The organism is Janthinobacterium saanense (genome assembly GCF_014200675.1).
Lineage (GTDB): Bacteria > Pseudomonadota > Gammaproteobacteria > Burkholderiales > Burkholderiaceae_D > Janthinobacterium.
Genome location: NZ_JACHCI010000006.1, coordinates 193,274 through 249,887 on the forward strand (window position 1 = coordinate 193,274; position 56,614 = coordinate 249,887).

At 60.6% G+C, this 56,614-nt stretch carries 56 protein-coding genes (2 of these 56 cut by a window edge); 12 read left to right on the forward strand and 44 right to left on the reverse strand.

Going from position 1 to position 56,614, the window contains the following annotated elements:
* The 5 genes from HDE72_RS11445 to rpsF all read right to left on the reverse strand — a co-directional run.
* Positions 1–583, reverse strand: the start of a protein-coding gene (locus HDE72_RS11445; RefSeq protein ID WP_034750488.1) for a replicative DNA helicase. 803 nt of this gene lie to the left of the window's left edge; only the first 583 of its 1,386 coding nucleotides appear in the window; its start codon is at positions 581–583; the stop codon falls past the left edge of the window.
* A gap of 157 nt (positions 584–740) precedes the next feature.
* Positions 741–1,196, reverse strand: a complete 456-nt coding sequence (gene rplI, locus HDE72_RS11450; protein WP_183740710.1) for a 50S ribosomal protein L9 — start codon at positions 1,194–1,196, stop codon at positions 741–743.
* A 27-nt stretch (positions 1,197–1,223) separates the two neighbouring features.
* On the reverse strand, positions 1,224–1,514 hold the full coding sequence (rpsR, locus tag HDE72_RS11455; protein ID WP_010400024.1) for a 30S ribosomal protein S18: 291 nt from the start codon (positions 1,512–1,514) through the stop codon (positions 1,224–1,226).
* 1 nt (position 1,515) lies between these two features.
* On the reverse strand, positions 1,516–1,839 hold the full coding sequence (gene priB, locus HDE72_RS11460) for a primosomal replication protein N (RefSeq protein ID WP_183740882.1): 324 nt from the start codon (positions 1,837–1,839) through the stop codon (positions 1,516–1,518).
* 18 nt (positions 1,840–1,857) lie between these two features.
* Complete coding sequence (gene rpsF, locus HDE72_RS11465; RefSeq protein WP_183675872.1) at positions 1,858–2,244, reverse strand: 30S ribosomal protein S6; 387 nt, start codon at positions 2,242–2,244, stop codon at positions 1,858–1,860.
* 253 nt (positions 2,245–2,497) lie between these two features.
* On the opposite strand from rpsF, the gene lexA reads away from it, so the two are divergent.
* Positions 2,498–3,136, forward strand: a complete 639-nt coding sequence (gene lexA, locus HDE72_RS11470) for a transcriptional repressor LexA (RefSeq protein ID WP_183740711.1) — start codon at positions 2,498–2,500, stop codon at positions 3,134–3,136.
* Between the two features lie 204 nt (positions 3,137–3,340).
* Here lexA and HDE72_RS11475 read toward each other — a convergent pair whose 3' ends face one another.
* The 18 genes from HDE72_RS11475 to HDE72_RS11560 form a co-directional block, all read right to left on the reverse strand.
* On the reverse strand, positions 3,341–4,582 hold the full coding sequence (locus HDE72_RS11475; protein ID WP_183740713.1) for a cystathionine gamma-synthase family protein: 1,242 nt from the start codon (positions 4,580–4,582) through the stop codon (positions 3,341–3,343).
* A gap of 42 nt (positions 4,583–4,624) precedes the next feature.
* The gene (purF, locus tag HDE72_RS11480) at positions 4,625–6,148 is read right to left on the reverse strand and encodes an amidophosphoribosyltransferase (RefSeq protein WP_183740716.1); all 1,524 of its coding nucleotides are present in this window, start codon (positions 6,146–6,148) and stop codon (positions 4,625–4,627) included.
* Positions 6,149–6,187: 39 nt separating this feature from the next.
* Positions 6,188–6,676, reverse strand: a complete 489-nt coding sequence (locus tag HDE72_RS11485; protein WP_183740719.1) for a CvpA family protein — start codon at positions 6,674–6,676, stop codon at positions 6,188–6,190.
* A 32-nt stretch (positions 6,677–6,708) separates the two neighbouring features.
* Positions 6,709–7,707 carry an SPOR domain-containing protein gene (locus HDE72_RS11490; RefSeq protein WP_183740722.1) on the reverse strand — a complete coding sequence of 333 codons (999 nt, stop codon included), beginning with the start codon at positions 7,705–7,707 and terminating at the stop codon, positions 6,709–6,711.
* A 24-nt stretch (positions 7,708–7,731) separates the two neighbouring features.
* On the reverse strand, positions 7,732–9,030 hold the full coding sequence (folC, locus tag HDE72_RS11495; RefSeq protein ID WP_183740725.1) for a bifunctional tetrahydrofolate synthase/dihydrofolate synthase: 1,299 nt from the start codon (positions 9,028–9,030) through the stop codon (positions 7,732–7,734).
* A 112-nt stretch (positions 9,031–9,142) separates the two neighbouring features.
* A complete protein-coding gene (accD, locus tag HDE72_RS11500) occupies positions 9,143–10,015 on the reverse strand; it encodes an acetyl-CoA carboxylase, carboxyltransferase subunit beta (protein WP_010400390.1) in 873 nt (290 codons plus the stop codon).
* Positions 10,016–10,203: 188 nt separating this feature from the next.
* Positions 10,204–11,001 carry a tryptophan synthase subunit alpha gene (gene trpA / locus HDE72_RS11505; RefSeq protein WP_183740728.1) on the reverse strand — a complete coding sequence of 266 codons (798 nt, stop codon included), beginning with the start codon at positions 10,999–11,001 and terminating at the stop codon, positions 10,204–10,206.
* 80 nt (positions 11,002–11,081) lie between these two features.
* The gene (trpB, locus tag HDE72_RS11510; protein ID WP_183740731.1) at positions 11,082–12,332 is read right to left on the reverse strand and encodes a tryptophan synthase subunit beta; all 1,251 of its coding nucleotides are present in this window, start codon (positions 12,330–12,332) and stop codon (positions 11,082–11,084) included.
* Complete coding sequence (locus HDE72_RS11515) at positions 12,325–13,008, reverse strand: phosphoribosylanthranilate isomerase (RefSeq protein WP_183740734.1); 684 nt, start codon at positions 13,006–13,008, stop codon at positions 12,325–12,327. The genes trpB and HDE72_RS11515 overlap by 8 nt, the downstream gene beginning before the upstream one ends.
* A 14-nt stretch (positions 13,009–13,022) precedes the next feature.
* Positions 13,023–13,853, reverse strand: coding sequence for a tRNA pseudouridine(38-40) synthase TruA (truA, locus tag HDE72_RS11520; protein WP_183740737.1), 831 nt, complete (start codon positions 13,851–13,853; stop codon positions 13,023–13,025).
* 46 nt (positions 13,854–13,899) lie between these two features.
* Entirely contained in the window at positions 13,900–16,353 is a 2,454-nt protein-coding gene (locus HDE72_RS11525) for a motility hub landmark protein FimV (RefSeq protein WP_311735225.1), read from the reverse strand.
* A 235-nt stretch (positions 16,354–16,588) separates the two neighbouring features.
* On the reverse strand, positions 16,589–17,716 hold the full coding sequence (asd, locus tag HDE72_RS11530) for an aspartate-semialdehyde dehydrogenase (RefSeq protein WP_183740743.1): 1,128 nt from the start codon (positions 17,714–17,716) through the stop codon (positions 16,589–16,591).
* Between the two features lie 45 nt (positions 17,717–17,761).
* Positions 17,762–18,832: a 3-isopropylmalate dehydrogenase gene (leuB, locus tag HDE72_RS11535; RefSeq protein ID WP_183740746.1), complete on the reverse strand. Its 1,071-nt coding sequence runs from the start codon at positions 18,830–18,832 to the stop codon at positions 17,762–17,764.
* 11 nt (positions 18,833–18,843) lie between these two features.
* On the reverse strand, positions 18,844–19,491 hold the full coding sequence (leuD, locus tag HDE72_RS11540; protein ID WP_183740749.1) for a 3-isopropylmalate dehydratase small subunit: 648 nt from the start codon (positions 19,489–19,491) through the stop codon (positions 18,844–18,846).
* Positions 19,492–19,542: 51 nt separating this feature from the next.
* The gene (locus HDE72_RS11545; protein ID WP_183740752.1) at positions 19,543–19,665 is read right to left on the reverse strand and encodes an entericidin A/B family lipoprotein; all 123 of its coding nucleotides are present in this window, start codon (positions 19,663–19,665) and stop codon (positions 19,543–19,545) included.
* A 90-nt stretch (positions 19,666–19,755) separates the two neighbouring features.
* The gene (leuC, locus tag HDE72_RS11550; protein WP_183740755.1) at positions 19,756–21,159 is read right to left on the reverse strand and encodes a 3-isopropylmalate dehydratase large subunit; all 1,404 of its coding nucleotides are present in this window, start codon (positions 21,157–21,159) and stop codon (positions 19,756–19,758) included.
* 486 nt (positions 21,160–21,645) lie between these two features.
* The gene (locus HDE72_RS11555) at positions 21,646–23,520 is read right to left on the reverse strand and encodes a chemotaxis protein CheA (RefSeq protein WP_183740758.1); all 1,875 of its coding nucleotides are present in this window, start codon (positions 23,518–23,520) and stop codon (positions 21,646–21,648) included.
* Positions 23,520–24,386 carry a protein phosphatase CheZ gene (locus HDE72_RS11560; RefSeq protein WP_183740761.1) on the reverse strand — a complete coding sequence of 289 codons (867 nt, stop codon included), beginning with the start codon at positions 24,384–24,386 and terminating at the stop codon, positions 23,520–23,522. Before HDE72_RS11560 ends, HDE72_RS11555 begins: the two co-directional genes overlap by 1 nt.
* 436 nt (positions 24,387–24,822) lie before the next feature.
* On the opposite strand from HDE72_RS11560, the gene HDE72_RS11565 reads away from it, so the two are divergent.
* From HDE72_RS11565 to HDE72_RS11590, 6 genes are all read left to right on the forward strand, one after another.
* On the forward strand, positions 24,823–25,290 hold the full coding sequence (locus tag HDE72_RS11565) for a universal stress protein (RefSeq protein WP_183740764.1): 468 nt from the start codon (positions 24,823–24,825) through the stop codon (positions 25,288–25,290).
* Between the two features lie 138 nt (positions 25,291–25,428).
* The gene (locus HDE72_RS11570) at positions 25,429–26,073 is read left to right on the forward strand and encodes a response regulator (RefSeq protein ID WP_183740767.1); all 645 of its coding nucleotides are present in this window, start codon (positions 25,429–25,431) and stop codon (positions 26,071–26,073) included.
* 402 nt (positions 26,074–26,475) lie between these two features.
* The gene (locus HDE72_RS11575; protein ID WP_183740885.1) at positions 26,476–27,285 is read left to right on the forward strand and encodes a Crp/Fnr family transcriptional regulator; all 810 of its coding nucleotides are present in this window, start codon (positions 26,476–26,478) and stop codon (positions 27,283–27,285) included.
* A gap of 280 nt (positions 27,286–27,565) precedes the next feature.
* Positions 27,566–27,763, forward strand: coding sequence for a hemin uptake protein HemP (gene hemP / locus HDE72_RS11580; protein WP_183740770.1), 198 nt, complete (start codon positions 27,566–27,568; stop codon positions 27,761–27,763).
* Positions 27,764–27,869: 106 nt separating this feature from the next.
* Positions 27,870–28,208 (forward strand): hypothetical protein, encoded by a 339-nt coding sequence (locus HDE72_RS11585; protein ID WP_183740773.1) that lies wholly within the window; start codon positions 27,870–27,872, stop codon positions 28,206–28,208.
* Positions 28,209–28,244: 36 nt separating this feature from the next.
* Entirely contained in the window at positions 28,245–29,471 is a 1,227-nt protein-coding gene (locus HDE72_RS11590; protein ID WP_183740777.1) for a DUF2325 domain-containing protein, read from the forward strand.
* A gap of 16 nt (positions 29,472–29,487) precedes the next feature.
* On the opposite strand, the gene HDE72_RS11595 is transcribed toward HDE72_RS11590, so the two are convergent.
* The 6 genes from HDE72_RS11595 to HDE72_RS11620 form a co-directional block, all read right to left on the reverse strand.
* The gene (locus tag HDE72_RS11595) at positions 29,488–30,039 is read right to left on the reverse strand and encodes a glutathione peroxidase (protein ID WP_183740779.1); all 552 of its coding nucleotides are present in this window, start codon (positions 30,037–30,039) and stop codon (positions 29,488–29,490) included.
* 70 nt (positions 30,040–30,109) lie between these two features.
* On the reverse strand, positions 30,110–31,474 hold the full coding sequence (locus HDE72_RS11600; protein ID WP_183740783.1) for a sulfite reductase subunit alpha: 1,365 nt from the start codon (positions 31,472–31,474) through the stop codon (positions 30,110–30,112).
* Positions 31,475–31,485: 11 nt separating this feature from the next.
* A complete protein-coding gene (locus HDE72_RS11605) occupies positions 31,486–32,517 on the reverse strand; it encodes an FAD:protein FMN transferase (protein WP_183740888.1) in 1,032 nt (343 codons plus the stop codon).
* A gap of 17 nt (positions 32,518–32,534) precedes the next feature.
* The gene (locus HDE72_RS11610; RefSeq protein ID WP_183740786.1) at positions 32,535–33,362 is read right to left on the reverse strand and encodes a DUF4198 domain-containing protein; all 828 of its coding nucleotides are present in this window, start codon (positions 33,360–33,362) and stop codon (positions 32,535–32,537) included.
* A 10-nt stretch (positions 33,363–33,372) separates the two neighbouring features.
* Positions 33,373–33,888 carry a DUF2271 domain-containing protein gene (locus HDE72_RS11615; protein ID WP_183740789.1) on the reverse strand — a complete coding sequence of 172 codons (516 nt, stop codon included), beginning with the start codon at positions 33,886–33,888 and terminating at the stop codon, positions 33,373–33,375.
* A gap of 32 nt (positions 33,889–33,920) precedes the next feature.
* The gene (locus HDE72_RS11620; protein ID WP_183740793.1) at positions 33,921–34,595 is read right to left on the reverse strand and encodes a PepSY-associated TM helix domain-containing protein; all 675 of its coding nucleotides are present in this window, start codon (positions 34,593–34,595) and stop codon (positions 33,921–33,923) included.
* 233 nt (positions 34,596–34,828) lie between these two features.
* Here HDE72_RS11620 and HDE72_RS11625 point away from each other — a divergent pair, with 233 nt between their 5' ends.
* Positions 34,829–35,323, forward strand: coding sequence for a pyridoxamine 5'-phosphate oxidase family protein (locus tag HDE72_RS11625; protein WP_183740795.1), 495 nt, complete (start codon positions 34,829–34,831; stop codon positions 35,321–35,323).
* A gap of 46 nt (positions 35,324–35,369) precedes the next feature.
* On the opposite strand, the gene HDE72_RS11630 is transcribed toward HDE72_RS11625, so the two are convergent.
* The 12 genes from HDE72_RS11630 to HDE72_RS11685 all read right to left on the reverse strand — a co-directional run bounded on the left by HDE72_RS11630 (position 35,370) and on the right by HDE72_RS11685 (position 49,777).
* Positions 35,370–35,657 (reverse strand): hypothetical protein, encoded by a 288-nt coding sequence (locus HDE72_RS11630; RefSeq protein ID WP_183740798.1) that lies wholly within the window; start codon positions 35,655–35,657, stop codon positions 35,370–35,372.
* Positions 35,658–35,783: 126 nt separating this feature from the next.
* Complete coding sequence (locus tag HDE72_RS11635; RefSeq protein WP_183740801.1) at positions 35,784–36,167, reverse strand: KGG domain-containing protein; 384 nt, start codon at positions 36,165–36,167, stop codon at positions 35,784–35,786.
* 152 nt (positions 36,168–36,319) lie between these two features.
* On the reverse strand, positions 36,320–36,973 hold the full coding sequence (gene pdeM, locus HDE72_RS11640) for a ligase-associated DNA damage response endonuclease PdeM (protein ID WP_183740804.1): 654 nt from the start codon (positions 36,971–36,973) through the stop codon (positions 36,320–36,322).
* Positions 36,973–39,438, reverse strand: a complete 2,466-nt coding sequence (locus HDE72_RS11645) for a ligase-associated DNA damage response DEXH box helicase (RefSeq protein ID WP_183740807.1) — start codon at positions 39,436–39,438, stop codon at positions 36,973–36,975. Before HDE72_RS11645 ends, pdeM begins: the two co-directional genes overlap by 1 nt.
* Complete coding sequence (locus HDE72_RS11650) at positions 39,435–41,063, reverse strand: ATP-dependent DNA ligase (RefSeq protein WP_183740810.1); 1,629 nt, start codon at positions 41,061–41,063, stop codon at positions 39,435–39,437. The genes HDE72_RS11645 and HDE72_RS11650 overlap by 4 nt, the downstream gene beginning before the upstream one ends.
* The gene (locus HDE72_RS11655; RefSeq protein WP_183740812.1) at positions 41,056–42,075 is read right to left on the reverse strand and encodes a ligase-associated DNA damage response exonuclease; all 1,020 of its coding nucleotides are present in this window, start codon (positions 42,073–42,075) and stop codon (positions 41,056–41,058) included. The genes HDE72_RS11650 and HDE72_RS11655 overlap by 8 nt, the downstream gene beginning before the upstream one ends.
* Positions 42,076–42,165: 90 nt before the next feature.
* Complete coding sequence (locus HDE72_RS11660; protein ID WP_183740814.1) at positions 42,166–42,561, reverse strand: MAPEG family protein; 396 nt, start codon at positions 42,559–42,561, stop codon at positions 42,166–42,168.
* 78 nt (positions 42,562–42,639) lie between these two features.
* Positions 42,640–45,936, reverse strand: coding sequence for a hybrid sensor histidine kinase/response regulator (locus HDE72_RS11665; RefSeq protein WP_183740816.1), 3,297 nt, complete (start codon positions 45,934–45,936; stop codon positions 42,640–42,642).
* An 8-nt stretch (positions 45,937–45,944) separates the two neighbouring features.
* Positions 45,945–47,096, reverse strand: coding sequence for a hybrid sensor histidine kinase/response regulator (locus HDE72_RS27975; RefSeq protein ID WP_183740818.1), 1,152 nt, complete (start codon positions 47,094–47,096; stop codon positions 45,945–45,947).
* Between the two features lie 153 nt (positions 47,097–47,249).
* Positions 47,250–47,855 (reverse strand): chemotaxis protein CheB, encoded by a 606-nt coding sequence (locus HDE72_RS11675; RefSeq protein WP_183740820.1) that lies wholly within the window; start codon positions 47,853–47,855, stop codon positions 47,250–47,252.
* Between the two features lie 4 nt (positions 47,856–47,859).
* Complete coding sequence (locus HDE72_RS11680) at positions 47,860–48,681, reverse strand: CheR family methyltransferase (RefSeq protein ID WP_183740822.1); 822 nt, start codon at positions 48,679–48,681, stop codon at positions 47,860–47,862.
* 109 nt (positions 48,682–48,790) lie between these two features.
* Entirely contained in the window at positions 48,791–49,777 is a 987-nt protein-coding gene (locus tag HDE72_RS11685) for an aldo/keto reductase (protein ID WP_183740824.1), read from the reverse strand.
* 84 nt (positions 49,778–49,861) lie between these two features.
* Between HDE72_RS11685 and HDE72_RS11690 the strand changes: the two genes are divergently transcribed.
* Together HDE72_RS11690 and HDE72_RS11695 are read left to right on the forward strand one after the other, a co-directional pair.
* On the forward strand, positions 49,862–50,746 hold the full coding sequence (locus HDE72_RS11690) for a LysR family transcriptional regulator (RefSeq protein ID WP_183740827.1): 885 nt from the start codon (positions 49,862–49,864) through the stop codon (positions 50,744–50,746).
* A gap of 61 nt (positions 50,747–50,807) precedes the next feature.
* Positions 50,808–51,314, forward strand: a complete 507-nt coding sequence (locus HDE72_RS11695; RefSeq protein ID WP_311735224.1) for a GAF domain-containing protein — start codon at positions 50,808–50,810, stop codon at positions 51,312–51,314.
* A 1-nt stretch (position 51,315) separates the two neighbouring features.
* Here HDE72_RS11695 and HDE72_RS11700 read toward each other — a convergent pair whose 3' ends face one another.
* Together HDE72_RS11700 and HDE72_RS11705 are read right to left on the reverse strand one after the other, a co-directional pair.
* A complete protein-coding gene (locus tag HDE72_RS11700) occupies positions 51,316–51,912 on the reverse strand; it encodes an O-methyltransferase (protein WP_183740830.1) in 597 nt (198 codons plus the stop codon).
* A gap of 37 nt (positions 51,913–51,949) precedes the next feature.
* Positions 51,950–52,828, reverse strand: coding sequence for a DMT family transporter (locus tag HDE72_RS11705; RefSeq protein ID WP_183740833.1), 879 nt, complete (start codon positions 52,826–52,828; stop codon positions 51,950–51,952).
* Between the two features lie 91 nt (positions 52,829–52,919).
* Between HDE72_RS11705 and HDE72_RS11710 the strand changes: the two genes are divergently transcribed.
* Together HDE72_RS11710 and HDE72_RS11715 are read left to right on the forward strand one after the other, a co-directional pair.
* Positions 52,920–53,699, forward strand: a complete 780-nt coding sequence (locus HDE72_RS11710; protein WP_183740836.1) for an AraC family transcriptional regulator — start codon at positions 52,920–52,922, stop codon at positions 53,697–53,699.
* Positions 53,700–53,784: 85 nt separating this feature from the next.
* Positions 53,785–56,235, forward strand: a complete 2,451-nt coding sequence (locus HDE72_RS11715; RefSeq protein ID WP_183740839.1) for a tetratricopeptide repeat protein — start codon at positions 53,785–53,787, stop codon at positions 56,233–56,235.
* 3 nt (positions 56,236–56,238) lie between these two features.
* Here the strand turns inward: HDE72_RS11715 and HDE72_RS11720 are convergent, their stop codons facing one another.
* Positions 56,239–56,614: the 3' portion of an FABP family protein gene (locus HDE72_RS11720; RefSeq protein WP_183740842.1), read on the reverse strand. The gene runs 278 nt beyond the window's last position; only the last 376 of its 654 coding nucleotides appear in the window; its start codon lies off the right edge, out of view; the stop codon is at positions 56,239–56,241.

Genomic DNA, 56,614 nt, shown 5'->3' on the forward strand with positions numbered 1-56,614 from the left:
CCGTGATTTCACTCTGGTTGTCACGGCTGTAGAGTTCGTCGATGCGCTCGACCACCTGCGTCAGCAGCGGCTGGATCGCGGTCCAGCCCTGGGCGCCACGGGCGCCTTCTTCGGCAATCGCGAAAATCTTCGATTCGGCTTCGTCAAGCATCTGCTTGACTTCCTTGCCTTGCGGGCTGAAAGCCGTGCCCGAGATATCGTCGGCCACCGTGATGAGCTTGCGCAGCACGCCGCGGTCGCGCACGATCTCGGCATAGCGCCGGATATTCGCGGCCGATGGCGTATTTTGCGCCATCGCGTTCAGGTAAGCGAGTCCGCCCACGTCATCGGCCTTGCCGAGCTGGGTCAGGGTTTCAAAGACAGTAATGACATCGGCTGGCTTGGAAGCGTTAACCATCTTGACGATTTGCTCGAAGATGATGCGATGGTCATAGCGATAGAAATCCTCCGCGTGCATGAAGTCGGCAATGCGGTCGTACGCAGCGTTGTCGCGCAGCAAGCCGCCGATGACGGATTGTTCTGCTTCGATCGAATGCGGCGGAATACGGAGGGAATCCAGTTGTGGATCTGAGGGGGCGTTCATGGCGCGAATTATACCTGCTTCGGCGTCAAGGCAAAAAAAAAGGGCTAAAAATCAGCGAAAAATACACGACAAATATACGAAAAGCAGGCGACAAAAAAGCCGGGCGAACCCGGCTTTTCATGCTGCGGCAACGCTGGCGGGACTGGCCCGCAGACGATTACGCGTTCGCGTCAGCGACGACAGCGATAACAACTTCAACCACGACGTCGGTGTGCAGAGCAACCGAAACGTTGTGCTCGCCAACAACTTTCAGCGGGCCGGTAGGCATACGGATTTGTGCTTTTTCAACAGCAAAACCTTGCTTGCTCAGCGCTTCAGCGATGTCGAAGTTGGTGACGGAACCGAACAGACGGCCATCAACACCAGCTTTTTGAGCAACTTGAACGGTCAGACCGCTCAGTTTTTCGCCTTGGGCTTGCGATGCAGCCAGCTTGGCGGCAGCAGCTTTTTCCAGTTCAGCGCGCTTGACTTCGAATTCAGCCACAGCGGTAGCCGTAGCACGACGTGCCAGGCGTTGTGGGATCAGGAAGTTACGTGCGTAACCGTCTTTAACTTTGACGACTTCGCCGAGATTGCCGACGTTAACAACTTTTTCTAACAGAATGATTTGCATAGTTCTTCTCCAGGAATATCTGACCGATTAAGCGTGGTGCAGATCGGTGTATGGCAGCAGCGCGAGGAAGCGTGCGCGCTTGATTGCGGTGTCAACTTGGCGCTGGTAGTGCGCTTTGGTACCGGTCAGGCGTGCTGGCATGATCTTGCCATTTTCCTGGACGAAATCTTTCAGCGTATCGACGTCTTTGTAGTCGACTTGTTCAACGTGTGCTGCGGTGAAGCGGCAGAACTTCTTACGTTTGAACAATGGGTTTTGCTGTTTGCGTTTTTCTTTAAGCTTGAGCTTATTTTTGTCGAACTTTTTACCGAATGCCATGTCAGGCTCCTGTATCTAAAAATGCGCTAGTCTGTGTGACTGCACTAAAATCAATGATGTGAAACACCAAACTCTTGCTGTTGCGGCTTTTTCTGGCCAGGAAACCTGTGAACTGATACACACCTCCCAAGCTTGCCTGATTAAACCTGCCTGAAATTTCGCCAGCGGCAAGCGCGGCAAGTTCAAACTCGGTCAAACGGGCAATACCAGCCTCCATTTGCTGCGAACTGTGTTGCAATACTGCATTCACAATCGGCAAACCTGCCGGGGTATAGCGCAATATTTCACGCTCGGCAATGATGGCGGTAACTTGTAACTGGTTCAGCGCAGGTCCTGTCAAAAATTAAGCGGCGACGGCTGGAGCAGCTGCTGGTGCTTCGGTGCGGTGGCTTTTGGCCGCGTCTTCACGTTGTACCGATTTCATCATCGGCGAAGGAGCTGTTTCAGCTTTCTTCATTTTAACGGTCAGGTGACGCAACACGGCATCATTGAATTTGAATGCTGTTTCCAACTCGACCAGGGTCTCGTTGTCGCATTCGATGTTCAGGCAGATGTAGTGTGCTTTAGGCAGCTTTTGGATCGAGTAAGCCATTTGACGGCGGCCCCAATCTTCCACGCGGTGTACCGAACCGCCGCGGGTGGTTACGCTGGCTTTGTAGCGTTCGATCATCGCGGGCACTTGCTCGCTTTGGTCCGGATGGACGATAAAGACTATTTCATAATGACGCATGCAAACTCCTTCAGGTCGGATTGATAATCGCCCACCTCGGCGTCAAGACGAGTGTGGGAAGGTCAGCCGAAGATTATAACCGCGATCGGCGAACTATTCAACCGTCCCCTGTTTTACCCCTGCCTGGGCGGCGGCAAAGACAGTTTTCTTGGAAAATCTGGCAAAAAACCCGAAAGTCGCTTGCATAGTCGGCGATACTGTACAAAAATACAGACTGTTCATATAGACAGCATTTTACGATGCCCCCAACCCCATGATCAAGCTGACAGCACGACAAGAACAAATCCTGAACCTGATCAAGGACGCGATTGAAAACACGGGCTTTCCTCCGACCCGCGCCGAAATCGCCACCGAATTGGGTTTCAAATCGGCCAATGCGGCCGAAGAGCATTTACAAGCGCTGGCGCGCAAGGGCGCCATCGAGATTTCGCCCGGCACTTCGCGCGGCATCCGCCTGATCGGCGCCGCCGCAGCCGAACCACTACTGGCCAGGGTACCGGCCGCACTACTGATGTCCTTGCCGCTGATCGGCCGGGTGGCCGCCGGCTCGCCCATACTGGCACAGGAAAACCTGGAAGCGAGCTACAACGTCGACCCGGCCCTGTTTTCATCCAAGCCCGACTTCCTGCTGAAAGTGCGTGGCTGGTCGATGCGCGACGCTGGCATCATGGATGGCGACTTGTTGGCCGTCAAAAAGATCGACAGCGCCAAGAATGGCCAGATCGTCGTGGCCCGCATCGGCGACGAAGTTACCGTCAAGCGCTACAAGAAAACCGGTTCCGTGATCGAACTGTTCCCGGAAAACCCGGACTTCAAGGTGATTACCGTCTCGCCGGAAGATGAGTTTGCGCTGGAAGGTTTAGCGGTGGGCCTCATGCGTAGCTGGCACTGATTGAGCACACCTTCATAAACCTACTGCGCAGCCCACTCTCGGGCATCCGTTGCTCGCCATACCGAATGTATGGCTCCGCTACTCAACCCGATATTGGGCTTGCTCGCTACGGTTTCTGAAGGCGCGGGAACGCTGCCATATCGCGAGCAAAAACAAAGGGCCGCACAGCATTGCAGTGCGGCCCTTTTTTATAGTTTGGGCGTTTTATACGTCCAGCGCCTGGCTGAAGTCTTCCAATAAGTCGGCTTCATCTTCGATGCCCACCGAGACGCGTATCAAGGACTCGGCGATGCCCATGCTGGCGCGGCGCTCGGCGCCCATTTCATAGAAAATCGTGTGGGCGACGGGGATCACCAGGGTACGCGTATCACCAAGATTGCTGGCGGGAATGGCCAGATTCAAGCGATTGAGGAAATCGAAGCAGTCGATGCCGTCTTTCAGCTCAAAGCTGAACAGCGACCCATAGCTGCGGAACAAGTCCGTCGCCAGCGTGTGCTGCGGATGCGAAGGCAAGCCCGGGTAATGCACGGCTGCCACGCGCGGGTCGGCCTGCAACATGGTGGCCAGCGCCATTGCGTTCGAGCAGGTGCGGTCCATGCGCAAGGCGATGGTTTCCGCGCCCACGGCGATATGGTGCGCCGCTTCCGGGCCCAGCGAGGCGCCGAAGTCGCGCAGAGCCTTGGCGCGGATTTGCGCAATGCCCCACTGGGCCGGCGCGGCCTTTTTATAATTTTCAAAAATATTCGGGTATTGCGTCCAGTCAAACATGCCCGTATCGGTCAGGCTGCCGCCCAGTGCATGGCCGTGGCCGCCGATCGACTTGGTCAACGCATTGACCACCAAGCCCGCGCCCACCGATTTCGGGCGGAACAGATAGGGCGTAGTCATGGTGTTGTCGACCACGTACAAGATACCTTTTTCACGGCACAGGTCGCCGATTTTCTTCAGATCGGCGATCTGGGTGCGCGGGTTGGCAATGGTTTCCACAAACACGATGCGCGTGGCGGGCGTAATCGCCGCCGCCACATTGGCGACGTCAGTGGCGTCGACAAAGGCCACATCTATGCCCTGCCCCGTAACGGTTTGCCACAGGCTATTGGTATTGCCAAACAAAAAGGCCGACGACACAACCTGGTCACCGGCGCGCAGCAGCGATTGCACGATGGCGCCGATGGCGCCCATGCCGGTGGCGAAACACAGGGTGGCCAGGCCATCTTCCATCTTGTTGACCTTGTCTTCCAGCGCGGAGACGGTCGGATTGCCCTGGCGGCCATAGCGAAAGCCCGGCTCCTTGCCCTGGAACACGGAGGCCAGCTGGCGCGCATCGCCGTAGCCAAACGCTACCGAGGTATGCACGGGCTTGTGCAGCGAACCGTGCTCGATGCCCTTGCGGCGGTCGTTATGCAGGATGGTGGTGGTAAAGCCGTAGTTTTTTTTATTGGTCATGATTGCAGAGAAAAAAAAGCCCGGCGCAGGCCGGGCAGAATATTACGCTTCCGTCGTCGCCAGGTTCAGGTTCAGCTGGGAACGGGGTGTGTCTTCGGGCGCTGCCGCCTTCGGATGGTGGCGCGCGTATTCGAGGCGGTCCAGGTATTCCTGCGACACATCGCCCGTCACGTAGACGCCATCGAAGCATGATGCTTCAAAGTTGGTCAGGGCCGGGTTGACGTCGGCAATCGCCTGCTTGAGCGCGTCAATATCCTGGTAGACCAGGTAATCGGCCGTGATTTCGCGGCAGACTTCTTCCGTCGTGCGGCCGTAGGCGATCAGCTCGTCGCGGGTCGGCATGTCGATGCCGTACACGTTCGGGAAGATCACCGGCGGCGCTGCCGAGGCAAAAATCACTTTCTTGGCGCCGGCTTCGCGTGCCATCTGCACGATTTCACGGCTGGTAGTGCCGCGCACGATGGAATCGTCGACCAGCAACACGACCTTATCCTTGAATTCGGATGGAATCGCGTTCAGTTTCTGGCGCACGGATTTTTTGCGCGCCGCCTGGCCTGGCATGATAAAGGTACGGCCGATGTAGCGGTTCTTGATGAAGCCTTCGCGGTACTCGATGTTCAGCGCCAGGGCCAGCTGGATGGCGGCCGGACGCGAAGAATCGGGTATCGGCATGACCACGTCGATGCCGCCTTCCGGCAGTTCGCGGCGGATCTTTTCGGCCAGGTATTCGCCCATTTTCAGGCGCGTGGCGTACACGGAAGCACCGTCGATGACCGAGTCAGGGCGGGCCAGGTAGACGAATTCGAAGACGCAAGGGTTCAGGCTGGCGTTGTCGGCGCACTGGGCGCTGTGCAATTGCTTGTCTGCATCGATGAACACGGCTTCACCCGGGCCGATATCGCGCACGAAACGGAAGCCCATGCCTTCCAGGGCCACGGATTCGGAAGCGATCAGGTATTCGGTGCCCTGCTCCGTTTCATTGACGCCCAGGCACAAAGGACGGATGCCATGCGGGTCGCGGAAGGCCAGCAAGCCCACGCCGGCGATTTGCGCGACAGCGGCGTAACCACCCTTGACGCGGCGGTTCAGCACGGTCACAGCTTTAAAAATCGCTTCCGGATCCAGGTTCAAGCCGGTGGTGGCGTTCTGGATTTCATGCGCTAGCACGTTCAGCAACACTTCCGAATCGGAATCGGTATTGATGTGGCGGCGGTCGTTCTTGAACATTTCCTGCTTCAACTGTTCCCAGTTGGTCAGGTTGCCATTGTGCGCCAAGGTGATGCCGAACGGCGCATTCACATAAAACGGCTGTGCTTCCTCTTCGCTCGACGAGCCGGCCGTCGGGTAACGACAGTGGCCGATGCCGGTTGTGCCTTGCAGCGAACGCATGTTGCGCGTACGGAAGACGTCACGCACCAGGCCATTGGCTTTGTGCATGGAAAACATACTGCTGTGATTGGTCGCAATCCCTGCCGCGTCCTGGCCGCGATGTTGCAGAAGCAACAATGCATCATAGAGCAATTGATTGACAGGTTGATGGGAAACGACGCCGACGATGCCACACATGGTGTGCTCCTAAACTGTGCTACTGATTTTAAAAAAATTTCAAAATTTCACATGCTGCGCGTAAGCGACAGGCAGATAAGGCTTGACGGAGCGCGCGCCCTGTTCGGCGAGCGGACTGAGCAACGCGTTTTTCCAGAACGGCTGCTGGGGAATGGAGGTCATGCCACACAAGATGACGGCGGTCAGCACAATCACAAGGCCGCGCGCCACACCAAACAGGCTGCCCAGGGTGCGGTCGGCCAGGCTCAGGCCCGTGACCTTGACCAGTGCATCGACCGTCATGCCCAGCAATCCCATCAGGATGCGCACGCCAATAAACAGCACCACAAAAGCCAGCAGCAGGCGGATGGCTTCGCCTGGAACAGCTTCAGGCAAGAATTTCGCCAGGGTCGCGCCATAGGCGTTGGCAATCACAAACGCCACCACCCAGCTGACCAGCGACAGCATTTCCTTGACCAGGCCGCGCATCGTGCTGATCAGCACCGATGTCACCAGCACGAACAGCACCAGGTAATCGAAGATCGTCACGCGCGCTCAACCTTGTTGTAAAGTCACACAGATCACTGCGCTACCACGCTGCCGCCCAGACCCAGCCTTTGCACCTTGGCAAGCGTCTTTTCCGCTTCTTCGCGGCTGCCCGATGGGCCCACGCGCACGCGGATGCGCTCACCGGACGCGCTGGACACTTTTTGCGTATAGGAGCTGATGCCGGCATCGCGCAATTTGTCCTGCAATTCATTGACCTTGTCTTGCGTCGCCAGCGCCGCGACTTGCACCACGAACTTGCCCGTGGCAGCGTCGTGCGGCTTGTCTTGCACCTTGGCAGCCTGGCTGACCGGCTTGCCTTCCAGAATCGCCATCGCGCGCGCCGCATCGTCGCTGGACTGGGCTGGCTTGGCGGGCTTTTCTACCTTGGGCTCAGGCTTAGGCTCCGGCCTGGCTTCAGGCTTTTCGTGTTTAGGTTCCGGCTTGGGCTCTGGCTTGGGCTCAACTTTGGCAGGCTTGGGTTCAGGCTTGGGCTCCATCCTCGGCTCAAGATACTCCGGCTTGGCCGGCGCAGGCGCGGCAGCGGCCAGCACGGGCGCCGGCACCGGCACCGGGACCGGGACCGCCGCTGGAGCCGGTGCAGGCCTGGCCCTGGCCGGCGCTGGCGTGTCGACGATTTCCTCGGACTGGTCCAGGCCCTGCTCGTTGGCGGCCGACGCCTGGGCCGGCTGCGCTGGCAGGGGTGCAGGCGCAGCCGCCGGTTTGTCTTTCGACGGAATCTCGATGGCGATATCGTTCACGGGCGCCTTCGACTCGGAATCGAGCAGCATCGGCAAGCCGATGGCCACGCCCAAGGCCAGGGCGACGGCCCCGATCAGGCGGCGGCGCGCGCGTTTTTTCTCTGGCAAGGCCGGGTCCGGCGCTTCCTTGCCGCCACGGCGCGCGCCGCCCCCACCGGAAGTGTTGGCGGCGCGCTTGCGGTTAGTCGCCTGGGCTTCGCCCGGAACATAAAAGCCGCTGTCTTCGCCAGAGGATTCTTGCTTGTTTTTAAATAGTTTCGAGAACAAGCCCATGCGTGATTTTCAGTCGAGTGCGTTTCAGTGAAGTGAGGATTTTCGGGCCTTCATCACACCGGCAACGGTGAGGAAAGATCCAAAGACCACAATTCTATCATTCTCACCGGCCCGGCTCATTGCATTTGCAAAAGCTTGTGCAGGTTCATCGAAAATAGACACGGTATGGTCGCTGCTATCGGGCTTATCTTCCAGCAAGATTTGCACTTTGGCCGCCAGTTCCGAGGCCGTGGCCGCGCGTGGCGAAGGCAAGCCCGTCAAACACCAGTGGTCGACATGTTCCGACATGGCAGCCAGTACGCCATCGATATCCTTGTCATGCATGGAACCGAAAACCGCGTAGGTGTAGGGGTGGAAACCCATATTGCCCAGGTTCTGGTTCAGCGCGGAAGCGGCGTGCGGATTGTGCGCCACGTCCAGGATCACGCTGGGGCGGCCCGGCAAGACCTGGAAGCGGCCCGGCAGTTCCACCGTCACCAGGCCCGTGCGCACTTCTTGCGCGCCGACTGGCAATTGCAATTTCAACACTTCCAGCGCAGCCAGCACGGCGCAGGCATTGAGGATCTGGTTGGCGCCGCGCAAGCTTGGGTAAGCGAGTGAATTGCGGCGCTGTTCGCGGCCGCCATAATTCCACTGCTGCTTGTCGCCCGAATAATTGAAATCGCGGCCCATCAGCCACAGATCGGCGCCGATTGCCTCGGCATGGTCGATCAGCGACTGTGGCGGCACGGGGTCGCTGCAGATGGCGGCCCTGCCCGGACGGAAAATGCCGGCCTTCTCAAAGCCGATCGCTTCGCGCGTGTCGCCCAGGAAATCCGTGTGGTCGATATCGACGCTGGTCACAATCGACACATCGGCGTCGATGATGTTGACGGCATCAAGGCGGCCGCCCAGGCCCACTTCCAGGATCACCACGTCCTGGCCGGCGCCCGCCAGCAGCTGCATGATGGCCAGGGTAGTGAATTCAAAATAGGTCAGCGGAATATCGCCACGCACCGCTTCGACGGCGTTGAAGCTGGCGATCAATTGCTCGTCGCTGGCCATTTCGCCACCGATGCGGGCGCGCTCGTTAAAGTCGAGGAAGTGCGGCTTGATGTAGAGGCCCACCTTGTAGCCGGCGCGCAGCAGGACCGATTCCAGCATGGCGCAGGTGGAACCCTTGCCATTGGTGCCAGCGACCATGATGACGGGGCAGGAAAAAGCCAGCGCCAGGCGCTGCTTGATTTCCAGCACGCGTTCCAGGCCCATATTGATCACGGTTTCGGAATGACGGTTTTCCAGCATGGTCAACCATGCCGGCAGGGTCGTAGGGAGATTTTGCATAGGGGAATAAAATGGGACGGTGGAATGGGACGCCAGAACGGCGCGCGGCGCGCAAACAGATAGTGTATCCGTTGGCGCGCCGCAATGTGGTGTTCGAGAAATTAAGGGCGACTTAAGCCAGAACCTCGACAGCCTGGTTTTGCAACAGGGCCAGCAGACGGGCGATTTCTTCGCGCATCTTGCGGCGGTCGACGATCATGTCCACGGCGCCCTTGGTGACCAGGAACTCGGCCCGCTGGAAGCCTTCCGGCAGTTTTTCACGCACGGTGTTTTCAATCACGCGCGGGCCGGCAAAGCCGATCAGCGCTTTTGGCTCGGCAATGACCACGTCGCCCATGAAGGCAAACGAGGCGGACACGCCGCCCATGGTCGGGTCGGTCAGCACGCTGATGAATGGCAATTTCTTTTCCGACAACTTGGTCAGCATGGCAGTGGTTTTCGCCATCTGCATCAGGGACAACAAGCCTTCCTGCATGCGCGCACCACCGGTGGCGGTGATGCAAATGAACGGTACTTTCTGTTCCAGCGCGATCTGTGCGCCGCGCACGAAGCGCTCGCCGACCACGGAGCCCATCGAGCCGCCCATGAATTCGAATTCGAAGCACGCCACCACCACTGGCAAGCTCATGATGGCGCCGCCCATCACGACCATCGCATCCGTTTCGCCCGTCGCCTCCATGGCCGACTTCAGACGATCCGGGTATTTCTTGCTGTCTTTAAACTTCAGGGTATCGACTGGCAGGATTTCCTGGCCGATTTCATAACGGCCACCCGCGTCGAGCAGGCTGTCGAGGCGCTCACGCGCGCGGATGCGCATGTGGTGGTCGCATTTCGGGCAGACATGCAGGTTCGATTCCAGATCGGTGCGGTACAGCACGGCTTCGCACGATGGGCATTTGACCCACAAGCCTTCCGGCATGGTTTTGCGCGCGGCAGCGTCAGAGCGCTGTATGCGCGGTGGCAGCAGTTTTTCCAACCAACTCATATTTTCTCCTTGGGCCCCAGATGGGGCGTCGGTCGACACCCCGGGCAAACGGTAAAAGGGCGGCAAACACAGGTGGCGCCGCCCCGAATTTTATCTATTGCTTACAAATCAGTGGCCGAAGTGTAGCCGTTTATCGCCGGGCTGTCGAACTTTGCCGCCGCACAGGAGTGCCTAAAATACAAGATTGCTCAGGCATCCAGTGCTGCGCGTATGCCTGCCGTAAAGCTGCGCACGGCGTCCACTGCGCCACCCGGCGGGGCATTTTCGATTTCCTGAATGATGCGGCTGCCGATCACGACCGCATCGGCCACTTTGGCAACGGCCTGGGCAGTTGCCGCATCGCGGATGCCAAAACCGACACCGATGGGTAATTTTACATGCTGACGGATGGCTGCAAGACGTTCGGCTACCTGTTCTGTATCAATGTTACCTGCACCTGTCACGCCTTTCAGCGACACGTAATAGCTGAAGCCGCCGCCGACCTTGGCGACTTGCTGTATCCGTTCTTCGGTCGAGGTCGGCGCCAGCAGGAAGATCAGGTCCAGGCCGGCTACACGCATGGCGCTGGCGAACTCCTCACACTCTTCCGGCGGATAATCGACCACGATGGCGCCATCGGCGCCGGCTGCTTGCGCTGCAGCAATAAAAGCCGCGCTGCCGATACGTTCGATCGGATTGGCATATCCCATCAGCACCACCGGCGTGGTCTGGTTGGTCGTACGGAACTGGCGCACGTATTCAAACACATCGTGGATGCCGACATTGAATTTCAGGGCACGCTCGCAGGCGCGCTGGATCACCGGGCCTTCGGCCATCGGATCGGAAAACGGCACGCCCAGTTCCAGCACGTCGGCGCCGCCCTCGACCAGCGCATGCATCAGCGGCACGGTGGCGTCAGGGCCGGGGTCGCCGGCGGTAATAAAAGTGACCAGGCCGGTCTTGTGCTGGGATTTTAAATTGGCAAAAGTGGTGGCGATACGGGACATGGGAATCTTTCTTTATTCTGTGGAGAAATGTCGGCTTGGGCGCTATGCGACTAGCCGACCGGCAAAGGAATCACGGCTTTTCAGCTGAAATTCAATCCCATGCGTTCCGCCACAGTGTGCATGTCCTTGTCGCCACGGCCCGACAGGTTGGCCAGTACGATCTGGTCTTTCGGCAAGGTGGCCGCCAGCTTGGCCGCGTAAGCCAGTGCGTGCGACGATTCCAGGGCCGGGATGATGCCTTCGATATGGCAGCAGTCGTGGAAGGCCTGCAGCGCTTCATCATCGGTGATCGACACATATTGCGCGCGGCCCGAGTCTTTCAACCACGCATGTTCGGGGCCCACGCCAGGATAATCAAGGCCGGCCGAAACGGAATGCGTCTCGATGATCTGGCCATTGTCATCCTGCAACAGATACGTGCGGTTGCCGTGCAGCACGCCCGGATAACCGGCCGTCAGCGAAGCCGAGTGCTTGCCCGTGTCCAGTCCTTCGCCGGCCGCTTCCACGCCGATCAGTTTCACGTCTTTCTGGTCGATATACGGGTAAAAGATGCCCATGGCGTTGGAACCGCCACCGATGCAGGCCAGCACATAATCGGGCTGGCGGCCCGTCATTTCCGGCATTTGCACCAGACATTCTTCGCCGATCACGGACTGGAAGTCGCGCACCATCATCGGGTAAGGATGCGGCCCGGCTACCGTGCCGATGATGTAAAAGGTGTTTTCGATATTCGTGACCCAGTCGCGCATGGCTTCGTTGAGCGCATCTTTCAAGGTCTTGGAACCGGACTCGACCGGTACAACGGTGGCGCCCAGCAATTTCATGCGGTACACGTTTTGCGCCTGGCGCTTGACGTCTTCGCTGCCCATGTAGACCACGCATTCCAGGCCGAAGCGGGCGCAGATGGTGGCCGTGGCCACGCCATGCTGGCCGGCGCCCGTCTCGGCGATGATGCGTGGCTTGCCCATGCGCTTGGCCAGCAAGGCCTGGCCGATCACGTTGTTGATCTTGTGCGCGCCCGTGTGGTTCAAGTCTTCGCGCTTGAAATAGATTTGCGCGCCGCCGGCCAGCTCGGACCAGCGCTTGGCGTGGTAAATCGGCGATGGACGGCCGACAAAATGCTTCAGCTCGTAACGGAATTCTTCCAGGAATTCCGGGTCGACGCTGTAGCGGGCATAAGCGTCTTTCAGTTCGGCCAGGGCGTGCGTGAGCGTTTCGGCAACGAAAGAGCCGCCATAGGGGCCGAAATGGCCGCGTACGTCGGGGAAAGGGTAATCGGCGGCGTGAAACAATGCAGCGGCGGCGCCACTGTTTTTAACTTGGTCAGTCATGGGGTAATCCTCTGGCAATGATGGCATCGGCATCCAGTACCGCGCGGATAAAATCGCGGACTCTGGATGCGTCCTTGATGCCCTTGGACGCTTCGACACCACTGCTGATGTCGACGGCGTAAGGGCGCACGCGCACCACTGCGTCAGTCGCGTTTTGTACGCTCAAGCCACCACTTAAAACGACCCGAGGCGCGAGTTCTTTTGGGATGAGGGACCAATCAAATACCTTTCCTGCACCGCCGTAGGCATCCACATAGGTGTCCAGCAAGAGGCTGGAAAACAAGGGACTGGCGGCGCGATAGCGCTGTTCGTATTCTAGCAAATCTTCAAAGCTGGTGTCAGGTTTGACGCGGAATACCTGCGTATAGGGCCGATTCACGGCGGCAGCCAGCGCAGCGCTGTGCTCGGGCGTTTCGTCGCCATGGAACTGCAGCAGCGACAAGGGCGCCACGGCCAGGGTCGCCCTGACCTCTTCCACGCTGGCATTGACGAACAGGCCCACCGTGCTGACATAGGGCGGAATCGCCGCAATCAAGGTTGCCGCCTGCTCCGGCGTCACGTAGCGCGGGCTTTTCGGATAAAACACGAAACCGATGGCGTCGGCGCCGGCCGCGACGACGGCCTCGATATCTTCAACGCGGGTCAGACCGCAAATCTTGATGCGTGTGCGTGGCATGGGTATTTCTTTCCTTAAAACCAGGGCAAGGCGCTGCTCGAATCCTGTGGCAAACCCCATTTCGGGTCGTAATCGATCTTCGCCAGGTACAGGCCGTCCGGCATGAAGGTGGGTGCGGCGGCATGGCGATCCTTGCTTTCCAGCAAATATCCCATCCATTCCGGTGCTTCGCGGCCGCTACCGATATACACCAGCGAGCCGACCAGATTGCGCACCATATGGTGCAAGAAGGCATTGGCGGTGATGGTAAAGATGATCAGCTCACCACGGCGCTCGATACGGATATCGTGCATCAGCTTGACGGGCGACTTGGCCTGGCACTGGGCGGCGCGGAAGGCCGTGAAATCGTGCCAGCCCAGCAAGGGCGCCACAGCCTGCTGCATGCGTTCGACGTCGAGCGGACGGAAAAAGAAACCGGCGCGCCCCGTCACCAGCGGCGAACGGGTGGGGTTGTTGTACAGCACATAATGATAGGTGCGGGCGCGGGCGCTGAAGCGGGCGTGGAAAAAATCGTTGACCGTCGGGTCGCCATCCAATTCCTTGGCCCAGCGCACGGCGATGGATGGCGGCAGGAAGGCATTCACGCCGCGCACCCAGGAGTGGATGTCGCGCGTCAATTCTGTATCGAAATGCACGACTTGCTCAAGCGCATGCACGCCCGTATCCGTGCGGCCGGCACAGGTGGTGGCCAGGCGCACGCGGGCAAATTGTTCCAGGGCGTTTTCCAGTTGGTCTTGCACCGTCTGGCCACCGTCCTGCTTTTGGTAGCCATGCCAGGCCAGGCCGTCATACTGCAGACCCAGGGCGATGCGCTTCAATGGCGTTGCGAAAGTAATGTTTTGCATCGGCGCATTATACCGGTGCTGCGTTGCCCTGTTTGCTGACGGCTTCCTAGCTTAATAAGGCTCGCATCGTATTTGCCTTGGCGACTTGCTCGGCGCTACCACCCTTGATGACTTCATCAATCAATTCGCGGGCGCCTTCCTTGTCGCCGATTTCCTGGTAGGCAATCGCCAGGTCCAGCTTGGTATCCATTTCCATGTGGATAGCCGACAACGGGTCTTCCACGCCAGGCGCGGCAGCCTTGCCATCGTTCAAGTCCAGGTCGATGCCGGACAAGTCGAATTCTTGTGCTGGCGGCAAGGTTTCAGCCGGCGACGGCTCGTGCGGAACGACCGGCGCAACGGCGGCCACTGCGGCCTCTGGCGCCACATCGAAATCGGCCAGGTCCACATCCTTCAATGGGTCTGGCAGCGGCGTCAAGCCTGGGCCTGCGCCATTCACGGGGCCGGCAGGCGGTTCCAGGTCCAGGCCAAAATCCATGCTGGCGTCAAAGTCCGCATCCTGGTGGGCTTGCGCGGCGGCTGGGGCTTCGGGTACTGGAATCGCTGCCGGGCCAGGCATCACGATAGGATCGCTGGTCGACACCGGTTCGAAATCGAGGCTGTCCAGATCGAAGTCCAGGTGATGCGGGTCGGCAGGCGCAGGCTGGGCAGGCGCTGCAGGCACGACAACCTCTTCATCAGGCAAGTCCATGCTGCTGCCCACCGGACTAGCTCCCTTGCTCAAGCTCACCACCGCATCGACATCGGCGTTGCGGTACAAGGGATTGTGCGGATCGAGCGCCAGGCCCATGGCAGCCGCTTGCGGCCATTCATCGCCCTGCCCCTGCGTCTGGCTGTACAGTTCGCTGGCCTGCGCTTCAAAAGCGGCTGCGTCGTTGCGCGCCGAATAGATTTCCAGCAGTTTCAAGCGGGCAGCATGGCGGTCAGGATGGGCACGCAAAGCTTCCTTGAGGATTTCTTCCGCCTGGCCATCACGGCCGTACGCGATGTACACATCGGCTTCGGCGACCGGATCGACTTCATTGCCATCGAGGGCAGTCGCCCCCGCCACGGCAGCCGCACCGGCCACCGCCGCTGCTGCACCAGCGCCAAACAGATGGTTGCTCGCTTCCGAATGCTGCTGTTCCGGCGCCAGGCTGTGTTCTGCCACGGGCGCCGGTGCCGGCGCTGGCGGCGTTTCCGGTTCCAACGTGGGTGGCACGTCATCGCGTGGCGCTTCGGCATCTTTCCGGCGGCGCGCCAGCACCAGCGCGGCAGCGGCCGCCAGCAAGGCGGCCACGGCGATACCGATGGCGCCTGCATGGTCGCCCAGCCTGTCCGCTAGCGTAGGCTCGAGCGGCGAAACCTGTTTGACCAGCGGCAGCGGCTTGGCTTTCGGCACTGGCGGCTGGGCCGGCGCACTGGCTTGCGCGCTGGCTGGAGCACTGGCCGCAGCCTCAGCCGGCTTGGCCGGTACTGGCGCGCTCTTGTCAGCCATGGCCTTGTTTTTCACGGCCATCAGCTTTTCCAGGTCGCTGACGTTCTTTTCCAATTCCTTGACGCGCGAGGCCGCTTCTTCCACCTGTTTGGCCTTGGCGATCTTGTCTTCATCGCTGGCGACCGCACTCTTGCCGGCAGCTTTTGCGGCCGATTCCGCTTTCGACAGCTTCAGCTTGTCTTGCGCTTCGCTGACGGCGGTCGGTTTTTCTTCCACCTTGGTGGTGCTGATCTTGCCGGCCGTGCTTTGTCCTGGCTGCGCAGACTTGGCTGGTTTGCTTTGCGCAACTTGCCCTGCCAGCTTGTTGCGGTAGGCTTCAAAATCGATGGCGTGCGCCGTCACCACGCTCTTTGCTTCAGCCGCATTGGTGGCGCGGATGGTCTCGGCGCCTGGCACGGCCAGGATGCGCCCGGCCTGCATGCGGTTCATATTGTCGCCCTTGAAGGCGTCGGGATTGGCGCGGTACAGGGCGACGAGCATCATGTCGAGCGATACGCCCGACGGTTTCAACTCACTGGCAATGCGGCTCAGCGTATCGCCAGTCTTGACGCGGTAATCGGCAGTTTTCTTGCCGGCATCCGGCGCAGGTGCAGCAGCAGGGATAGCGGCGGCAACGGCAGCCGGCTTGCCCTTGCTTGGCGCCGCCACTTGCGGGCCGCGCGTCTGGCGCGCTTCCGGCGTGTCGAGCACGAAAGCATATTCACGTACCTGGCGACCATTCTTGCCGCTCAATTCCAGCAGCAGGTCGACCATCGGTTCAGTCACGGGCTGTGCCGAGCTGATGCGGACAAAGGGTTTGCCGTTGCGGCTTTCCACGGCAAAGCTCAAGGCGCTCAGGGCCGAATTGAATTCCACATTGGCCTGCTTGTAGGCATCGGGCGGCGCCAGTTTGGCCAGCAAGCCCGACAATTCGTCGCCCTTGACGGAGGTCAATTCGATCTCGGCGCGCAGCGGCTGGCCGGCAGCCGACAAGACGGTGATCTTGCCCAGCTCGGCCGCGGACGCCGCCGTAGACAATAACACTGCGCATGCAACAGCGCTACTGAGTGTTTTGAGAGCAAGGGAGGCGACCCGGGGACGAGTGTGTGCAGGCATAGTTGGAATAATCTTAGTTGGCGTGGGAAAACAGTTACTTTTCCAGATGTATCAACATATCATCATGCCCATAGCTATGCAAGCTCCGCATGGTTGAGTCTTGAGGGGCGAGGGACGAAAAAAAAAGCCGGGAAAACATCTCCCGGCCTGATTTCATTGATGCTTACGCATCCAAAAGAATACGCAACATGCGGCGCAATGGTTCCGCCGCGCCCCACAGCAACTGGTCGCCCACGGTGAACGCGGACAGGTATTCGCCGCCCATGCTCATCTTGCGCACGCGGCCCACCGGTATCGTCAGGCTGCCCGTGACGGCCGCTGGCGACAGGTCGCGCACCGAGGCTTCACGGGTGTTCGGCACCAGTTTGACCCATTGGTTGTTGCTGGCGATGATGTCATTGATTTCATCGAGCGGCACGTCTTTCTTCAGCTTGATGGTCAATGCCTGCGAGTGGCAGCGCATGGCGCCGATGCGCACGCACAAGCCGTCGACCGGGATTTCTTTCGTGCCAAAATCGATGCCGCGGCCCAGGATCTTGTTGGTTTCTGCGCCGGCTTTCCATTCTTCCTTGGACTGGCCATTGCCCAGATCCTTGTCAATCCACGGTATCAGATTGCCAGCCAGTGGCGCGCCGAACTGCTTGATTTCATCTGGCGAGTAGCCGTGCTGGGTGGCCAGCACCTGGCGGTCGATTTCCAAAATGGCCGAAGCCGGGTTTTCCAGCAGCGCCTTGACGGAGCTGTTGATGGTGCCAAATTGCGTCAGCAACTCGCGCATATGCTGCGCGCCGCCACCCGAGGCCGCCTGGTAGGTCATCGAGGTCATCCAGTCGATCAGGTCGTGCTGGAACAGGCCGCCCAGGCCCATCATCATGCATGAGACGGTGCAATTGCCACCGATGTAGTTCTTCACGCCCTTGCCCAGCGCATCCTTGATCACGTGCAGGTTGACCGGGTCGAGCACGATGACGGCGTCTTTTTCCATGCGCAAGGTCGAGGCCGCATCTATCCAGTAGCCGTTCCAGCCGCTAGCGCGCAGCTGCGGGAAAACGGCGCTGGTGTAGTCGCCGCCCTGGCAGGAAATAATGATGTCGCACTTGGACAGTTCGGCGATGCTGTTGGCATCCTTCAATATGGTTTCATTCTTCGCCATGGAAGGCGCTGCGCCGCCCGTGTTCGAAGTGGTGAAAAACACCGGTTCGATGTGGGCGAAATCGCCCTCTTCCTGCATGCGTTGCATCAGGACCGAACCGACCATACCGCGCCAACCTACCAAGCCAACTAATTTCATTACCATTCCTCAAGATGAGACGGCCGCTGCCGTCATTAGACTATTTTATCCCAGCGCTTTTACAACTGCATCGCCCATTGCCTCGGTCCCGACCAAAGTCGTGCCCGTTTCGTGGATGTCGGCCGTGCGCAAACCTTGCGCCAGCACTTTTTTCACCGCTGCCTCGATACGCTCTGCCTGCTCTGCGCGGTTCAGCGAATAACGCAGCATCATGGCCGCTGACAAGATCGTCGCCAGCGGATTGGCTATCCCCTTGCCCGCGATATCGGGCGCCGAACCATGCGATGGCTCGTACAAGCCCTTGTTGTTGGCGTCCAGCGAAGCCGACGGCAGCATGCCGATCGAGCCGGTCAGCATGGCCGCCGCGTCCGACAAGATATCGCCGAACATATTGCCGGTCACCATGACGTCGAATTTCTTCGGCGCCCGCACCAGTTGCATGGCGGCATTGTCGACATACATATGGTCGAGCGCGACATCCGGGTATTCCTTGTGTACATCGATAACGATGTCTTTCCAGAACTGGAAGGTTTCCAGCACGTTGGCCTTGTCCACGCTGGTCAGGCGCTTGTCGCGCTTTTGCGCCGCCTGGAAAGCCACGTGGGCGATGCGGCGGATTTCGCCTTCCGCATAGCGCATGGTGTCAAAACCTTCGCGCTGGCCCTTGAACGGGCCGTCCGGGCACTCGCGCACGCCGCGCGGCTGGCCGAAATAAATATCGCCCGTCAATTCGCGGATGATCAGAATATCCAGGCCGGACACCACTTCCGGTTTCAAAGTGGAAGCGCCCGCCAGTTCCGGATACAAAATCGCCGGACGCAGGTTGGCGAACAGGCCCAGATTCTTGCGCAAGCCCAAAATTGCCTGTTCGGGGCGGAACTGGCGCTCCAGATTGTCGTACTGATAATCGCCTACCGCGCCGAACAGCACGGCGTCGGCCGCCTTGGCCAGCGCCAAAGTCGCTTCCGGCAAAGGATGGCCGTGGGCCGCATAACCGGCGCCACCGACGGGGGCGCTTTCCAGCTCGAACGATTCGCCGAGCACATTCAAGACTTTTACTGCTTGAGCAACGATCTCAGGACCGATACCGTCGCCGGGCAAAATTGCAATTTTCATGGAATAATCTTTTAGATAACGTTGGCCAACCAGGGCTGGCTGTGCAGATGACGCTCTTCGAAGGCGCGGATATCGTCGGCATGGCGCAGGGTCAGGCCGATATCGTCGAGTCCATTCATCAAACAATATTTGCGGAAAGCATCGATCTCGAACGGATACGAGACGGCGCCATTGCTGGTCGCCACGCGCTGCTGTTCCAGGTCCACCACCAGCTTGTAGCCAGGGAAAGCTTTCACTTCATTGAACAGGTGTTCGACTTGCGCTTCCGACAGCACGATGGGCAGCAAGCCATTCTTGTAGCAGTTATTGAAGAAAATGTCGGCAAACGACGGCGCGATGATGGCGCGGAAACCATATTGATCCAGCGCCCACGGCGCGTGTTCGCGCGAGGAGCCGCAACCGAAATTCTTGCGCGTCAGCAAGATCGAGGCGCCCTGGTAGCGCTGCTCGTTGAGCACGAAATCCGGGTTCAGCGGACGGCGGCTATTATCCTGGCCCGGCTCGCCGTGGTCCAGATAACGCCATTCATCGAACAGATTGGGGCCGAAACCGCTACGGTGGATCGATTTCAGGAATTGCTTTGGAATGATGGCGTCGGTATCGACGTTGGCGCGGTCCAGCGGGGCCACCAGGCCTTCGTAAATCGTAAATTTATCCATGCTATTTCTACTCGGTAAGACGGGAGGCGCAGCGCACCGGCCCGTCACGGTTTATTTTCCGCCGGCGCCGGTGACGACCTGGCCGACTTTCTGCACATCGCGGCCAAAGCCGGAAACGGTGTTGCAGCCGGCAAGTATCATGGCGACGAGGGCGAGGGCGAAGAGTTTTTTCATAGTGTGTTCATTTTTTCAGGGTAACGGTGGCGTTAGTGTAAACCACCCGCTGAAAAGCTGGGGTCAGACCCGGCGGGTCTGACCCCGTCGTCATCGCAGTGCGCGCACATCCACAAAGTGGCCTGCGATGCCCGCCGCAGCGGCCATGGCGGGCGACACCAGATGAGTGCGGCCGCCCTGTCCTTGCCGGCCTTCGAAGTTGCGGTTCGAGGTCGAAGCACAGCGTTCGCCCGGCTCCAGGCGGTCGGCATTCATCGCCAGGCACATGGAGCAGCCCGGTTCGCGCCACTCGAAACCGGCATCCTTGAAGATGCGGTCCAGGCCTTCGCGTTCAGCCTGATCCTTGACCAGGCCGGAACCGGGCACCACCAGCGCCAGGGTCACGTTGGAAGCGCGGTATTTGCCGCGCACCACGGCGGCTGCCGCGCGCAAGTCTTCGATGCGCGAATTGGTGCAGGAACCGATAAACACCTTGTCGATACGGATATCCGAAATCGGCGTGTTCGGCTTCAAGGCCATGTAGACCAGCGCCTTTTCCATCGCGTCGCGGCGCACGGCGTCTTTTTCCTGGTCGGGATCGGGCACGCGGCCATTCACGCCGGTGACCATTTCGGGCGAGGTGCCCCAGGTCACTTGCGGCACGATCTCGGCGGCGTTCAGGGTCACCACCAGGTCGAAACGGGCGCCCGGGTCCGAATGCAGGGTGCGCCAGTAAGTCACGGCGCGCTCCCAATGCGGACCGGCCGGTGAAAATGGACGGCCCTTGACGTAATTGATGGTGGTGTCATCGACGCCGATGATGCCGGCGCGCGCGCCCGCTTCGATGGCCATGTTACAGACCGTCATGCGCCCTTCCATCGACAGCGCGCGGATGGTCGAACCGCCGAACTCGATACAGTAGCCGGTGCCGCCCGCCGTGCCGATCTTGCCGATGATGGCCAGCACGATATCTTTCGCCGTCACGCCGGCTGGCATGGCGCCATCCACCTGCACCAGCATGGATTTGGATTTCTTTTGCAACAGGGTTTGCGTGGCCAGCACGTGCTCGACTTCGGAGGTGCCGATGCCATGCGCCAGCGCGCCGAACGCGCCGTGGGTGGAGGTATGCGAATCGCCGCAGACCACCGTCATGCCAGGCAGGGTCGCACCCTGCTCGGGGCCGATCACGTGCACGATGCCCTGGCGCTTGTCGTTCATGTTGAAGTACGTCAAACCGTAGTTTTTGGCATTCTTGTCCAGCGTTTCCACCTGCAGGCGCGACACCGGGTCGCTGATCCCATCGATACGGCTGGTGGTCGGCACATTATGGTCGGCCACGGCCAGGTTGGCGGACAGACGCCACGGCTGGCGGTTCGCTGCGCGTAGGCCGTCGAAGGCTTGCGGGCTGGTGACTTCGTGCAACAAGTGCCGGTCGATATACAGAATTGTCGTGCCATCATCTTCGGCCCGAACAACGTGGGATTCCCAAAGTTTGTCGTAAAGCGTCTTCATCATGATTTATGCAGCGTTGCCACAGCCTGTGTAAGTAACTTGTAATTCAGTGAACTGTAATAAATGATCTCTCATACAGATTACAAGGATCGGCAATGATTATGCCATATTTTGCGCAACACAGAACCGAAACAGGTAAAACCGTTAGATTGGCGATACAAAGTTTGGAGGCTGAGATTGATATGGGTTAAAAATTGCTGAAATATCCCTTTTGCTGGCATGGCTGGAACACCTGCAGCCGCGTGTCCGAAGGAATGTCTGTGGGGCAAAAAATATGACTTCTCTGCGCAAGGTCAAATCAGACGTGCCAGAGCGTGGCGGAGCAAGTCGCGGCCCAGCTGCGCGCCCAAGGATGACGCAGCGCGCGCGCAGGAAATCGTGCGCGTGCAGCACTGGCTGGAAGGTGGCAGCTTGCGTCCAGACAGTATTTGATTCAGCAATAAAAAAACCCGCTACGCGTAGCGGGTTTTGCCAGGAGTAAAGCGAGCCTTAGGCGGCTAAACGCACGCTTCCCCTGCAACCATCCATCAGGAACGACAGGCCGACCACCAGCACCAGTTCGCCTTCCGCCGAACGGGCCGTGCCGGTAATGCCTTCCACGGTAATCGCCGTCATCGGCTTGATCACCAGGTCGGCCGTGCCATCGACGGCTTCCACGGCAAGAATATACGGTTGCGGTGCGGCCACCACGATGCCGACGCGCTCGCTGCACGATTCGTAGCCCAAAGCGCCCGCCAGCGAACGCACGGGCAATGGACGGCCCTGGTCTTTCAGGACCGGTGCGCCGCCCACTTCCATGAAGGTTTCCGGCAATTCGACCACGCGCTGCACCACCGCCATCGGCAGCGCCAGCGCGGCGCCCGAGGTGGACACCAGCATGGTCGGCACGATAGACAGTTCGATCGGCAGGCGGATGGCAAACTTGGTGCCATGGCCCAGCGAGGACTCGATGTGGATCGCGCCGCGGTTTTTTTCCACGGCGGTTTTCACCACGTCCATGCCCACGCCGCGGCCGGACACGCTGGACGCGACTTCCTTGGTCGAGAAACCGGGCAGGAATACCAGCTGGAAACATTCGTCGTTGCTCAATTGCGCGTTTTCGCTGATCAAGCCTTTTTGCTGCGCCTTGCTGCGCAGGAAGACCGGGTCCATGCCCTTGCCGTCATCTTGCAGCACGATCATGACGCTATTGGCTTCCTGCCATGCCTTCAGGGAAATATACGATTTGGCCGGCTTGCCGGCAGCCAGACGGTCTTCCGGCGATTCCACGCCGTGGTCTAGCGAGTTGCGCAACATGTGCACCAGCGGATCGTACAGGCTGTCGACCACCACGCGGTCGACTTCCGTCTCCGCGCCTTCGATGGTCAGCTCGACGTCCTTGCCCAGGTCTTTCGCCAGCTCGCGCACCAGACGGGGGAATTTCTGGAACAAGCGGCCCACCGGCTGCATGCGCGTGGCCAGGGTGGCGCGCTGCAACTCGGTCGAGTAGCGCGAGGCGCGTTCCAGGGTTTCCGCCAGGGTCGCCATCAAGCTGGCAGCCGGGCCTTCGAATTTGAATTGCAGCAAGCGTTCCAGCAGCACGGCAGCCTGGTTGGCAGCCTGCACCGATTCGCCGGCCACTTCCAGCAAGGCGTCGAGCTTGACGGCATCGACGCGGATGCTGTCTTCCTTGACGGGTGCGGCATGGCGCACCTCGGCGCCTTCGCGGCGGTCCACGCCATCCCAGGCCTTGCCGGCCGGCTTGGCAGCAGCAGCAGGCGCGGCTGCGGCAAGCGGCGCGGACGCTGGCGTTGCAGCCACGGCAGCCACTGGCGCGGCGGCGAGCTTGCTGCCTTCCGGCACCACCGCGTTATACATGCCGGTCCAGTCCAGTCCATCTTCTCCGACGACTGGTGCGGCGGCAACAGGGGCCGCGGCCACTTCGGCCACGACTTCTACTACCGCAGGGGCGGCAGCGGGCGCTGGCGCAGCCGGTGCATCGTTGCCTTCGATGGCGTTCGTCAGGATGTGTTCCAGCTCTTGCGGCATGGCCGGCAGGGATTCCGGCGCGGCGCCATTGGCCAGCTCCGTCAATTGGTCCGCCACGAAACCGGAGGCCTGCAGCGCTGCCTCGATGGCCAGCGGCGTGACGGGCGCGGCGCCCGTGCGCAAGGCATCGAACAAGTTTTCCGTCAGGTGGCAGGCGGCCACCAGCGCAGGCAAGCCCATGAAACCGGCGCCGCCCTTGATCGTGTGGAAAGAGCGAAACACCGCATTGAGCGTTTCCTTGTTGTCAGGATCGCGCTCGAGACGCAATAGGTGCTCTTCAACATTAACCGCAAGATCCATCGCCTCGACGACGAAATCCTTGAGCATATCGTCCATTAGAATCCCAAATCAGCAAGAAGATCGTCAACATTATTCTGGTCCAGCGCCACGGATGGCACCGACGGGCCCTGCATCAGCGGCGCAGCCGGCTTTTGCGCGAGTTTTTCACGCACTTCGGCTGGCGCGTTATCGCGCAGCAGCTGGGCCAGTTCGTTTTCCACCGTCTTGGTAATGTTGACCACTTTTTTGATCAGCTGACCGGTGATGTCCTGGAAGTCCTGGGCCATCATGATTTCCAGCAGGCGCGCTTTTTCCGCTTCCGTGGCAACCGACACGGCTTGCGTGAACTGGCGCGTGTCACCGGCCAGGGCCTTGAATTCTTCCAGGCTCAGCTTGCCGTCGAACAGCGCGCTCCAGCGGCTATCCATGTCCTTGGCCTTTTTCGACAGCACATCCTGTGCCGGCATGCCTTCGTCCAGCGTGTTCAAAACCTTGTTGGCGGCCTGCTCGGTCAAGGTGGCCACGTATTCCAGGCGGTCTTGCGCATCGACGATCTGCGAAGAAGCTTCCGTCAATGCCTTGTCGTAACCCAGTTCGCGCAAGGAATCGTGCAGCAAGCGCACGATGCCACCGAGGCGTTCAAACATGGGCTGGTCGGATTTGTCGACCGGATCGGCGGCATGTGCTTCAGCGGCCAGCTCAGTTGTCACCTCAGTTGTCACCTCAGTTGCGGCTTCGGCCACCGGCACAGCTGCGGCTGCTACCGGGGCCGCGGCGCTGGCCGACACCGAGTCGAACAAGGCTTCAAAATCGTCGTCCGCTATCTCGGCGGGTGCTGGCGTGGCGGCAGGCGCGGGCGCGGCCGTGCGTTGCGCGGATACTTCATCGAATAAGGCATCGAAATCATCAGCGGCGTTGGTCATATCCCTGCTTCTCCATAATTTGTCAAAATTCCGCCTGAACAGTGCGTTTTACAGACTGATACCCGCAATTTCTCGATTAAGATGATTTGAGGCAATACCGCTGCGATGGTGCGAGTGTATCAGGGCGTTGCCCTATTGGTAAATCTCAAAACGCGCTTCCCACTATAAAGCGGGCCTAGAATTGCTTTTCCTCACGGAAATAAGTGTTCCCACTGTTGTATTTTGAAATACTACCATTGGCGTGCGAGCAAGAACATGCCCAGGCAGGAAATCCCACCTCCCTTCCTCCACACAAAAGCGATCTTCTTGCTAATGTTGTCTATACTGAAGGTGCAAGAGTGTTGATAATTATCAAGTCTTTACATGAAAACAATGCTGCAGCCACGTCTACAATAAGACCTGCTGCGCGCGCCGGTCCATACACGAAGGAACTGCCATGTATAAGAAAATTCTGATCGCCACCGACGGCTCAGCCGTCTCCAACCTGACCGCCTGCGCCGGCGTGGCCTTTGCAGAACAGATGCAGGCGGACATACTCGCCCTGTATGTGGCGCCCGAGTACCAATACCCGGTGTATATCGAAATCATTCCGCCGAGCTATCCCAGCGAAGAGGAATACCGCATCGCCATGCGCAAGGCCGGCGCCGGCCACTGGCAAGCCGTGCTCGATGCGGCAGCCAAACGGGGACTGCAGGCAACCGGCTTGACGACGTTCTCCGACAGTCCCGCCCTGAAAATTGTCGAAGTGGCCCAGTTGCAGCATTGCGACCTGATTTTCATGGGCTCCCATGGCCGCAGCGGCTGGGGCCAGCTCTTGCTGGGCAGCGTCACCAACAAAGTCTTGTCGCACTCGACACTACCGGTACTGGTGCATAGGCTGATCAAGGAACCGCCGGCCCCATAGCAGGTCATATGAAACAGCGGCGCACGGTAGAAACTCGGGGATGGCGCCGTTTTCAGCTAATATGACAAGCTTTCCGATTTTTTAACAATTCTTTCTACCCTTGGCCAGCTCCTTGTGGCCAGCACAGACTGCAGGCCTATGATACGTATTGTGATTGCCGACGACCACACCATCATGCGCGAGGGCTTGAAGCGCATACTCGACGGCGCGCCCGATATCGATATCGTGGGCGAAGCCATCGATGGTTTCGAAGTACTGAACCATGTGCGCCAGGGTGGTTTTGACCTGCTGCTGCTCGACCTGTCGATGCCGGGCCGCAGCGGGGTCGACCTGATACGCCAGATCCGCAGCGAAGCGCCCAAGCTGGCCATCCTGATCCTCACCATGCATGAAGAGGAACAATACGCCGTGCGCGCCATCCGCGCCGGCGCGCAAGGCTATCTGACCAAGGAAAGCGCCGGCACCCAGCTGGTGGGCGCCATCCACAAAGTGGCGTCGGGCCGCCCCTACATCAGCGCCGAAGTGGCCGAACAGCTGGTGCTCAATATCATGATGCCCAATGAAAGCCTGCTGCATAAACAGTTGTCGGACCGCGAATTCGAAGTCTTTTCGCTGCTGGTCTCGGGCAAGTCGATCACGGAAATCGCCAACAACCTGCACCTGAGCGTCAAGACGGTCAGCACACACAAGACGCGCATCATGCAAAAGATGGGCATGAGTTCCCTGTCAGAAATGGTGCAATACGCCGTCGCCCACCGCTTGCTGTCTCCCTTCAAGACCTGAGCGCGCCCGCGCTCCGTCCATCATTGCCATGCCATCGGCATAGGCAATGACATACATCTCAGTAGGAACAATCCTACAGACACTGCCGTGGCTCCTACTCCCATATTCAGCCACTTGCTGATATTAATTTTATACGGCTGTTGGCATACTGAAATCAGTAATCAAGTTGCTGCCAAGTTATGTCCTTACGTCGATCGTTAATACCGTCGTCATACAGCAAGTCTTCAGCGAATTGAGCAATATCCGCCAGGTTCAACGCCGCCGGCCAGCATGACCGGGCGCAACGACCCCGTGCATTTCGTTATTCAAATCTGAACTACCTGTCACCAGGAGATGAACATGCTGTCCACGCAAACACCTGAAAACCGCCCAGCCTCGTCGTCGCTCGTCCCATCTTCCTCGATGGAAGCGGGACGCCAGCGCCAAGGGCGGCTGTGGTCGAATCTGAAGGAAGTATGTGACCTGCTGCATATCTCCAACGCCTGCACCATTGCCGCCGACGAGTTGCTGTTCCAGCACGTACAGTTCAAGACGGGGCAGCGCGTACACACCATCGGCCAGCCTTTCGACACCTTATATATTGTCAACTCGGGCTTTTTGAAAACCGTGCTGATCGACGAATTCGGCAACGAGCAGGTACTCAGTTTTCCCATGAAGGGCGACATGCTGGGCGTGGACGGCATCCACTCGCGCCATTATTCGTCGGAGGCAGTGGCCCTGTCCGACTGCGACCTGATCTTGCTGCCCTTCAAAAAACTGACGGCGCTGGGCCGGGTTCACCTGGAACTGGAAAACGTCATGTATGGCGTGATGAGCCGCGAACTGGTGCGCGAACAGGCGATGATCGGCATGCTGGGCGCGCTCAGCGCCGAAGCCCGCGTGGCCCGCTTCCTCGTTTCGCTGGCCGACCGCTTCGCGCAGATGGGCTACTCCAGCAAACTGTTCAACCTGCGCATGACGCGCCACGAAATCGGCAGCTATCTGGGCCTGACCCTGGAAACCGTCAGCCGCACCCTGTCCGCCTTCAATGAAATCGGCCTGATCACGGTGGACCAGCGCACCATCGGCATCAAGGATCCCGATGCCCTGAAAACCCTGCGCCGCCTGCCGCCATCGCGCTCGCGCGCCAAGCAACTGGCGGCCGCCAAGCTGAAGGCCGACACGCAAGCTGCCGCCAAGGCCGATGCCGCCCAGTTGCTCGCCACGATCTAAGCCATTGAGAACTAGCCGGACACAGGCTTGACCCGGCCGGAGCGCTTGCCGCCCCGCCGGGTCTTTTTTCGCCTCGACATCCTCGCCACACCCTCCTGCCGCCCCCGCACCGTTCCCGCCGCGCATGCCAATTCGCCATCTGAATTGACCAGGCGGCAATCCCCTCTCACAAATGCTCAACTAAATGCCCGATTTCGCATAAATAGGGCTTGCTTTTCGGGCCACATTCAACAATAATGCAAATACGAATCATTCTCAACTGAGATAAAAGAAAGTCAAAATGCATACTTCAAAACCCGCCTTGGTCCAGGATGCTCCTTCCGTTCACGCTCGTCCGCTCGCAAGCATGGCGCAACCGGCGCGCCGCATCACCAGCGAAGCGTTGCTGCAGCAGGGACGTGAAGTGGAAATCGAACACAGCGGCAAGATTTACCGCTTGCGCGTCACCCAATTGAATAAGCTGATCCTGACTGCCTGAACTGCCTCAACTGCATCAACATTACGCAGCAGCCAGGCATCACCCCGCCAGCCAGTCGCGCGCCACGTGCGCGCCAGCCAGCCAAACCACCGCACAGGAGTGTTTGATGGCGATCGACCTTAACTCTTCGATGTCTGTCGGCGCAAGCAGGCAACAGCCTGAATTGATGCTGTCAGCCGTATTGCACCTGATGTCGCATTACCACGCACACAGCACTGATAACGGTGCCTGCCCGAAACTGGCGTCGGTGATCGAACGCCATCTGCAAGTGCTGTCCGGCCTGCCCGACCTGGCGCCCGTGCTGCAAGCGACTTGCCAGCAACTGTCGCAGCAATGGGCCACGCGGGTCAGCCTGAATTTACCCACGCCGCCAAAAACCACCTTCATCGAACGCCTGGGCCGCATGGTCGGCACCAAGCGCCCTGCAGCTTCCCTACCGCAATAATTCTTCCGTTTCCCCTACGCCTAACAGGATATCGCCATGTGTGACAAAGACAAGTCTCTCCCCGTCATCAGCAATTGTTCCAGCGGCGAGGCCGAAAAGGCCGCGCTCGCTTCGCGCCGGCGACGGCTGTGGGAACTGTCGCATACCTGCCACTGCCCGCTGGTCGGCGTAGGCTTGCCACTTGGCTATTTGCGCAAGCTGGTCGGCAAGATGACGGGCGGCCGCGTGCTGGCCGACGATTACGAGGTACATGTAGGCGCCGTGACGGAATGCGGCGCGCGCAACCGGCTGTCGGAAGCGCTGCAAAAAGAACTGGAACGCCGTTACGCGCCCGTGATCCTGCGTTTTCGCGGCGCAAAAACGACGGAGCAAGTGGCGCAATTGTGGCGCGCGGCCGTAGGCAATGGCGATGTGGCCGGCGCCTTCTGGGCAGGCTTGACCCACCCGCGCTGCGATGCGGAACTGGAAGAGCAGATGTGCAGGGATTTGCACATGATACAACACCAGGCAGGCGCCTGCGTGCGGGCCGACATGGGCAAATTCACGGCCTTGCAGGAAGAAAACGCGCGCCTGACGCAGGAACTGGCCAAGCTGCAACAACGTAGCCATGCCCTGCTGCAGGAAAAAACGGGCGACCTGGAACGCCAGGAGGCGCTACTGCTGCGCGCGCGTGCCGACACCATCGGCAAGGACAGCGTGATCGACAGCTTGCGTGCCGAACTGGCGCAATTGCAAGCGATCGTGCCGGAACTGGAAGCGCGTACCCGTTTAGTGGAACGCCTGGCGCAGATGGATGAACGTGAGAAAGAATTGCGCCAGCAAATCAGCGAATTGAAACAGGCGCAGCCGCGCACGGCGCCAGTCGCACCGCCGCCAGCGCCGAAGCTGGAAGTGCCCACTGGCGGCAAGCTCAAGATGCCGATACGCCTGGTCGATCAAAGCGTGCTGTGCGTGGGTGGACGCAGCGGCAATGTGGCAACTTACCGCGCACTGATCGAGCGGGTCGGCGGCCAGTTCGCCCACCACGATGGCGGCCTGGAAGACAATGCCAATATGCTCGATTCCAGCCTGGCGGCAGCCGACCTGGTAATTTGCCAGACCGGCTGCATCAGCCACAGCGCTTACTGGCGCGTCAAGGATTATTGCAAACGGACCGGCAAGCGTTGCGTGTTCATCGACAACCCCAGCATTTCCAGCCTGGCGCGCGGCTTGCAGGAAGTCAGTGGCGAGATGGAACCGGCGGCACTGAACACAGCAGAATAAAGCGCCCCCGGCTTTTTTAAGCTGCCAGTTCGCGCTCGATGGCCTCGCGCAAAATCGCATCATCGGCCGTGGTATCGGGCGCAAAGCGTCCTACCACGCGACCATCCTTGCTGATCAAAAATTTCTCGAAATTCCACAGCACGTCGGTCGGGTTCTCTTGCACGATGCCATAACCGGCCAGCTTGGCGCGGAAATCGCTGCCCGGCTTTTCCTGCGCCTGCGGCTGCTGTTCGATCAGGCGCTGGTATAAGGGATGCTGGTCCGGGCCCTTGACGACGATTTTTTCAAACAGAGGGAATTGCACGCTGAACTTCGTGCTGCAAAAGTCCGCGATCTCGGCATTGCTGCCCGGCTCTTGCGCGCCAAATTCGTTGGCAGGGAAACCAGCCACCACCAGGCCTTGGGCCTGCTTGTCTTGATACAGTTTTTCCAGGCCTTCGTACTGCGGCGTCAAGCCACAGGCCGACGCCACGTTGACCACCAGTATTACTTTGCCCCGGTACGCACCCAAGGTGGCAGCGTCGCCATTGATGCGGTGCAAAGGAATGTCGTAAATGCTGTCGCTCATGATGTCTCCTTGGAAGAAAGAACCATCATAACCGCCTCTGCGCGGACGTGCTGGCGAAGCATTTAAATCCTCAGTACACGTCACGCCGGTAGCGTCCTTGCGCTGCCAGCGCATCGAGCGCGGGCCGGCCCAGTATGTCTTGCAAGGCCAGGTCGACGCCGCCTGCCATGCCGGCCAGGCTGCCGCAAATATAGATGGCAGCACCCTGTTCCAGCCACAGCTGCACTTCATCGGCATTGCCGCGCAAGCGGTCCTGCACATACAGGCGCTCTGGCTGGTCGCGCGAAAACACCATGTCCAGGCGCGGCAAGTCGCCGCTGGCATGCCAGTGCTGCAACTCTGCCCGATAGTGGAAATCATGCTCGGCATTGCGTTCGCCAAAGATCAGCCAATTGCGGCGCTGGCCAGCCAGCACCCGGCTTTTCAAGTGGCCACGCAAGCCGGCGATGCCGCTGCCGTTGCCGATCAAAATCAAGGGCCGGGCCGCATTGTCTTCCAGGCGGAAACGCCGATGCGGGCGCAAGCGCAGCTGCACCGTATCACCTGGCTGCGATTGCGCCGTCAGCCACCCGGACGCCAGGCCCAGGCTGCCATCGGAGTGACAATGCTGGCGCACCAGCAAATGCACGCTGCCGTCATGCGGTATCGAAGCGATCGAATATTCACGCGGCTGCGCCGGGTCGGCCGGCGCCGCCACCTGCACCAGGTCGCCCGACTGCCAATCGGGCAAAGCGCCGCTGGCAGGCGCCAGTTCCACGTGATACACGGCGCCACCCGCGCTGCCCGGATTCAACAAACGCCGCACCAATAAGGACCAGTCGCCAAAGGCGGGCGCACTCCAGTCCGGCGCATCACTGGTGCCAGCCAGGTGACTGAGGCTCTGAAACCAGTGCTCGATGGCGGCGCCGGCACTGCGGTCCACCTCGATGCGTTCAAACAGGGGCGAGGCGCCCTGCCCGGCCAGCCAGGTATCCAAAGCGCGGCCAAAGCCGCAATACTGGCTGTAACTGCTATCGCCCAAGGCCAGCAGACCATAGTGCAACTGGGGCAGCGCCAATTCTCCCGTCATCAGCTTGCCGATGAAGGCAGCTGCATTATCGGGAGCGTCGCCCTCGCCATAGGTGCTGACCAGAAACAAGGCCCGCTCGGCCTGCTGCAAATCTTCGGCACTGACATCGGCCAGCGCACACAGGCGCACGGGCAAGCCTGCCAGTTGTAAACTATGCGCCGTCTGCGTGGCCAGCTCTTCGGCATTGCCGGTCTGGCTGGCGTAGACCACCAGCCAGGCCGGTGTATCGGCCAAGGCCTCTTTGGCCGCTTTGTCTGCGCGGCGACGCTTGCGCGCGCGCAACCAGGGCGCCAGGCAGACGCCGGCATAACTGAGAGACATGCCAGCGAGCAAGGCCAGCCGCGTCGTATCGTGCGTAAAAATCATGGGGTTCAGTGTTATTCGTCCAGCATGGCCAGCATCTGGCTGCTCAATGTTTCGCGCAATCCATCTCCGTCACGCTGCAGGAAACGCGCGGCCAGGCCTTGCTCTTCGGCAAGCGCCAGGCCTGCCTCCGGGCCCAGCACGGTCAAGGCCGTCGACCAGGCGTCGGCCGCCATGCATTCGGCGTGTACCACGGTGACGGAAGCGAGTTGGTTGCTGATCGGCATGCCGCTGCGCGGATCGATGGTGTGGGAAACGCGCGTGGCGCCATCCTGAAAAAAGCGCCGGTAATCGCCCGACGTGGCCACTGACAAGCCATGCAGCGCCAGCAGCATTTCCGGTGGCTGTGGCATTGTGTCCGCCACGCCATCGACTTGCTCCAGCATCACCCACCAGGGCTGGCCGTCGGGCTTGCTGCCGGCACCGCGCAGCTCGCCCCCTACTTCCAGCAGATAGTGGCGTATGCCCTGGCTATCGAGATAGCGCGCCAGGCGGTCCACGCCATAACCCTTGGCCACAGCCGACAAGTCCAGCAGCAAACCGCCGGGCTGGCGCACGCGGCGGGCCGGCAAGTCCAGTGCCAGACGGCGACGGCCTTGCTGCGACAGCAGAAAGGCGACTGTCTCGGGTGTTGGCGATTGAAAACCTGGCTGCTCGTAACGCTGGCGGGAGCCGAAGCCCCACAGGTTGACCAGCGCGCCGGCGCAGGGATCGTAGGCGCCGCCAGAAACATGCGCCACATGCATGGCAAAAGCCAGCACTTCGCAAAAAGCCGCAGGCAGGCTGTGCCAGCTACCCGGCTCGGCCCGGTTAAAACGGCCCAGGTCCGAGTCTTCGCTCCAGTGGCTCATTTGCGCCACCACCAGATCCAGCTGCTGCTGCAAGCCTTGCTGCAAATCAACCTTACCGGCACGCCCAGAGTTGGCGTTTTCCAGCAGGTGCACCGTCCAGCTAGTGCCCATGCTGAGGCCGCTAAAATGGCGAGCGACGGCACCGGGCGGCGCGGCCTCGTCAGAAATATGGTGAGGCAGCAAGACCCGCCGGATAGACTCGCTACCCACGATTATTGCGGCAACACTTCCACACTGGCCGCGTAGGTCATGCGGCGCTCGGGCATGGCGGGCGGTTGACCCGCCACGGCAGGTGCGGCGGCAGGCCAGCTGCTGCTCAGGTAATACATGCCGGCGGCCGGCACGGTAAACGTGATCTCGCCCTTGGCATCAGTCGTCTGGCGGATTTCGCCAAGCACGCCACGGTAGCGCACGCCGCCTGGCACCAGGCTGAACGCCAGGTTGGCGGCCGGCTTGCCATCGATCAGGAAGCGCCAGGTGGCTTTTTCGCCTGCGTGCAAATCGTTGGGATGCGTGACGGGTACGAATTCCAGGCCCGCGCCGGTCGGCTTGAACACGGCCGTGCTGGTCTCGCCATTGCTGAAGAACGTTTCCAGACGGCCTGCCGTGCGCGTGACTTTCAATTCTTGCGCATCGGCTGGCACGTCTTTCTTGAAGGTTTCCTCGTTGCCACGGAAACGCTTTTGCTCGCCATTCACCTTGTAGCTGGCCATCACGGTTTGTGACACGATGGCCGCTTTATAGGTGCCCGGCTTTTCCAGCTTGACGTCGAACACGCTGCGCAGCCGTCCCGTCAATACATTGGCGGGCGCTACCGTGGCGCCATCCGGCCCCGTGATTTGCAGCAAGTCCAAACGCAGCGGCTGATGATCGATCTCAAACAAGCCATCGGACACGGCGGCATCCACCGTCACCCAGGCATCTTTGCTTTCCACCATCGTGCTCGATGGCACCATCCAGCCGCGATGGGCGTGGGCGTTCATGGCCAGACCGGCCAGGGCCAGCACCATCAATGACTTGCGTACTTTGGTAATCAACATGGGGGGAGCCTTATGGTTTGAGTTGGACGACGACGTTACCGAGTTCTTCCTTGCCCTTGGCCGGTATGGACTCGGCACTTTTCGGTGGCCACTGGAACGGTACGCGCACCAGTTCGCGTCCGCCCGCTTCACGCGCCGCTTCCACCACCAATTGATATTCGCCGGCCGGCAGTTTGTCGAGTACGGCTTTCGAACCAGGGAAGGTCAGATTATGTTCGCCGGGCGCACGCGTGGCGCCGCTGACGCCATCAACCGGCATGGCCAGGTCGCGGCCGCTCTTGCGCCACCATTGACGCATATCCTTGAGCCACTTTTCACCGCCCTTGTCTTTCTTTTTCACGTCGTACAGCACGGCCAGGTTGCCCACCACTTTCTGGTCCGGCGTTTCCAGCCAGGCAGCCACATAGGGGCGATGATATTCCGCCACGTTCAGTTGCGGGATTTCAAGCTTCAGGGACAGGTCGGCCGCCATGGCCGAAGTACCGATCAGGGGAAGTCCAAGCGCAAGGGAGTAGCGTAATTTCATGGTATGCCTGTAAAAAGTGGAAAATAAAAACATCAGTGTATGAATAGCAAGGCGATACCACACGGTATCAAAATGCCGAGTCCTACCATGGGCCAGGTCAGGGGACGCTTGACTGCATGGAACTTTAAAATCAACAAGCCTGTGAGGCAAAACACGACGCACAGGCCGGCAAAGATATCGATGAACCAGTTCCAGGCCACGCCCGTGTTGCGGCCCTTGTGCACATCGTTGAGCCAGGAGATCCAGCCCCGGTCCGTCACTTCATATTCGGCCGCGCCATCTTCCAGGCCGATGCGCACCCAGGCGTCGCCGCCCGCCTTGGGCAGCGGCAGATACACTTCCTCGACCGACCATTCGGCCGGGCGCTCGCCCGCATTGATGGACCACTGCTGAGTCAGCCAGCGCCCGGCGATGCCAGGCAGGGGCGCATTGGCGCCATCATGCTTCTGTGCATACGCGGCCAGCTGAGCCACCACCGGCGCAGGCACAGTGGCCTTCTGGCGCGTGACGGTCGGCTTGGCTTCAATCTGGGTGGCGTGATTCAGGGTAATGCCGGTAATGGCGAACAAAAACATCGCCAGCAAACATAGCGCCGAACTGATCCAGTGCCATTGATGCAGCTGCTTGAGCCAGACGGCGCGGCTGGCGTTCTGCCTGGCCTTGTCGGCGGCACCCACATCATGCGCGCCACGGTCAGATTGCTTCATTGACATCCTTAAAAATAAATTTCCCGGCCAGCCTTGCTACTTTTTCAAGAACAAAGCAGCACAAAGATGATAATGATTATCATTTATGAAGTCAATCAAAGCAGGGCATGCTCAGCCCCCCGTTTTGTAACAAGATTGAAACATGGATCACGCCCCAGGGTACGCTGCCGAACGGTGTCGCGGCCAGCCGTCTCCTATGCTGAAGCTTCGTCATCCACCAAGGGGAGCATGCCATGAGCTATAACAGCGAACAACTGAACATCATCGCGGGCAAGATCAAACAAGTCAAATTTGGCATGTTTACCACCAGCGATGACACACGCACCCTGACCAGCCGCCCGCTCACCCTGCAGCAAACCGATAGCCAGGGCCAGATGTGGTTTTTTGTCTCCAACCAGACACCGTTCGTGCGCGAGCTGTTGAACAATCCGCAGGTCAATATCAGCTTTGCCGAACCAGGCGACAGCCTGTATGTCTCCGTCTGCGGTCATGCAGAACTGGTCAAGGACCGGACCAAGGCAGAAGAATTATGGAACCCGCTGGTCAAGGCCTGGTTTCCAGGCGGCCTGGACGATCCGCAACTGGCGCTGATCAAGGTGAGCTTGCAATCAGCCGAATACTGGGATGTGAACAGCAGCAAGATGACGCAATTTTTTGAAATGGCCAAGGCCGCCATCACAGGGGACCAGCCCAGGGACCTGGGGGAACATGGAAGGGTGGATCTCTAAAAAAAACACTGGCGCAGTGCGCCAGTGTTTCAGCTGTTAATACCTGTCAGACACCGGTGCTGCCTGTGGTATCGGGCGTAGAAGAAGTGTCGGAGGCGCTTTGCTGGCTCTGGCCGCCAGCCCCACCCTGGCGGTGCGGCAAGCGGTCAGCGCGGCGCACTTCGCCGATGGCAAACAAGTCGTCGCCGATATCGAGACCCTGTTCGCTATCGACCAGCACAAAGTTTTGCCCTGCGGACGGGTCGCTTTGCTTGTTGCCCGACTCGCCAGTCGCGGCGCCGGACATATTGCCGGGATTACTCCCGGCGTGTAGCTTGTCTTGTGAATTAGCCATGTTGACCTCCATGGTGGTTTGCTGCACGATCGCAACGTCTTCAGCATAGTCCATGCACATCGGAACAGGTAGGGCGATATTGGATAAAACCGTATCGCCCCGCCTGTTCTTCCGGCAAATCAGACCTTAGCTGCCACGTGAACCTGAACCTGAACCGGAACCGGAACCGCTGCCTGAGCCCGAACCGCCGCCCTGCTTGCCGCCGCCGCTGGTGTCGCTGGCATTATTATCAGGCCGCATGTTCGCATTGTCGCGCGTGCCCGATGATGTGCTGGCGCTTTGCCGGTTGCCATCGTTTTTATGGCTTTGGCTGCCAGCCTTGCGTGCTTCTTCCGACGTGAATTCGTGGGCCGTGCCTTTTTCATGCGCGGCACGTCCGCCTTCGCTGGCGATTTCACGCTGCTGGGCAGGGTCCATGGAAGCGAAACCCCGTTTGCTGGTATCGCTTTGCTTGTTGCCGCTGCTGCTGCCCGCTTTGCTGCCTTGTTTATTGTCGCTCGATGTAGCCATGATGGTCTCCTTGGTCAAACAAAAATCAAACAGAAAACTGATTTCCATGCAAAGTCCACAACCCCGCATGGCAAGGGAAACCTCATCTTAGTGCGGGCCTGGGCCATTACAAATAGGACGGTGACATGAGAAAATGTAGGACATCTCCGTAGTCATGGCAGAGGGAAAATGGCCCCGTCCGCTAGCACAAACACGGCCTCGCCCACCGCCGGGCGCACGGCGTGGCCGCCTGTGAAAGCGCCAAATGAGGGCAGGATCAGCCGCGACGGCCCCTGCAGAAAACACGGCAGGCGCAAGCCGTCGTGGCCGACGCGCAGGTGATAGACGGGGTGGACGTGACCCGCCAGCACATAAGCCTCGCTGGGCGTGTCCGGGTGATGGCAAAACGCAAACGGCCCCAGGCGATATGGTTCGTCCACCATGCTCACGCCCAGCAAGCTCGACGGGTCGCCCGCATGCAGGTCGTGATTGCCGCGCACCAAGGTCAACAACAATTGCGGATGGCGGCGGCGCCAGGCCAGCATGGCCGCCACGGTGGCCGGCGCGTGAGCCGCCCTGGCATGCAAAAAGTCGCCGAGAAACACAATCTGCCGGCAAGCGACTTGTTCCAGCAAGGCATCGAGCGCCTGCAGGTTTTGCGTGGTAGTGCCGCGCGGCACGGGGACGCCCAGCGCGCGAAACGACGCCGCCTTGCCAAAATGACTATCGGCTACTACCAGCATCTGCTGCGCCGGCCAATACAATGCCTTGCCTGCCAGCAAGAGCACAGTTTCGCCGGCGAGACTGACGCGGCAACAGGCATCCATCAAGCAGCCGCCTTTTCCAGTTCGCGCACCAGTCGCGCTACGCGGTCCGACAGTTTTTCCGTGGTCAACTTTTCACGGAAACGCTCCACCATCAGGCCAAACGCAAACGGCGAGGCGCGTGGCAAGCTGTGCAGGGCCAGCCGGCAAGCATGCATCTGCTGCAAGGTGGTGCGCAAGCGCGTCAATTCCAGTTCCTGTTCCAGCACTTCGCGCTGCGCCTGCGTCAGCAGCAAGTTGGCAGCGTCATGCTTGCGAAATACTTCAAAAAACAGCGAGGACGACGCTTGCAACTGGCGCGCACTTTTCGGCTGGCCCGGATAGCCCTGGAACACCAGGCCGGCGACGCGGGCGATTTCACGGAAGCGCCGCTGCGACAATTCCGTCGCGTTCAGGCTGGCCAGCACGTCTTCCAGCAAATGTTCCGTGGCAAACAAGCCAACATCCGAACCCGTGTCAGCGCGAAACAGTGGCGCCAGGTCCAGTTCCTGCGGGCCCAGCAATTCAAAACCATAATCGTTGACGGCAATCGAAAACGTGGCAGGCGCACTGCGCGCGATGCGGTAGGCCAGCAGGGACGCCAGGCCCAGATGCACGGAACGGCCCGCAAAGGGATAGATGAAGATATGCCGGCCTTCGCGGCTGGACAAGGTTTCCAGCAGCAAGGTGGTGCGCGTGGGCAAGGCCGACCAGCGCTGCTGTATCGCCAGCAAGGGCGCCAGCGCCAACATTTCCGGCCCTTGCGCCTGGCCATCGGCGGCCAGCTGCAGCTGGTCCAGCACGGCATGCGCCAGTTCGGACGATAGCGGCATCTTGCCGCCCTGCCAGCGCGGCACGGCGCCCCGGTTGCCCGTTGCGCGCCGCACATAGGCCGTCATTTCATGCACACGCACAAATTCCAGGATGCGCCCGCCAAACAAAAAATGATCGCCCTGGCGCAGCCGTGAAATAAACGATTCCTCGATGCTGCCTATCCTGCCCCCGCGCATGAACTTCACTTGTATCGATGCTTCCGAGACGATGGTGCCGATGCTCATGCGGTGGCGCCGCGCCAGCGCTGCGTCCGGCACACGGTAGACGCCTTGCTCGTCAGGCAGCACGCGCCGGTATTCGGGATACACGGACAAGCTTTGCCCACCGCGCGCCACAAAGTCGAGCGCCCACTGCCACTCTTGCTGGCTCAAGTGGCGATACGACCAGGCCGTGCGCACTTCCGCGTACAGCGCCTGCGATATAAAACCGCCACCCAAGGCGATCGTCACCAGATGTTGCACCAGCACGTCGAGCGGCTTGTCGGGCACGGGCCGCGCTTCGAGTTCACCGTGGGCCAGCGCTTGGCGCGCGCCAGCCGCTTCCAGCAATTCCAGGCTGTTGGTGGGCACCAGGGTCACGCGTGAAATGCGCCCCGGCGCGTGGCCGCTGCGCCCGGCCCGCTGCACCAGCCGCGCAATCCCCTTGGCGCTACCGATCTGCAATACCCGTTCGACCGGCAAAAAATCCACGCCCAGGTCCAGGCTGGAGGTGCACACCACGGCTTTCAAACGCCCTTCCTTCAAGCCCTGTTCGACCCACTCGCGCACGGCGCGGTCCAGCGAACCATGGTGCAGGGCAATCAAGCCGGCCCAATCGGGGCGTGCATCGAGCAAATGCTGGTACCACAGTTCGGCTTGTGAGCGGGTATTGGTAAATACCAGGCTGGTCGCGCTCGATTCGATTTCAGCAATGAGCGGCTGCAGCATCTGGATGCCCAGATGGCCGCCCCAGGGAAAACGCGTGGGGTGCTCGGGAATCAGGCTGTCGATGACGATGCGTTTCTTCACCTTGCCTTCGACCAGCACACCGTCCGCCGCTACTCCCAGCAACACATCTTGCGCCTGCTGCAAATTGCCCAGGGTGGCCGACAAGCCCCATACCATCAAACTACCTTGCCACAGGCGCAAGCGGGCCAGCGCCAGTTGCACCTGCACGCCGCGCTTGCTGCCCATCAATTCATGCCATTCATCGACGATCACGGTTTCCAGCAAACTGAATCGTTGATGGGCGTCAAGCTGGCTCAGCATCAGCGACAGGCTTTCGGGTGTGGTGACCAGCACCTCGGGCCAGGCTTTTGATTGCCGCGCCCGCTGTGCGGCGCTGGTGTCGCCGGTGCGCGCTTCGATGCGCCAGTCCGGGACTAATTCAGCGCCCGAGGCTTGCAAGGCGCGTACGGTGTCGGCGGCAAGAGCGCGCATCGGCGTGATCCACAATACGCGCAGCCCCTGCTTGCGGCTGCTGCGTTGCTGCCGTGCAGCAAACAGCAAGGCGCCGAACCATACAGCATTGGTTTTACCAGACCCTGTGCTGGCGTGCAGCAAACCCGATTGGCCTTTGCCAGCCGCCCGCCAGACCGTGCGCTGGAAGGGAAACACCGTCCAGCCGCGATCAATAAACCACTGATCGATGCGCTGGAGCAGCGCGCTCTTGCTCATGCCAGCATGCCCTTCAGGGTGGCCAGGGTGTCGGCGTCGGCGATGGCCTTGTCTTCGCGACGGCGCAAGATACGGGGGAAACGCACGGCAATACCGGCCTTGTGGCGGCTGGAAGCGGCAATCCCCTCGAAGCCGATCTCGAACACCATGCTGGGCCGCACGCTGCGCACGGGGCCAAACTTTTCTATCGTTGTCTTGCGGATCACTGCATCGACCTGGGCGATCTCGGCATCGGTCAAGCCGGAATACGCCTTGGCGAAGGGCACCAGCTTGCGCCCGCCCTCAGCCTCGGGGTCGTCATCCCATACGCCAAAGGTGTAATCCGTGTACAGCGAAGCGCGCCGGCCGTGGCCTGCCTGCGCATAAATCAGCACGGCGTCGATGGTATGCGGGTCGATCTTCCATTTCCACCAGGTTCCGCCATCCTTGCTGCGGCCCACGCCATAGACGCTGGAAAGCTGCTTGAGCATCAAACCTTCCACGCCACGGACACGCGATTCTGTGCGGATGGCCGCCAGCGCTTGCCAGCTGTCCGCAACAATGGACGGCGACAATCGCAGCGTGGGCGCATTCACTGTAGCAATCAATTGTTCCAGCAAAGCGCGCCGCTCCTGCTGCGGCAAGTGACGGATATCGACGCCATCAAGCTCCAGCACATCATAAGCGAGCAGTACCACCGGCAAGTCGGCCATCAGCCTGGCGGAGACGGTCTTGCGGCCCATGCGTTTTTGCAGGTCGGCAAATGGCGCTGGCGCTTCCCCCGCTTGCCAGACAAGGATCTCACCATCGATGACCGTGCCTTCCGGCAAGGGCAAACGGGCAAGTTCCGGGAAACGCTCCGTCATCAGGTCTTCGCCGCGCGACCATAAGCAGCTTTGCCCATCGCGCCGCAGCAGTTGCGCGCGCATGCCGTCATATTTCCACTCGACCAGCCAGTCGCCCGGTTCACCCAGGATGGCGGGGTCGGCCTGTAGCGGATGAGCAAGGAAAAACGGATACGGCTGGCCGCCGCGCAAGGCATGCTCGCCCGCATGCGGTTCGCTGATCAGTTGCAAAAAGCCAGCTGCCGTGGGGCTGACACGGCCATCGGTCCAGCCCATCAAACGTTGGGCAATCAGCTTGCTGTCGACCGCCGCGATGGTGGCCAAGGCCCGCGTCACCAGCAATTTGGATACGCCCACGCGAAAACCGCCGCCGATCAGCTTGATCAGCAAAAAGCGTTCGCGCGTTTCCAGCTCATTCCAGTAAGCGTGCAGCGCCATGCGGATGGTGTCTGGCGCCGCGCCGCGCAAGGGGGCGATGCGCTGTTCCACCCACTCGGCCAAGCCCACATCGCTGCGCCCGGTGGGCGCAGGCAAGATCAGGGCGATGGTTTCCGCCAGGTCGCCGACGGTCTGATAACACTCGTCGAACAGCCAGTCGTCGAGGCCGGCAAACTCGGTCGCGTACTGGCGCAGCAGTTTGGTGGGCACGGCCTGGCGCGGCTTGCCACCAGCCAGGAAATACACGGCCCAGGCCGCATTTTCGGGTGAGACTTGCCGAAAATACGTTTGCAGCGCGGCCAGCTTGCGGCTGGTAGACGTGGTTTCGTCGAGTTCGGCGTACAGAAGGGCAAATTCACGCATGCGTTGCCTCTGGCCCGATGACTGGCTCCGTTTCCTCGTCACCATATTCCGTCTCGAAACCGCCCGCCAACAAGCCTTGCTGGCGCAGCCAGCGCACCATCACGGCGGTGGAACCATGCGTGACGATCACGCGCTGCGCACCGGTGGCGGCAATTGCCTGCATCAGGCCGGGCCAATCGGCGTGGTCAGACAGAACAAAACCCCGGTCCACGCCACGCCGCCGGCGCGCCCCGCGCAACAGCATCCAGCCACTGGCAAATGCATCGCTGTAGTCGCCGAAACGCCGCATCCAGGGCGAACCGGCCGCCGATGGCGGCGCGATGACGATGGCGTTGCGTAAAGCAGTTTTCTCTACGTCACCCACCATCACGGTAGGCGGCAAGGCCACGCCGCATTCGCGGTACACCGTGTTCAAGGCTTGTGCAGCGCCGTGGCAGACGATGGGGCCAATGCTGGCATCGAGGCCACTCAAAATGCGCTGGGCCTTGCCGAAGGCATAGCATAGCATCACGCTGCAGCGCCCGGCTTGCGCGTTGCTGCGCCACCAGGCGTTAATGTCGTCGACAATTTCCTGCGGCGCCTGCCAGCGGTAGATGGGCAGGCCAAACGTGGATTCGGTAATGAAGGTGTCGCAGCGCACGGCTTCAAACGGTGCGCAGGTGGGATCGGCTTCCAGCTTGTAATCGCCCGACGCCACCCATACTTCGCCTTGGTATTCGATGCGCACTTGCGCCGACCCCAGCACGTGGCCAGCCGGATGCAGCGAAATCGTCACACCATGGTGGGTAAGCCGCTCGCCATACGCCAGGCCCTGGAGGTTCACCGGCCCCAGGCGTGCCTGCAAGACTGGTACGCCGGCGGCCGCACTCAGGTAATGGCGATGACCCACGCGGGCGTGGTCGGCATGCGCGTGCGTGATGACGGCGCGCTCGACGGGACGCCAGGGGTCGATATAAAACTGCCCCGGCACACAATACAGACCCTCCTTGCGCACCACCACCAGATCGTCCATCCCTGCCTCCCAGACCAGTCATGACTGTGATGGGACGAGTGTAGAGGGAGGCTGGCACTGTCTCTGTCCGCCAGCGCACTTATCAAGGCATTAATGCACGAGGATAGCGAACAACAGCATCAGCAAACCTGCCACCGAAACCAGCCAGACCAGAGTGCGCACCACGGGAATGCCGAAGGCATACAGGGGCACGTAAATGACGCGCGCCGCCAGGTACAGCGCGGCGCCGTACAGTGTCAGCGTGCTTTCCTGCGCCGTGACGTGGATGATGAGCACGGCGGCGGCAAACAGGGGCAGGGTTTCAAACAGATTGGCCTGGGCCCGTTGCAGCCGGCCCGTGATCTTGCCCACCGGCGGCCCGGCCCCATCGCGCGCGCTCACGTTGTAGGCAGTACCTGTTTCCCGCGTGCGAAATAGCGAGGGCAGCATGATCTGCACCAGCGCCAGTACCAGGGTCCAGCCGAGTATCGTCAGTTCGGGTGTCATGCTTGCCTCTCAAGGATGTTTCAGGTGAAAAAGTTCAGGTGAAAAATCTGACAGGCAGCCATGGAATAAACACGCCCGTCAGGACTGGTCGAGCGCCGCCTGCAATTCAGTCAGGTCATACGGTTTGCGCAATACGCTGGCGGAAAAGCCCAGTTCATCCATCGATTCCTTGCCGTAGCCGGTGGAAAAAATGATGCGCGTGCCCGGCTTGTCGCGCAGCACCATGCGTGCCAGCGCGATGCCCGACATGCCAGGCAGGCTGACATCGGTAAATAGGATATCGAAGTCTTGCTCATTAAGCAATTTCCACGCGGACTCGCCATCCGACACGCCGCTGACCGTGTGGCCCAGCATGCCCACCAGTTCGCACACCATCAGCTGCGAATCGAGGTTGTCTTCCACCACCAGGATTTTCAGGGATTGGGGCATTTCACCCGGGGTTGCCAGCGCATGGCCCGCCAAGTCCAGCCCTGGCGTACCTGCCAGCGCGAACTGGCGCGCGCGCAGTTGCTGCTGGCGGTTGGCCAGCACATGGCGCAGCTTGCGCGCCAGTTCTTCGCGACGGTACGGTTTGCTGAGCAGCTCCACGCCTGTGTCGAGCCGCCCCTCATGCACGATGACATCTTGCGCGTAACCGGAGGTAAACAAGACGGCAATATCGGGCTGCAACTCGCGCGCCAGGCGCGCCATCTCCGTGCTGCGCACCGGTCCTGGCATGATCACATCCGTGAACAGCAGGTCGATAGCCACGCCGCTTTGCAGCACGGCCAGCGCACTCTCGCCATCTTCGGCCTTGAGCACGGTGTAACCAAGCGCACTCAACATGTCGACCACGGTGGCGCGCACGCCCACGTCGTCTTCCACCACCAGCACCGTTTCCGTGCCACCCGTCACCACGCCGCTCCATTCCTGCTCTTCTTCGGCTTCCGCCATCAGTGAGCGGGGCAAATAGATTTTGACGCCCGTGCCCAGTCCCGGCTCACTGTAAATGCGGATATGCCCACGGCTCTGCGTGACGAAACCATAGGCCATCGACAGGCCCAGGCCGGTGCCCGCTCCTTCCGGCTTGGTGGTAAAGAACGGTTCAAACGCCCGTTGCAATACGGAACCGCTCATGCCGCGCCCCGTATCGGTCACGGACAGCATCACATATTGCCCCGCCGGCACATCAACCAGTTTGTGCACATAACGTTCATCAAGCACCACATTGCCCAGCTCGATGGTCAGCTTGCCCGTGCCATCCATGGCGTCGCGCGCATTGATGGCCAGGTTGAGTATCACGTTTTCAATCTGGCTGCGGTCAACCAGGGTATTCCACAAGCCACGGCCCCCCACCAGCACGATTTCTATCGCTTCACCCAGGGCGCGCCGCAGCAGCGCATCCATATTACGCACCACGCGTGACAAGTCCAGCACCACGGGTTTGAGCGGTTGACGGCGGGCAAAGGCCAGCAAGTGCGAGGACAGCTTCGCGCCCCGCTCGACGGCGGCAATCGCCGTGTCGAGACGCTGGCGCATCACGCCATCCTGTGGCGACAGATGTTGCAGCAAATGCAGATTGCCCGAAATAATCTGCAGCACATTATTGAAGTCATGCGCAATACCACCCGTCAACTGGCCCACGGCTTCCATCTTTTGCGCCTGGCGCAAGGCTTCTTCCGCCTTGGTACGTTCCTGCACTTCCTGTTCGACCCGGTGTTCCAGCGTTTCGTTCAATTCGTGCAGCGCTTTTTCGATGCGCCGCCGCTCCGTGATATCGGTCTTGACAGAGATCAAGGCGCGTGGCTGTCCATCTTCATCGACCAGGCGGCTGACATTGCTCGACACCCAGACATGCGAACCGTCGGGCTTCAGATAGCGTTTTTCCAGGGTGAACGATTCACCAGTTTCCACCAGGCGCTGGAACAACAGATTATTGCCTGGCAGATCGTCCGGGTGCAGGATGTCGCGCATGTTCAGGCTCAGCAGCTCTTCGCACGAACGGCCCAGCATGCGGCACAGGGCGCCATTGACCCGCTGGAAACGGCCATCGAGGCCCAGTTCCGACAAGCCCACCGAAGCCTGGCCGAAAATGGCGGCCATGCGGTCCTGGCTGGCCGTCAGTTCATCCTCGATCTGGCGCCGCTCGGTGACGTCAAACGAGACGCCCACGTAGCGGTGCTGGCCAGGTTCCTTGCCGTCAAGCACCTCGCCCTGACGCGCTATCCAGCGCACCGCACCGTCACTGCGGCGCTGAATGCGGTATTCCACATAGTCGAGCGGATTGGATGACAGTTCGATACGGCTGGGGCCTATCTTTGCATGGTCGCGCGCATCGACCATGCCGACCAGGAACTGCTGCGTGATTTCCTGTTCATCGTCTATGCCCCACAGGTGACGGAAGGTGGGCGACACTTCCATGCGGCCCGTCTCGGGAAACCATTCAAAGGTGCCGATACCGCCCGCCTGCTGTGCCAGGCGCAGCCGTTCATCGCCTTCCAGATGTCCGGTGACATCGATGCCTTCGACCAGGATGCCGCTGACCAGGCCCGCTTCATCCTTGATGGGCTGGTAGATAAAATCCAGATAACGCTGCGCGGTACTGCCGTCTTCCTGCTGCAAGTCCACCTTGACCTGGCGCCCTTCGTAAGGCACGCCACTGCGGTAGACTTCGTCGAGCAAATCGATAAAGCCCTGCGGCTTGACCTCGGGCAAGGCCAGTTCGACTGATTTGCCGACCAGTTCGCGGCGCCCCACCAGACGCTGATAATGCTCGTTGGCCAGTTCAAACACATGTTGCGGCCCGCGCAGCACGGCCATGAAGCTGGGCGCCTGCTGGAACAGCGCACGCAACAAGGCGCGCTCTTCGCCCAGTTGGCGGTTGGCCAGTTTCAATTGCCGCCCTTCTTCCAGGCGCGCCGTCAATTCCAGCGCCGTACACAGCACGCCATCGACCTGCCCTGCATCGCCGTGCACGGGCGTATAGAACAGGTCGAAACAGACATCGGTGCGCACGCCGTTGCGCAACAGCGGCAGCAGGCGTTCGCGGTGCACCTGGGTTTCGCCGCGCAAGCCCGCTTCCAGGATGCGCGCATTCCAGTCCCAGACCTCGGGCCAGATGGCGGCGACCGTGCCACCCAGCGCGGCCGGATGGCGGGTACCGGCAATCTTGATGTATTCATCGTTATAAATCATGACGTGCTCAGGCCCCCACATCAGCACCATCGCCATCGGCGAATTGAGCACGATATCGACGCTGGTGCGCAAATTGGCGGGCCAGCCCGCCATGGGTCCCAGGCTGGTGCGCGACCAGTCGAACTGGCGCAGCAGCTCACCCGTGGCGCCGCCTCCGCGCGGCAGGTAATCGGCGGCGGCAGGCTGCGCAAGGTGGTTCATATGGTGGCTCATGCTGAGGTGCCCAAAGCGGCGCCTGCAACGGCAGCTGCATCCGTCTGCACGCAGACCTGGCAGTGGCGCGGTATGCGTACGGTAAATACCGTACCCTGCGTTTCCGTGGAATGTACTTGCAAGCTGCCGCCGTGCGCCTTGACGAACATGTTGACGGTGTACAAGCCCAATCCCAGGCCCTGGCCTGCCTTGCGCTTTTCGCCTGCCTGCTGGAACGGTTCAAACAGGGTGGGCAGCAGTTCCGGCGCGATCAGGCCACGGTTGCTGACGCGCAGTTCCAGCATGTCGGCGCTGCGGCCGTCGAGCGCCAATTGCACCGGCGCATAAGCTTCGCCATGCGTGATGGCGTTGCTGAGCAAGTTGGAGATGATTTGCGACAACAAGCCCGCATCGCACTGGCCATGCAATTCACCCACGCTGGCAATTTCCACCGGTGCGCTGCGCCCCGGCGTATCGAATTCATCGACGATGGCTTGCGCCAGCGCCAGGTAATCGTGGGTGGCGCTGCGCAATTCCATCGTGCCCGAGCGTATCCTGGCCAGGTCCAGCAACTGGTCGACCATGCGCCCCATGCGCCTGGCGCTGCTTTCGATGCGCTGCGCCGTCACAATCACCTTGGGATGGTCGCTCATCATGGGCAACACCATGGCGCCATTCATGACCACCGACAAGGGCGTGCGCAAATCGTGGCCCAGCACGGCCGTGAACAATTCATTGAGGTGCAGCGCATGCTTGAGTTCATCGAGCTGGGCCGACAAGGCCCTTTTCTGCTGATACAGTTGCACCAGTACCTGCACCTTGCTTTGCAGCGCCTTGACGTCGATGGGCTTGAACAGGAAGTCGACGGCGCCCGCTTCATAACCACGAAAACTGTAGGACGGCTCGCGGGTGGCTGTCAGGAAAATCAGCGGAATGGTGCGCGTGCGCTCGCTGCCGCGTATCAGCTCGGCCAGCTCAAAACCATCCATTTGCGGCATTTGCACATCGATCAGCGCCAGCGCCACTTCGTGGGTCAGCAACAGTTCCAGGGCCTCGGCGCCGGAGGCCGCTTTCAGGATAACAATGCCTGGCTGCGCGAGCACGGCTTCAGCGGCAATCAGGTTTTGCGCAACGTCGTCAACGACGAGGATATGGATAGGTGCGGTCACGGCTCAGTCTTCGGTATCGCAGAGATTGCCCGGCTCGGGCTGCGATCGTCCATGTTAGGTTAACTATAAAAATTTTAACTTTATATCACTGTTGCGCAGATATCTTACACGCACTGAGCTTTTGCCATCCGGACAGCCGTGCGGACCGGGCCGTCAATCACCGAGCAAGGCCAGGCTGGCAGCCATCTGCCGCAAGTCCAGCACGCGGTCGGCGCCAGCCCGCTGCAAGGCGGCGGCCGGCATGCTGCTGGCCACTGCATCGGCAGGATCTTGCACCCACGCACTGCCACCCAGCTTGCGCACGCGCACCAATCCCGCCGCGCCATCGGCCGACGCGCCCGTCAGTATGATGGCCAGCATGTCGCCACGATAGGCGTAGGCGGCTGATTCGAGCAGCACATCGATGGACGGACGCGAAAAATTCACGGCGTCATCGAGTGACAGCGAAAAGTGCCGCTCAGGCTCAATCTGCAAATGATAATCGGGACCGGCAAAATACACGGTGCCGCCACACACTGTTTCCTTGTCCTGCGCTACGCGCAAGGGTAGCAGGCAACGCCCGGCATACAGTTGCGGCAAGCGGCTGGAGCGGCCAGGCGCCAGATGCAACAGCACCACCACGGCTGCCCGGCAACGGGCCGGCAACGCACGCAGCAAGACACCGAGCGCTTCGACACCGCCGGCCGAAGCGCCGATGGCGATCAGGCGCAAGCCCGCCGGTGGCGCAGCTACGGTGGTGGAAGGGAGGGTAGCAGGCATAAGCTCAGGCGCGCTGATAAATTTTTTCAGCGGGCGCCAGTTCACGGAAACTGGCCGTATGGCGGCTGAAATGCAAGCTTTCCTTCATGCCCAGTCCGAGGAAACCCCGGTTGACCAGCGCTTCATGGAACAGGCCCAGGGCACGGTCTTGCAAGTCCTTGTTAAAGTAAATCATGACATTACGGCAGGAAACCATATGCACCTCGGAAAAGACACTGTCCGTCGCCAGGCTGTGGTCGGCAAACACAAACTGGCGCCGCAAGCGCCGGTCAAAGATGGCGCCCTTGTAGGCGGCCGTGTAATAGTCCGATAAGGAACGCTTGCCGCCCGCCTGCCGGTAATTCTCGCTGAACTGGGCGATGCGGTCGATGGCGTAAATGCCGGCCTCGGCAGCGGCCAGCGCTTCGACATTGATATCGGTCGCATAAATCATGCTGCGCTCCAGCAAGCCCTCTTCTTCCAGCAAAATCGCCAGCGACCAGACTTCCTCGCCACTGCTGCAACCGGCCACCCACAGCTTGATTGATGGATAGGTGTGCAGCACCGGCACTACCTTTTCGCGCAACATGCGGAAATACGCCGGATCGCGGAACATCTCGCTGACCTGTACCGTAAAAAACTGCAACATCTGCGCAAACACGGCAGGTTCGTGCAAGATGCGGTCCTGCAACTGCGACACCGTGGCGCAGCCAAAGCGCTCCATCGCCTGGCGCATGCGCCGGCGCAGCGAGGCCACCGAATAATCGCGGAAATCATGCTGATAACGCAGCAAGATTCCCTCCAGCAACAGTTTCAGCTCTATCTCAAAAACATCATCTTCTTGCAATTGAAAGCACACTCCCAGATCTGCTTCCGGCAGCACGCCGGGCGAGCTTCGATGCTAGCAGAAACACACATCTGGTTTTGTACGCTAGCGTACGAAAGTAGCCATTTCCTCAGACATTGACGCCCTTCATACCCTCGGCCGTATAACGCGCACCCGCCGCAATGCCTGGTGGAAACGCGGCACCGATCAGCGCCAGCTCGGCCTTGCTGAGCGTCACTTGCAGGGCGCCCAGGTTGTCTTGCAGATAGGCGATGCGCTTGGTGCCGGGGATGGCGATGATGTCCTCGCCTTGCGCCAGCAGCCAGGCCAGCGCCAGTTGTGCTGGCGTGCAATGCTTGCTGATGGCGAGCTGCCGCAGCATGTCGACGATGGCCAGGTTGTATGGCAGGTTTTCAGGGGCGAAACGGGGATTCATCTGGCGGAAATCGCCCTCATCGAGGCTGGCCGTGGCGCCGATGGCGCCCGTCAGGAAGCCGCGTCCCAGGGGGCTGTAGGCCACAAAACTGGCGCCCACCTGGCGGCAGGCGGCCAGCACGCCCTGTTCCGGCTCGCGCGACCAGAGCGAATATTCGCTTTGCACGGCGGCCACCGGGTGGATGGCCGCGGCGCGCAGCAAGGTGGCGGCGCTGACTTCGCACAGGCCCACGGCGCGGATCTTGCCTTCCTGCACCAGTTGCGCCAGCGCCCCCATCGACTCTTCCAGCGGGGTGTCGAGATTTACGCGGTGCAAATAATACAGATCGATGGTTTCCACGCCCAGCCGCGTCAACGATGCCTCGCACGCCTGGCGGATGTAGGCTGGGGAATTGTCGATGCGGCGCGCATAGGCGCCCGGTTCGCGCGCCAGGCCGCACTTGCTGGCGATCAGCGCCTGCTGGCGCCGGCCGCGCAAGAAACGTCCCAGCAATTGCTCATTATGGCCAAATCCATAGGCGTCGGCCGTGTCGAACAGGGTCACGCCGGCGTCCAGCGCCGCTGCCAAAGTCGCCAGCGACTGGACTTCGTCGGTGGCGCCGTAAAACTCCGACATGCCCATGCAACCCAGGCCCAGCGCCGAACTGCGCAAGCCGCTATTACCGATAGTGCGATGTTGCATATGATGCTCCGTGAGAGGTAAAAACCGCAGTGTAGGCAGCACCATCGCCGCATGGAATGACTGTTTTCGTGATACCTTTCTGGTATGAAGACTCTAGACACCCACGCCCTGACCCTGTTCTGCGCCGTCGCCCGCTGCCTGAATTTCCGCCAGGCGGCGGAGCAACTGCACATGACGCAGCCGCCGCTGTCACGCGCCATCAAGACCCTGGAAGAACGGCTGGGCACGCGATTGTTCGAACGCAATACGCAAGGCGTGGCCCTGACCGATGCGGGGCGCACCTTGTTGCCGCAAGCACTGCATATTTTGCAATTACTGGAACAGGCAGAGCAATCGTTGCAGCGCGATAAGGTTCCCACGCGCCTGCGCCTGGGCCTGACCAGCTCGGTGGAAGCGGGCCTGTTCCGGCCGCTGCTGGCGGTGCTGGAATCGTCGCTGGAAAGGTGCCGGGTGGAATTGACGGCAGCACCATCGCCGCGCCTGATCGCTGCCGTGCGCAAGGGCCAGCTCGACGCGGCACTGATCGCCTTGCCCAGCGCCACATTCGAACTGGCCGTGTTGCCGCTGGCCAGCGACCCCATGATGCTGGCCATGCCGGCTGGACACCCGCTGGCACGCAAGCGCAAGGTGGCGCTGGCCGAGATTGTTCACGAACCCGTCTACTGGTTTGAACGCTCGCGCCAGCCCGCGTTTTTCGACCATTGCCAGCAAGTGTATGAACGCCATGGTTTTGCTCCCGCCTTTGTGCGCGAGCCGCTCGATCATCATGTCTTGCTCAGCGAGGTGGCTGCGGGCAAGGGCATGGCCCTGCTGCCCGACTCTTTCCGCGCCTTGCGCCTGGACGGCGTGGTGTATCGGCAACTGGCGCAGGGAGACGAACTGGCAACCAAGCTTGGCCTGGCCTGGCGTAGCGACAGCAGCCACCCTGCCCTGCCCGTACTGCGTCAACTGGCACTAAGCGACCTATAGCGTGCAGACCGGCGCCAGACGCGCTACCATACTGCCTTCCTATTCCCACCTGGCCAACACCATGACGTTTACCATCAGCGACGCCGCTTACGGCACCGACACTCCTGCCGCCAAAGAAGCCATGTATGCAGACTTGCGCTCGCAACTGCAAGGCTTGCTGGCAGGCGAAAGCGATTTCATCGCCAATACCGCCAACTTCAGCTCGCTGGTGTTCAACACCATGCCCGGCTTGAACTGGGCCGGTTTTTACTTTTTGAAAGAGGATGAGCTGGTCTTGGGACCCTTCCAGGGCAAACCAGCCTGCATCCGTATCAAGAAGGGCCGTGGCGTCTGCGGCACGACGGTGGTGGAAGGCAAAACCATCGTGGTGCAAGACGTGCACGCGTTTCCTGGCCACATCGCTTGCGACGTCAACTCGCGCTCGGAACTGGTAGTGCCCGTGTTTTCCAATGGCCAGATCATCGGCGTATTCGACCTGGACAGCCCATTGACCAGCCGTTTCGACGATGTCGATGCAGCAGGCGTGGAGTCGCTGGTCAAAGTACTGGAAGCAGCGATCGTCGCCTGACTCAGGCTGACTTCACCGCAATAAACTCGCCCTTGCCCACTGGCACCAGGCAACTGGTGTAGCGGGCGTCCTGGCGTATGCCGTCGAGGAAATCCGCCATCTCCGCGTAATGCGAGCTGGCGTTATCGACCACCAGCACACCGCCCGGCGCCAGCGCCCGGTCCAGCTGCGGCCACCAGGCGCCGTACTGGCTGCGGGCTGAATCGAGAAAGATGAAATCGTAGGCGCCATCCTGGCTGTCCTGCAGCACCTGGCCCGCATCCGCCAGTAACTGGCCGATCACACCCTGCAAGTGCGCCCGCGCAAAGTTCGCTTGCGCCATGTCGAACTTGTCCTGCGCCTTTTCCACCGTCACCACCGAGCCTTGCAAAGCCTGCACTGCGCGCGCCAGCCACAGGGTGGAATAGCCGTTCGAGGTGCCGATTTCCAGTATGCGCCGGGCGCCGCGCGCCTGCACCAGCACGGCCAGCAACTCGCCCGTGTCGCGCGTGATATTGAGCATGCGCGATCCGCGCTGCGTGTGGACCGCATCGTTGGCGAGGCCGAAGGCTTCCAGTTCGCCCAGCAGGGTTTCAAGCGTATCTTTTTTAATCGTCATGCTGCCTCCTTGTCAGCTGTCAGCATAGCACTCAAGATCAGGCGGCGCGGCGCAAGGGACGCTTCAAGGACTGCACCATCAGCACGCCCAAGAGCGTCACGCTACCGCCGATCACATCGTAGCTGTGCAAGGTTTCACCGAGGAACAGCAAGGCGATGATGACAGTAAACACGGGCAGCAGATTCATCAGGGTGGTGGCGCGGCTGGGACCCAGCTTGCCCAGGCCATGCATCCACAGCCAGGGCGCGATCACGGAAGCGGGGATGCCGGCAAACAGCACCAGCGGCAAGCCGGCACTGGAAACGGGCGGCGCGGAATGGCTCAGGTAATAGATAAACAGCACGGGCACCGCGCACCAGACCTGTATCAGCAGCGAATGCCAGTTATTGAGGGCGATTTTCCAGCGCTTCATCAGCACGCCATACGCGGCGTACGACAGGCAGCCGAGCAGCATCAAGCCATCGCCGACGCCCATGCCATGTTTCAGCAGCGCGGCGGGGTCGCCGTGGCTGAGCAGATATCCCAGGCCCAGCAAAGACACCAGGCTGCCGAATACGCCGCCCACGGTGGCCGTCTCGCCCAGCAGCAGCACCGACAAAATCACCGCCAGCAGCGGCATCAGCGAGGCCAGAATGCCCATATTGGTGGCCGTGGTGGTTTGCGCAGCCGTGTAGGCCAGGCACTGGTACATCACCATGCCCAGCATGCCCAGCACAAACAGCTTGCCCACATGGGGCGCAATTGCGGCACGCTGCTGCCAGGCAGACCGGCCAAACACCAGCGCCAGCAGCACGCCCGCCAGCAGCCAGCGGAAAAACGAGATGGCGGCCGGATCGATGACGCCCACGGCGAGCTTGCTGACGATGGTGTTGATGGCCCAGATCAGCACGGCGATCACGGGTAATAAATAGTGCATGAGGATTCCTTTAGACGAGTAGCGATTGTCGCATGGTCTGATTTGATGGATATAATGCGTATCAGACAAACGATTCTTCTATCTGGACAATATGGCGACCAATCAGCATTTCCCGGAAGTGTCCGACGTGCTGCCCTATCCCGTGTATTTCCGGCTCAGCGATTATCAAGCCCACCAGCAATTCGAGTACCAGACCCATCCCTGGGGCCAGCTGACCTATTGTTCGACGGGCGTGATGGAAATCATGGTGGACGGCCAGCGCTATCTGGCGCCGCCCCAATATGCCGTATGGATACCGCCCGAGACCCTGCATGACGGCTATATCCGCCAGGATGTGACCTTTCATTCGGCCTATATCGACGCCAGCCTGTGCGCGCAATTGCCTGATCAACCGTGTGCGCTGGTGCTCAGCCCTTTGCTCAAAGCCATTCTGGGTGACTTCGCCGAGCGGGGCCTGACCACGCCGGCCTCGCCGGCAGACCAGCGCCTGGCGCAAGTACTGGTCGACCAGCTGCAACTGGCGCCCTGCAGCCGCAACTACCTGCCCGGCAGCGATGACCCCATCACCAAGGCACTGCTCGATGGCTTGCAGGCAGATCCGGGCAGCAAGCTCTCACTGGCGGACTGGGCGGCGCAATTGCACGTTACGGAACGCACCCTGGCGCGCCGTTGCCAGCGCGAACTGGGCATGGCCTTTGGCGAATGGCGGCAGCGCCAACGTTTCCTGGCGGCCCTGCCCCTGCTGGAACGGGGCGACACGGTGCAGGAAATTGCCCTGGGGCTGGGTTACAGCACGGCCTCGGCCTTTATCGCCATGTTTCGCCGGCAAAGCGGCGGCACGCCAGACCAGTTCCGGCGCCAGCCGCGCTGAAAGGAAGCAGGCTGAGTCTGCTTTCCTTACAGCACTTCAATGCTAAAATTCAAACATCTTTCTCGTAAGTAAAAGGATGACTGCAATGAACTCACCGACCGACTCGGCCAGCGATAGCAGCCTGGACCTGCCGGCCCCGTCCGCACCAGCGCCTGGCGCGGCACCAGTCATTCCCGACAAAGCTGATATACCCACCGTGCTGGGAAAATTGCGTTCCCTGGTGCAGGAAAAAACGCGTTTCGAGCCAAAAGACATCAGCCCGCTGGCCGAAGACGACGCGCTGCAGGATTTTTCGCTGCAAGCCAATTTCGTGCTCGAAGCGCGTTTTGAAAATCGCGTCATCAATGGTTATTTCAAGCCATCCGTGGGCGACCAGCACTGTGGCGCGCAGGAGGTGGGAGCACTCGCTATCGCGCAGGGCAAGGAAAGGCTGCGCCTGGCCGCAGCCAAACTGGAAACCGCCCTGCAGCAAACGGACCATGCTTACGACACGGTCAGGCAAGGCGCGTATCTGCTGCACGCCGTCAAATACTGGCACCTGGACGACTGCGCTCCCTGCGACGGCAAGGGCCGCATACGCTGCAGCACCTGCCATGGTTCCAAGCAGGAAACCTGCTGGAAATGCCACGGCGGTCGCACCGTCAGTTGCGACGCCCATGGCTGCCATGGCAGCGGCAAGGTGTCGTGCAGCTATTGCAGCGGCAGCGGAACTGTCGCCGAACAAGTCAGCGATGACGTGACGGTGCAAGTGCCCACTACCACCTACGAGAACGGCAACTCGCACACCACCTACCATACCGAGACGCGCACGCAATACCGCACCGTATCGCGCAATTGCAGCCATTGCAGTTTCGGCAAAGTCACGTGCAACAGCTGCCACGGCGCCGGCAATGTCAATTGCAACACTTGCCTGGCCAGCGGCAGCATCAGTTGCCGCACCTGCAGCGGCCTGGGCGACCTGCGCTGCAACCCTTGCGAAGGCTCGGGCCAGCAAGGCGATGCTTCCTGGACCGACATCCACGTGGTTCCCGATTACAGCGTCAGCCTGCCCAAGCAGGCGCCCGACGATGCACGCCGCATCCGCGACAAGGAGAGCGTGCACTCACTGGCCGCCATCGCCAGCAGCCTGCAGCTGGCCAAGGTCAGCATCTACGATAGCGACCACCCGCAGGAAGTCGACGCCCTGTATGCGGGCAAGCTGCGCATCGTGCGCCTGGACGCCGTCTGCAACGAAGAGAAGCATCACCTGGTTGCCTACGGCACGGACTTGCGCTGGCTGACCATGGACGACATCGTGGAAAAACTGCTGCGCGGCGACCTCAAGACGCTCAGCGACGCGCTGGCCGGCAGCGCCGACGACGGCCTGTTTTCGGCCCAGGTGCAAGGTCTGCTGAGACCACTGCGCGACGTGGCCGCCTCCGAGCTGAATGCGGACGTGATCGAATCGATACTGCGCGGCGAAACGGACCACGCCCACGTGGACGTGGTCTCGCCCGACTATGCGCAACTGGTGCGCACCTGCGTGCTCGGTGCATTGCGCCAGATCTACACGCGGCTGGCCAAGCAATTCTGGTGGAAAAGTGCGCTGGCCGCGCTGGCCATCACCATCGCCACCTGGTTTGTCGCCGGACGCGGCACGGCCGCTTTTGCCGGCCTGGTGACGGTGGCCGGCGGCTATCTGCTGTTCAACCGCAAAGTCAAATCGGTGCTGCAAGAGGCGCTGGGCGGCGAGAGCCAGGCCGAACGGGCCATGCATATCGCCGGCAAGGGCCGCCGCAACCAGCTGGCCCAGGTCTTGATACTGGCGCCCGCCGCAGTCGCCGTACTGGCGGCCAGCATCGGGCTGCCCGTGCGCACGCGCGCGCCAGCCAAACCGCCGCAGCCGGCGATGGCGTCGGCCACCGTCGAGCCGCACCCGCCCACCATCGCGCTGCAGGACGCCAGCATGCCGAAAGCCGTCAAGCTGTATGATAATGGCGACAAGGTGAAGGCGCTGGCGATGCTGGAAACACTGGTCAAGGATGGTGAAGTGGAGGCCTATGGCTTGTATGGCTGGATGCAGCTGATGGGCGAAGGCCAGCGCCATGGAGGCAATGTCAGCGAGCAGCAGCGCAAGGCGCGCCAGGTCACGGCCAAGCCGTGGATCACCAAGGCGCTGCCGAAGAACGACAGCTATGCGCTGACGGCCAAGGGCGTGATGATGGCGGAAGGCTGGCAAGAGCCGCGCAATATGCCGCGCGCGCTCGACTACCTGAAACAGGCGGCACAAAAGGGCAATATCAACGCCATGCATATGCTGGGGCTGTACCACGTGCGCGGCTACCAGACGCCCGTCAACAACAAGGAAGCGCGCAAATGGTTCACCATGGCGGCCGACAAGGGCAGCGCTGGCGATATCTACAACCTCGGCTTGATGGATTGGGAAGGCGCCGGATTGAAACGCCCCGACCGCAGCAGCGCCATGCAGCGCTGGAAGATTGCGGCCGGGATGGGCGAAGAGCGCGCCGTTAAAGCGGTGGCGCAGGGCCACCCATAGATTTTATGCCGGTACAGTCGCGGCCAATGCCTGCAAGGCCATCGGATTCGGCGTCGGTTCGGCGATCTTTTTCAGCAAGTTGCGGTCCGTGTGGTGGAACGGTTCATCCTTGCCGCGGATCAGCATGACCGTGTCTTCATCGTAGCCCCAGCTACCGTCAGGATGGATGTCGACCTTGATGCGGTATTCGACGGTGGTGAAAGCGTGTTCGAGGAAGGGGTTCGAGCAAATGCCGAAGGCTGTGCTATCGCGTTTGGCGACCAGTTCAAAACTGGTGGCGTCCGCCGTGGTGGTGCCCGAGGCCATGGCGATCTGGCCGCGCGGGATGGCCAGCGTCTGGATCACGGCGCCGGTAGCCGGTTCCCACAACCAGTAGCCA

Excerpts from the sequence above, each read along its gene's own strand:
- rplI (WP_183740710.1), bottom strand. The coding sequence starts at position 1,196 with ATGCAAATCATTCTGTTAGAAAAAGTTGTTAACGTCGGCAATCTCGGC.
- rpsR (WP_010400024.1), bottom strand. The coding sequence starts at position 1,514 with ATGGCATTCGGTAAAAAGTTCGACAAAAATAAGCTCAAGCTTAAAGAA.
- rpsF (WP_183675872.1), bottom strand. The coding sequence starts at position 2,244 with ATGCGTCATTATGAAATAGTCTTTATCGTCCATCCGGACCAAAGCGAG.
- lexA (WP_183740711.1), top strand. The coding sequence starts at position 2,498 with ATGATCAAGCTGACAGCACGACAAGAACAAATCCTGAACCTGATCAAG.
- HDE72_RS11475 (WP_183740713.1), bottom strand. The coding sequence starts at position 4,582 with ATGACCAATAAAAAAAACTACGGCTTTACCACCACCATCCTGCATAAC.
- purF (WP_183740716.1), bottom strand. The coding sequence starts at position 6,148 with ATGTGTGGCATCGTCGGCGTCGTTTCCCATCAACCTGTCAATCAATTG.
- HDE72_RS11490 (WP_183740722.1), bottom strand. The coding sequence starts at position 7,707 with ATGGGCTTGTTCTCGAAACTATTTAAAAACAAGCAAGAATCCTCTGGC.
- folC (WP_183740725.1), bottom strand. The coding sequence starts at position 9,030 with ATGCAAAATCTCCCTACGACCCTGCCGGCATGGTTGACCATGCTGGAA.
- accD (WP_010400390.1), bottom strand. The coding sequence starts at position 10,015 with ATGAGTTGGTTGGAAAAACTGCTGCCACCGCGCATACAGCGCTCTGAC.
- trpA (WP_183740728.1), bottom strand. The coding sequence starts at position 11,001 with ATGTCCCGTATCGCCACCACTTTTGCCAATTTAAAATCCCAGCACAAG.
- trpB (WP_183740731.1), bottom strand. The coding sequence starts at position 12,332 with ATGACTGACCAAGTTAAAAACAGTGGCGCCGCCGCTGCATTGTTTCAC.
- HDE72_RS11515 (WP_183740734.1), bottom strand. The coding sequence starts at position 13,008 with ATGCCACGCACACGCATCAAGATTTGCGGTCTGACCCGCGTTGAAGAT.
- truA (WP_183740737.1), bottom strand. The coding sequence starts at position 13,853 with ATGCAAAACATTACTTTCGCAACGCCATTGAAGCGCATCGCCCTGGGT.
- asd (WP_183740743.1), bottom strand. The coding sequence starts at position 17,716 with ATGAAATTAGTTGGCTTGGTAGGTTGGCGCGGTATGGTCGGTTCGGTC.
- leuB (WP_183740746.1), bottom strand. The coding sequence starts at position 18,832 with ATGAAAATTGCAATTTTGCCCGGCGACGGTATCGGTCCTGAGATCGTT.
- leuD (WP_183740749.1), bottom strand. The coding sequence starts at position 19,491 with ATGGATAAATTTACGATTTACGAAGGCCTGGTGGCCCCGCTGGACCGC.
- HDE72_RS11545 (WP_183740752.1), bottom strand. The coding sequence starts at position 19,665 with ATGAAAAAACTCTTCGCCCTCGCCCTCGTCGCCATGATACTTGCCGGC.
- leuC (WP_183740755.1), bottom strand. The coding sequence starts at position 21,159 with ATGATGAAGACGCTTTACGACAAACTTTGGGAATCCCACGTTGTTCGG.
- HDE72_RS11555 (WP_183740758.1), bottom strand. The coding sequence starts at position 23,520 with ATGGACGATATGCTCAAGGATTTCGTCGTCGAGGCGATGGATCTTGCG.
- HDE72_RS11560 (WP_183740761.1), bottom strand. The coding sequence starts at position 24,386 with ATGACCAACGCCGCTGATGATTTCGATGCCTTATTCGATGAAGTATCC.
- HDE72_RS11565 (WP_183740764.1), top strand. The coding sequence starts at position 24,823 with ATGTATAAGAAAATTCTGATCGCCACCGACGGCTCAGCCGTCTCCAAC.
- HDE72_RS11570 (WP_183740767.1), top strand. The coding sequence starts at position 25,429 with ATGATACGTATTGTGATTGCCGACGACCACACCATCATGCGCGAGGGC.
- HDE72_RS11575 (WP_183740885.1), top strand. The coding sequence starts at position 26,476 with ATGGAAGCGGGACGCCAGCGCCAAGGGCGGCTGTGGTCGAATCTGAAG.
- hemP (WP_183740770.1), top strand. The coding sequence starts at position 27,566 with ATGCATACTTCAAAACCCGCCTTGGTCCAGGATGCTCCTTCCGTTCAC.
- HDE72_RS11585 (WP_183740773.1), top strand. The coding sequence starts at position 27,870 with ATGGCGATCGACCTTAACTCTTCGATGTCTGTCGGCGCAAGCAGGCAA.
- HDE72_RS11590 (WP_183740777.1), top strand. The coding sequence starts at position 28,245 with ATGTGTGACAAAGACAAGTCTCTCCCCGTCATCAGCAATTGTTCCAGC.
- HDE72_RS11595 (WP_183740779.1), bottom strand. The coding sequence starts at position 30,039 with ATGAGCGACAGCATTTACGACATTCCTTTGCACCGCATCAATGGCGAC.
- HDE72_RS11600 (WP_183740783.1), bottom strand. The coding sequence starts at position 31,474 with ATGATTTTTACGCACGATACGACGCGGCTGGCCTTGCTCGCTGGCATG.
- HDE72_RS11610 (WP_183740786.1), bottom strand. The coding sequence starts at position 33,362 with ATGTTGATTACCAAAGTACGCAAGTCATTGATGGTGCTGGCCCTGGCC.
- HDE72_RS11615 (WP_183740789.1), bottom strand. The coding sequence starts at position 33,888 with ATGAAATTACGCTACTCCCTTGCGCTTGGACTTCCCCTGATCGGTACT.
- HDE72_RS11620 (WP_183740793.1), bottom strand. The coding sequence starts at position 34,595 with ATGAAGCAATCTGACCGTGGCGCGCATGATGTGGGTGCCGCCGACAAG.
- HDE72_RS11625 (WP_183740795.1), top strand. The coding sequence starts at position 34,829 with ATGAGCTATAACAGCGAACAACTGAACATCATCGCGGGCAAGATCAAA.
- HDE72_RS11630 (WP_183740798.1), bottom strand. The coding sequence starts at position 35,657 with ATGGCTAATTCACAAGACAAGCTACACGCCGGGAGTAATCCCGGCAAT.
- HDE72_RS11635 (WP_183740801.1), bottom strand. The coding sequence starts at position 36,167 with ATGGCTACATCGAGCGACAATAAACAAGGCAGCAAAGCGGGCAGCAGC.
- pdeM (WP_183740804.1), bottom strand. The coding sequence starts at position 36,973 with ATGGATGCCTGTTGCCGCGTCAGTCTCGCCGGCGAAACTGTGCTCTTG.
- HDE72_RS11645 (WP_183740807.1), bottom strand. The coding sequence starts at position 39,438 with ATGAGCAAGAGCGCGCTGCTCCAGCGCATCGATCAGTGGTTTATTGAT.
- HDE72_RS11650 (WP_183740810.1), bottom strand. The coding sequence starts at position 41,063 with ATGCGTGAATTTGCCCTTCTGTACGCCGAACTCGACGAAACCACGTCT.
- HDE72_RS11655 (WP_183740812.1), bottom strand. The coding sequence starts at position 42,075 with ATGGACGATCTGGTGGTGGTGCGCAAGGAGGGTCTGTATTGTGTGCCG.
- HDE72_RS11660 (WP_183740814.1), bottom strand. The coding sequence starts at position 42,561 with ATGACACCCGAACTGACGATACTCGGCTGGACCCTGGTACTGGCGCTG.
- HDE72_RS11665 (WP_183740816.1), bottom strand. The coding sequence starts at position 45,936 with ATGAACCACCTTGCGCAGCCTGCCGCCGCCGATTACCTGCCGCGCGGA.
- HDE72_RS11675 (WP_183740820.1), bottom strand. The coding sequence starts at position 47,855 with ATGCCTGCTACCCTCCCTTCCACCACCGTAGCTGCGCCACCGGCGGGC.
- HDE72_RS11685 (WP_183740824.1), bottom strand. The coding sequence starts at position 49,777 with ATGCAACATCGCACTATCGGTAATAGCGGCTTGCGCAGTTCGGCGCTG.
- HDE72_RS11690 (WP_183740827.1), top strand. The coding sequence starts at position 49,862 with ATGAAGACTCTAGACACCCACGCCCTGACCCTGTTCTGCGCCGTCGCC.
- HDE72_RS11695 (WP_311735224.1), top strand. The coding sequence starts at position 50,808 with ATGACGTTTACCATCAGCGACGCCGCTTACGGCACCGACACTCCTGCC.
- HDE72_RS11700 (WP_183740830.1), bottom strand. The coding sequence starts at position 51,912 with ATGACGATTAAAAAAGATACGCTTGAAACCCTGCTGGGCGAACTGGAA.
- HDE72_RS11705 (WP_183740833.1), bottom strand. The coding sequence starts at position 52,828 with ATGCACTATTTATTACCCGTGATCGCCGTGCTGATCTGGGCCATCAAC.
- HDE72_RS11710 (WP_183740836.1), top strand. The coding sequence starts at position 52,920 with ATGGCGACCAATCAGCATTTCCCGGAAGTGTCCGACGTGCTGCCCTAT.
- HDE72_RS11715 (WP_183740839.1), top strand. The coding sequence starts at position 53,785 with ATGAACTCACCGACCGACTCGGCCAGCGATAGCAGCCTGGACCTGCCG.